The organism is Micromonospora musae (assembly GCF_003626635.1).
Lineage (GTDB): Bacteria > Actinomycetota > Actinomycetes > Mycobacteriales > Micromonosporaceae > Micromonospora > Micromonospora musae.
This window is the reverse complement of sequence record NZ_RAZT01000012.1, coordinates 115,344-171,969: the sequence shown is the minus strand read 5'-3', so window position 1 is coordinate 171,969 and position 56,626 is coordinate 115,344. Positions and strand designations below refer to the sequence as shown.

Below are 56,626 nucleotides of genomic sequence, written 5' to 3'. Positions count from 1 at the left end.
GCCCTCTCCGTCCAGGGCAAGGACATCAACGTCGACGCCATGGCCAAGGAAATGGGCACCACCGAGGCAGGCACCAACTCCATCAACGACATCACCCCCGTCCTGAACAAGGAGACCGGCAAGAACGCCTACCACTCCGTCGAAATCTCCAACCCCACCGCCGACGACAAGCAGACCGACAAGCTGCGTGACGACATCGTCCGCACCGTCGACGACGGCCACGCCGTAGTCGCCAACATCGCCGGCACCAGCACCGACACCGACGGCAACACCCACTCCTACGAAGGCGGCCACTACATCAGCGTCATCGGCTACCGCGACGGCGGGCACGAGGTGAAGATCGCCGACTCGGCCGACCCGGCCACCGCCTCCTACTGGGTGAGCGTGGACCACCTGGCCGACTGGGTCGCCACCCGCGGCTACTCCGCCAACTGACCCGAGAAGTAACCGAAAGGGCCGGCCCCGCACGGGGTCGGCCCTTTCGTCGTCACCATGTCTCGAAGGGTCGGCCCGCACCAGGGGTCGGCCCTTTTCGCCGCCTGGCGCTTCACGGTCGGGCACGTATTGACAATTGTCGACGTCGGGTTGACGCTGGATCGAGAGAGCGCTCTCTCACCTGCTCGCGCAGCACCCACCACCAGTCCCGGCCAGGGATCTCCGATGCCTTTCGGCGGCGGCGCCGGACCCGTCCCTGACCCACCCGACAGGAGTTCCGCGATGGACAGGGCCTCACCCCGCTCCGGCATCCGCCGCCGGCTGCGCCTCGCCACGGCGCTCGGCGCCCTGCTGGTCCTACTCGGCACCTACGGCATCTCCACCACGGCGCAGGCCGACACCGCACAGGCCGACACCAGCCGGGCCGACGCCGCCCCGGGCGTCAACGCGATCCGGGTGGCCGAGTTCCCCGCCGACTGCTCGTACAGTCACCGGCTGCCGGACGACCCGATCATCTTCCCGGGCCTGCCCGGCGCCTCGCACATGCACAGCTTCTTCGGCGCCACGGTCACCGACGCCTTCACCACCCTGCCGGATCTGATCAACTCACCGACCACCTGCAACCCCCAGGTCGACGTCTCGTCGTACTGGGTGCCGACGTTGTACCGCAACAACGTGGCCGTGGAGCCGATCATCTCCACCTTCTACTACCTGGGCGAGGGCGTCCGCAGCGACGTCGTCGCCCGCACCGAACCGATTCCGCAGGGGCTGCGGATCGTCGCCGGCAACGCCCGGGCGACCGGCCCGAACGACAGCATCGCCCGCTGGTCGTGCCTGCACGCCGGGCAGGTCCCGCCGTCGAAGGACTTCGTGAACTGCCCGGCCGGCACCATGCTGGAGTCGTACCTGGACTTCCCGCAGTGCTGGAACGGCCGCGACCTGGACTCCCCCGACCACAAGAGCCACATGGCGTACCCGGTCAACCAGGCCTGCCCGGCGACCCACCCGGTGCCGGTGCCGAAGCTGCGGCAGGTGCTCCGCTATCCGGTCAGCGGCGACCCGGCGCAGTTCCGGCTCGCCTCCGGGCCGGGCTACACGATGCACGGCGACTTCTTCAACGCGTGGCCGGTGGCGGAGATGGCCCGCCGGGTCAACGACTGCATCCGCCCGGTCATCAAGTGCGGCCACGACGGGCGGCCGCTCTGATCCGACCCGCTCATCCGCAAGGGAGCGGACCCACTGGCACGGGGTCCGCTCCCCACGGCGGAAAGGAGGTGCGATGCGCCCGAGCCTCGCCGTACCGTCCGTCCTGCTCTGCCTCGCGCTGCTCGGCGCGGGGTGCGCGGCCGCCGGACCGCCGCCACCGACCCGCCCCGACCTGGCCGGCGAGACCCCCGCCGCGGCTGCGACCACCGGTGCGTTCAGCCCCACCGACGTCGCCTGGCTCCAGCTCACCGTGGCGATGAGTGAGCGACTCCTGCCGGTGCTCGAGCTGGTGCCCGCCCGGACCACCGATCCGGCCTGGCGTGCGCTGGCCGGCCGGGTCGAGGAGAGCCAGCAGGCCGACCTGATCCGCTCGCGTGGGCTGCTGGCCGAGTCGGGCGCGCCCGCCACCAACCCGCACGAGGGCCACGACATGCCCGGCATGATCACCGAGGCGGAGCTGACGGCGCTGCGAGCGGCCCGGGGCCCGGCCTTCGACCGGCTGGTCGCCCGACACCTGCGGGCACACCTGTCGCAGGCCGTACGGATCGCCCGCGCCGAGCAGGGCTCCGGCGCCCACCCGGCGACCACCGCTCTCGCCGCCACCGTCGTCCGGGACGGCTCCGCCGAACTGGCCCGGCTCGACCGGCTCGACCCGCCCACGCGGGCGCGGTAGCGAGGCCGACCTCCTCGGTCCGGGCGACCGAAGATCCCGTCCGGTCCTCGGCCTGGGGCTCCGAGCCGGAGCCGCGATCAGGGCCGCCGAAGCCGGGAACGTCAGCTTCTCGGACGCGGAGGATGGTCGCCGCCGCCCGGGCAGCTCGGACGGCCCGTGTCGGGCCGGCTCAGAAGAGCGGTTGGAGGAGCCGGTGCGGGCGCTGGCGCAGCGCGACGCTGACCGGGTCCCGGCGCGGCCGGGCCGGTAGGCGGGGCCCGCTGTGCGCCTCGACGTCACCGGGTGACACCTCACCGCCGCAGGCGGGGCAGCGGCCCGCCGGGTCGAGTTCGGTGCCGCAGGCGACGTGCCGGAAGGTGCGCAGCGGCTCCTCCTCGCCGAAGTGCCGCTCGCTCCAGCTCCACAACGGGTAGATCACGGACCAGAGTTCGACGCCCCGGTCGGTGAGCAGGTACTCGTCCCGGGGTGGGGAGTCCTGGTAGCGGTGGCGCTGGAGGACGTTCGCCTCGACCAGGGTGGCGAGCCGGTCCGCGAGCACGGCCCGGGGGATGTCCAGGTGGGCGAGGAAGTCGCCGTAGCGGCGTACGCCGTAGAAGGCGTCGCGGACGATGAGCAGCGTCCACCGCTCGCCGACCAGCTCCAGCGCCCGGGCCAGTGAGCAGTTCTGCCCCTCGTAGTTCTTCCCCAGTGCCATGCTGTGATCCTACCCCTAGTCAGTTCATTCAACGAACCAACCCTGTTACTGTCGGTTCGCTCACCGAACTGAGAGGCCTCCCCGCATGTCGACAACCGCCGGCGTCACCGCGCCGTCCGCCGCCGCGCCGCCGGACGCGTCCCGCTCCGACTCCCGCACGCTCTTCGCGGTCTGCGCCGCGACCCTGCTCGTCCTCATGAACTACACCGCGCCGGTGGCGGTCCTGCCGCAGACGGCGCGGGGCCTCGGCGCCGGCCTCACCACCCAGACCTGGCTGATCAACGCGATCACCCTGGGGCTCGCGGCCACCCTGCTGGTCGCCGGCAGCCTCGGTGACGACTTCGGGCGGCGGCGCATCTTCCGGGCCGGCCTCGTGCTGCTCGCCGTCGGCACGGTCGGCAGCGCGGTCGCGCCCAACGCCGCCACCTTCATCACCGCCCGGGTGGTGCAGGGCGTGGCGAGCGCCGCGATCCTCGCCGCCGGGCTGGGCCTGCTCGGGCACGCCTTCCACACCGCCCAGGGGCGGTCGCACGCCACGGCCCGCTGGGCGTCGATGCTCGGCGCCGGCATCGCCCTCGGCCCCCTGGCCTCGGCCGGCCTGACCTCGCTCGCCAGCTGGCGCTGGTTCTACCTGATCCTCGCGGCGCTCGCGGTGCTGCTGGCGGCGCTCGGCGGACGGCTGCTCACCGAGTCCCGCGCCGGCCGCGTCGCCCACATCGACGTCCCCGGGGTGTTGACGCTCGGCGCCGGCCTGGCCCTGCTGCTCGTCGCCGTCACCGCCGGACGCAGCGGCTGGCTCCGGCCCGGGGTGCTCGTCCCGCTGGTGCTCGGGGTGCTGCTGCTCGCCGCCTTCGTGGTGGTCCAGGCCCGCGGCCGCGCGCCGATGCTCGACCTGGCCCTGTTCCGCCGGCCGGACTTCCGGGTCGCCACCCTCGGCGCGTTCTTCACCGGGCTCGCCGCGCTCGGCCCGAGCACCGTCCTGCCCACCCTGGTGCAGCAGTTGATCGGCGTGAGCGCGCTCGGCGCGGCCGGGCTCGCCTTCGTCTGGGCCGGATCCTCGTTCGTGGTCAGCAACCAGATGCGTCACCTCGGCACCCGCACCACGCCCACCCGGCAGCTCGCCCTCGGATTCCTCCTGACGGCCGTCGGCTACCTGGCCATGCTCGGCTACGCCGACGCTCACTCCTGGGCCCGCACGATCCCGGGCCTGATCCTCGCCGGCGCGGGCAGCGGACTGCTCAACGCGGCGCTCGCCCGGCTCGCCGTCGCCAGCGTCCCGGCGGACCGGGTCGCGATGGGCTCCGGCGCCAACAACACGGCCCGCTACGTCGGTTCCGCCCTCGGGGTGGCCGGCGCCGTCACGATCGCCTCCAGCCTGCTGCCGGCCGGCCAGACCGCCGGCTTCTCGGCGCACGGCGCCGACGCGGTCCTGCTGATCGGCGGCGCGGTGGCGGTGCTCGGCGCCGCGATCACCCTGATCCGCCGGCGGGCAACCGCGCCGGTGCCGGTCACCGGCTGACCGCCCACCCCGCGTCGCGCGGGACCCGGCTGCTCACCGGGCCCGCGCGACGCGGACAGACCCGCCGAACGTCGCGCCGTCGAGACGTTCGGCGGGGGCCTTTCAGCTCGCGTAGCGAGCCGACAGGTCGACGACGCGCTGCGCGGCGGCCACCATCGCCCGGTCGGCGAAGCGACCGTCCGGAAGCACCACGGTCCCCGAATCCCGCCGCTGCGCCTCGGCGACCGCGGCCAGCAGCTCGACCGCCCGGGCCACCTCGCGCTCGGCGGGCCGGAACGCCTCGACGATCACCGGCAACTGCCGTGGGTGGATCGCGGACCGGCCGAGGAAACCGAGCCGCCGGCCCACCGCGCACGACGCCGCGAGCCCGTCGGCGTCGACGACGTCGGCGAAGACCGACATGGCCGGCGGCCCGAGGCCGGCCGCGCGGGCCGCGACCACCACCCGGCCGCGGGCCCAGGCGAGCCCTGCGTCGTCACCGACCCCGAGATCCGAGCGGAGATCGGCCTCACCGAGACCGAGCGAGGCGACCGCCGGGTGGGCCGAGGCGACGGCGTACGCGGCCTCCAACCCCAGCGCGGACTCGACGAGCGGGTGCAGCGGCACGTCCACCCGGCCGGCGACGGAGACGACCGTGGCGGCCGACTCGACCTTCGGCAGCCGGAGCCCGGCAAGCCCGGGTCGGCCGGCCACCGCGGTCAGGTCGGCGTCGACATCCGGCCCCGTCAGCTCGTTGACCCGCACCTGCACCGGCACCGGTTGCTCCTCGGCGAGGAACTCCGCGACCGCTTCCCGGGCGTACGCCTTGCGCCCGGCGACCACCGCGTCCTCCAGGTCGAGGATGACCGCGTCGGCCCCCGAGGCGACCGCCTTGGCGAACCGGTCCGGCCGGTCACCGGGCACGTAGAGCCAGGTGAGCAGCATCAGATCACCCCGCGCGCCCGAAGCTCGGCGAGTTCGTCGGCGCTGAGCCCGAGTTCGGCGAAGACCGCCTCGGTGTCCTGCCCGTGCCGGCGCCCAGCGTGGCGGATCTCCCCCGGCGTCTCGGAGAGCCGGAACGGCACGTTCTGCATCCGTACCTGGCCCAGCTCCTCGTCCGGCACGCTGCGCACGGTGCCGAGCGCCGCGTACTGGGGGTCGGCGAGGATGTCCCGCACGTCGTAGACCGGGGCGACCGCGGCCTGCGCCGCCTCGAAGGCGGCCACCACCTCGTCCCGGTCCCGCTGCGCCACCCACGCGCCCACGGCGGCGTCCAGCTCGTCGGCGTGCGCGGCCCGGCCGCTGCCGGTGGCGAACCACCGCTCGTCGACCAGCTCCGGGCGGCCGACGAGCCGCACGACCCGCTCGGCGATGCTCTGCGCGCTCGTGGAGATCGCCACCCAGCGCCCGTCCGCGCACCGGTACGTGTTACGCGGGGCGTTGTTGTTGGAGCGGTTGCCCAACCGCGGCTGGATATAGCCGAGCTGGTCGTACCAGGTGATCTGCGGGCCGAGCATCGCCATGATCGGCTCGATGATGGCGAGGTCGACGACCTGCCCGACGCCGCTGGCGTCCCGGGTGCGCAGGGCCAGCATCACGGCGTACGCGGCGGCGAGCGCGGTCACCGAGTCGGCCAGCCCGAACGGAGGCAGCGTCGGCGGGCCGTCGGGCTCACCGGTCGCCGCGGCGAAGCCGCTCATCGCCTCGGCGAGGGTGCCGAAGCCCGGCCGGCGGGCGTACGGGCCGACCTGACCGAAGCCACTGATCCGGGCGATCACCAGCCGGGGGTTTACCTCGTGCAGTTCGGCGGGGCCGAGGCCCCAGCGCTCCAGCGTGCCCGGGCGGAAGTTCTCCACCAGCACGTCGGCGTCGGCTAGCAGCCGCCGCAGCAACGCCGCCCCCTCCGGGTCGGAGAGGTTGCACGTCACGGTCCGCTTGTTGCGGCCGAGCACCTTCCACCAGAGCCCGACGCCGTCCTTGGCCGGGCCGTGCCCACGCGACGGGTCCGGCTTCGCCGGGTGCTCCACCTTGATCACGTCGGCCCCGAAGTCACCGAGGAACGCCGCCGCGAGCGGTCCGGCGAAGAGGGTGGCCAGGTCGACGACCTTCACCCCGTGAAGCGGCGCGCTCACCGCGTCACCTCCCCCGGTGCCGACGCCGGCGCGAGATCCGCAGCCACCCGGAAGCCGATCTGGTCGGAGCGGGTGAGACCGGCGCCGGTGAGCAGCAACTTCACCGACACCTCCGGCGGCTGCGGGCCACCGTCGAAGTACCAGTCCGAGCCCTCGGCCTGGTACGCGGCGCCGCCCTTGAGGATCACGAAACGGGTCCGCCCGTCGGTGTGCTCGCTCTCGGTCAGGTTCCACACCAGCGGCTCCCGGCGGGCGAGCAGGCCCGCCTCGGCCGCCACCTGCCACTCGTCCTCGGTGGGCAGCCGCAACCCGGCCCATTCCGCGTACGCCCGCGCGTCGGTCAGGTCGACGCCGGTGACCGGGGCGTCCACCCGGCCCTGTCCGGCCGTGAACCGCTCGGGGCGCACCGGCCGGTAGCCGGTGGCGCGCAGGAACTCGGCGTACTGGCCGTGGGTTACCTCGTCGACGGCGATGGCGAACCGGCCCATCGTCGCGGTGCGGTGCAGTGTGCCGGTGTGGTGCAGGCGCGGGGGCAGCGGCTTCCACTCGTCGACGTACGGCGTCTCCCCGTACAGCCCGGTCTCCCGCACCCGGTGCCGGACCACCAGCTCGCGCCGGCCCGCCTCGACGGCCACCAGGCCCGCCGGCGGCTCGGTGCGGGGCGCCCACGGGGCGCGGACGCGGACCGCGGCCCGGGCCGGGAACGACGGGTCGCCGCCCGGCGGCTCGTGCCGGTCGACGGTCGTGCCGGTGGCGACGACCGCGGCGATCGCCCCGGCCGGCAGGGCGCCGCCGACTGCCACCCGGCCGTCACCGGTCTCGGTGACGGTCAGCTCGGCGCCGGTGACCAGGTCGACGAAGCGCCGGCCCGGCCGGGCGTCGGTCACCAGCCAGGCGCCGTCGTGGTCAAGGCCCCGATTCACCACTGTCCACAGCGGCTCGCCGTCGTGGGTCCACCGCGACGCGTACACCTGGCCGGAGCCGGGGTGGTCGGCGAGCGGAACCCACTCCTCGGCGCGCAGCCACGCGGCGTGGCTGGCCTGCACCCGGCGCATCGCCCGCAGCACCGCGCGGTCGCGCTCGTTCCAGCCGACCCAGACGCCGAAGACGCTCTCCCAGACCAGCACACCGACGCCGTTGAGCCAGGCGGAGTGCAGCTCGTCGAGGTGGTCACGGTGCCAGCGACGGGTGTGGTGCAGGACGTGCCGGCGCTCGAACCACTTGGCGCGCAGCACACCGGGCACGTCGGAGTCGGCGAACCACTGCGCCCAGGACATCGCGTGGTCGCCGATGCGGGCCAGCGGCACCCGGCTCTCGCCCTCGAGGACCATTCCGGGGCGGACGGCTTCCAGCGCGGCCCGCAGCTCACCGGCGCCCTCCTTGAGGGTGTCCAGGAAGACGCCGTCGACGCCGAGCTTGCCGGCCAGCGCGGCGACCTCCTCGGCGTCGCTGCCCGGCTCACGCCGCGTGCCGGTGTCCCACGGGTTGTAGTCGACGAAGACCCGCACCCCGCGCTCCTGGAACGCCCGCACCACCTCCGGCAGCTCCGGCACGTCCCGGTACCAGTCGAACTGGTTGCGGTCGTCCAGGCCGATCACCGGGTACGCGTGCCAGAGCACCACCCCGTCGAAGCCGCCGAAGTCCCGCTGAGCGGTGTCGAGGAACTCCTCGACGGTGAAGACGCCCCGCTCGTGGTCGTAGAGCGTCTCGTCCCAGAGCCAGGCGAGGCAGATCGAGAAGCAGTCGCCGCTGATCTCGTCGTAGTGGGTGCCGGTGTCGCCGAGCCGCTGCCGGGCGTCGGCCCGCCACCGGGTCAGCTGCGCACGCCAGGCGGGCCACTGCGCCGGGTCGTCCGGGGCGGCGAAGATCTTCGCCTCGTCCAGCGTGGTCAGGTCGGTGTCGTCGGCGAGCGGTACCGGGGTGGGCCGGTCGATCGGACGCGGAACGTACGGGTTGAAACTCACGATGCACCTCGGTAGGTCGCGTCGTACAAGGCGTCGATGGCGGTGCGTTCCGGCAGTGCGGTGGACGCGCCGGGGCGCCGGGCGCAGGCCGCACCGGCGGCGCACGCCCAGCGCAGGCTCGCCGCGACGCTCTCCTCGCTGACGGCGCCGCCCCGCTCGGCCCAGGAGACGGCGAGCGCGCCGGTGAACGCGTCACCCGCGGCGGTGGTGTCCACCGCGTCGATGAGCGGCGCGGGGACATCGAGCCGCAGGCCACGCCGGTCGGCGTAGGCCGCGCCGCGCGCGCCGAGGGTCAGCACCACCCGGGGCACCCGCTCCAGCAGGGCGTCGAGCAGCGCGGCCGGCTCGTCGGAGACCAGCCCGGCCACGGTGGCGGCCTCGTGCTCGTTGACGACCAGGACGTCGACGAGGTCGAGCAGTTCGGCCGGGAGTTCAGCGGCCGGGGCGGCGTTGAGCACCACGGTGGTGCCGGCGGCCCGGGCCCAGTCGGCGGCGCGGACCACGGTGGGCATCGGCACCTCCAACTGGAGCAGGAGCACGTCGGCCGCGGCGATGGTGGCCCGGTCCTCGGCGCTCAGGTCGGTGAGCGCGCCGTTGGCGCCGGGGGCGACCACGATGAAGTTCTCCGCCGAGCGGTCCACCGCGATCAGCGCGACACCGGAGGCGCCGGGGACGGTACGCAGCCGCCCCACGTCCACCCCGGAGCCGACGAGACTCGCGCGCAGCTGCACGCCGAACTCGTCGTCGCCGACCGCGCCCACGAAGTCGCAGGCCGCGCCGGCCCGGGCCGCGGCGACCGCCTGGTTGGCGCCCTTGCCGCCGGGGACGGTGCGGAAGTCCTCGCCGAGCACCGTCTCGCCGGGGCGGGGCAGCTGCGGGGCCGTCACCACCAGGTCCAGGTTGGTGCTGCCCACCACCACCACGCGTGCGCTCATGCCGTCCTCCCTGCCATCCTCGTTCCCGCACCGACCGGAGCGCCGGGACCGTTCACGATCCGGCCCCGGCCAGCGCCCGGGTGCGCTCGGCCAGCTCGTCAAAGCCGATCCCGTCGAAGCCGGCGATGCTGCTCGCCAGCCGGTTGCGCAGCGGAGCGACCCAGCGGGCCGGCAGCTCCGACGCGCCGGTGAGCGCGCCGGTGACCGCGCCGACGGTGGCGCCGTTCGAGTCGGTGTCCCAGCCCCCGCTGACCACCGCGCAGATCGACGTCTCCAGATCGCCCCGCCCGTACGCGAGGGCGGCGGCCACCAGCGCGGCGTTGTTGCGTACGTGCACCCAGTGCAGGTGGCCGTGCCGGGCGTAGAGCTCGTCGACGACCTTCTCCCAGTCGTCGGCGTCCGCGCCGAGGGCCCGGGCCTCACGAACGGCGGCCGCGAAGCGGCTGCGCGGCGGCAGGACCGCCTCGGCCGCGTCGAGCACCTGCTCCACGTCCGTGGCGACCGGCGCGGCGGCGGCGAGCGCGGCGGCCCAGATCGCCCCGTGCACCCCGCCCCGGACATGACTGACCTCGGCGTCGCGGACGGCCAGCTCGGCGGCCCGGTCCGGCCGGCCGGGGTTGACCCAGCCGTACACGTCGGTGCGGATCTGGGCGCCGATCCACTCGCGGAACGGGTTGTGCCGCCGGGCGCTCTCCGGCGGGGCCAGGCCGAGCAGCAGGTTGCGGTAGGCGACCCGCTCGGCGGTGAAGACCCGCCCGCCGGGCAGCCAGTCCAGCCAGGCCTGCGCCACGTCGGCGCTGGTGAAGTCCCGCCCGTGGGTCTCCAGCACCCGCAACGCGAGCAGCGGGTAGTTCAGGTCGTCGTCCTCGGGCATCCCGTCGATGTTCTCGGCGAGGCTGGTCGGGGCGCTGCGCCGGTTCCACGGCCAGCGGGCGGCGACCTCGGCGGGAAGTCCCTGCGCGGTGAACCAGTCGCGCAGCGGCCAGCGGCCGGTCGCGACGAGGATCTCCCGGATGCCCTGCCGGGGAATCTTCTCCACCGGCTTGCCGAGCAGGCAACCGGCCGCCCGGCCGAGCCACCCGCCGTGCAGCCGGTCGTACGACGCCCCGGTGGGCAGGGACCACTCCGCCGGCCAGCCGGACCGCAGCCCGGCCAGGTCGTCCGGCTCGTCGCCGCCGCCGACCGCCGGTAGCGCGTCGGCGGCGTCGAGCAACTCCACAGCGAGGGCCCGCAGCTGCGGTGCGGCCGGGGTCGGCGAGGCGCCGGTGACCGGCGGGGTCAGGTCCCCGCCGGCCGCGCTCCACCGCCGCGCGAGGGCCGTGACGTCACGTCCCTCGTCGCGACTCGCCGCCAGCTCGTGCGGCAGCAGGTCCTCCGGCTGTACCCAGGTGATCCTCATCGGGCCGGCGCCCCGTCGACGGCGGACGTGCCGCTCGTCAGTCCGGCGAAGCGCTGCACCCGCCGGGCGAACCGGCTCCGGTCCCGCTCGAAGACCTCACCGGCCACGGCCGCGAGCACCCGCGCCGGCTCGACGAGATCGGTACGGGAGGCGGTGGCGACCGTCTCGGCCCAGTCGGCCGGGACGGCGGCGAGGCCGCCGAGCGCCCCGGCGATCGCGCCGGCCATGGTGGCGGTCGAGTCGGCGTCCCGGCCGTAGTTCACCGCGCCGAGCACCGCGGCGCGGTACTCCCCGCCGGCCACGACCAGCATGCCGAGCGCCACCGGCAGCTCCTCGATGGTGTGCAGGCGGCTCGGGCGACGCGCGCCCAGACCGGGGCTGCGGTACTCCTCCCCCACCGTGTCGTACGGGGCCACGGCGGCCCGCAGCGCGGGGATCGCCGCCTTCCAGTCCTGGTGGGCCCGGGCCTCCTTGACCACCGCGTCGATGGCCGCCCGGGTCCCGTCGCGGGCCAGGTCGAGCGCCGCGGCGATCACGTCCTCGACGGTCGCGCCGGCGGTGGCGGCCGCGGCGACGGCGGCGGCGAAGACCGCTGCCGCCTCGCGCCCGTAGCTGTGCTGGTGCGCCCCGGCGATCTCCACCGCCTCGGCGTACGCGCCGGCCGGATCGCCCGCGTTGACGATGCCGACCGGGGCCATGTACATGGCCGCACCGCAGTTGACGATGTTGCCGACCCCGGCCTCGCGCGGATCCACGTGCGCGTGGTGCAGGCGGGTGACCAGCCACCGCTCGGCGGCCGCGAGGCGGTGGAAGGTCACCCCGTCCCGCTCCAGGTCGGGGATGTAGACCACCCGCTCGATCAGGTCCGGCACCAGCAGGTCCACCACGTCGTACGCGTCGAGGTGGTCGCGCTTCGCCGCGTAGGCGCGGACCAGGGCGTGGGTCATCAACGTGTCGTCGGTGATGTGCCCGTCGCCCTTGTGGTACGGCGCGAGTGGCCGTGCGGTGGCCCAGTCGGCGTGGTACGGGGGCACGATGCCCTCGACCCAGCCGCCGAAGCGGGCACGGATCTGTTCCGGCAGGGCGGTTTCGGTGGCGCCGCCGAGGGCGTCGCCGACCGCCGCGCCGACCAGAGTTCCGACCGATGTGTCGAGCAAGAGTGACATGTGCTTTACCTCAGAACCTGCTTGCCACCGTCGACCAGCTGCGTGGCGAGCTGGTCCAGGGTGATCTTGTTGGCGAAGTACTGCTGGAGGGCCGGGGTGGCGTACTTGGTCTTCCACTCCGGGTAGCCGTCGGCCATCTGGAACGGGGCCACGGTCAGGTCGGCGGCGCTCTTCGCGGCGACGTCCCAACCCTGCTTGCCGCCGGTGAGCTTGATGAGCTCCTGGTTGGCCTGCTTACCGGTCGGCACCAGCCAGTCCCCCTTGGCCAGGGCGGCCATGTTGGTGGGGTTCAGGAAGTACTCGAGGAACTGGGCGGCCTGCTTCTTGTGCTTGGAGTCCTCGGAGACCGACAGCGTCTGCGGGTTGGCCGCCTGCATGGCGGAGAGGCCCTTGATCGGCGGGAGGGTGACCCACTCGAAGCCGGCGGGCGCCTGCTCGACCATCTGCTGGCGCAGCGAGACCGAGCCGGGCAGCATCGCGTACTTGCCGCCGAAGAAGCCGGGCAGCGTGTCCGCGCCGCTCATGCCGAGCGCCTCCGGGGAGGCCGACTTCGCCGTGTAGAGCATGTCGTGGATGCGCTTCGGCACCTCCTTCTCCGGGTCACCGACCTTGACCTCGGTACGCCCGCCGTCGGTGTAGAAGAACTTGCCGTCGAAGTTCAAGGCGAGGTTCAGCACCCGGTTGGTCGGCGACTTGAGCGCCCAGGCGGCACCGAACTGGCCGGGCTTGGTGAGCTTCTGGGCGTTGGCCTGGAACTCGTCCCAAGTCCAGCCGCCGTCGGCCGGGGGTACCGCCACGCCGGCGGCGTCGAGCAGCTTCTTGTTGGCGACCACGACCTGCGACTCCAGCAGGAACGGCACGCCGGTGACCTTGTCGTCGAAGGTCGCGGTGTCCCAGATGCCCTTGTCGATCTGGCCCTTGAAGTCGTCGGAGAGCAGGTCGGAGAGGTCTGCCAGGTAGCCCTGCTTGCTGAACTCGCCGATCGACGCCGCCTCGTAGTGCACGATGTCCGGCGCGTCGCCGCCCTCGAACGAGGTCAGCAGCTGGTCGTGCACCGAGTTCCAGTCACCCTGGACGTACTCGACCTGGATGTCCGGGTGTTCGGCGTTCCACTTGGCGACCAGGTCCTTGTTGGCCTTCAGCGACTCCTTCTGCCAGGCGAGGCTGAGGAAGCGCAGCTTGACCGGACCGGATGTGACCTCGTCGTCGCCGCCGTTCCCGCAGGCGGCGATCATGCCGAGGCCGACGACCGCGACCGCGGTGGCCGCGGCGAGTCGGCGGAATCTCGTGCGAAGCATGGGGGGTGTACCTCCTTGGGTGGTGGTGGGGGACGGGATCAGCCCTTGACCGCTCCGGCGAGCGAGCCGGACGAGAGCCGGCGTTGCATGAACGCGAAAAAGATCAGGCTGGGCAGCGTCGCCAGCAGTGAACCGGCGGCGAGCGGGCCGAGGCGTGCGGTGCCCTCGATGCCGACGAACCGGGCCAGTGCGACCGGCAGGGTCGCCAGCTCGGGCGTCTTGATCAGCACGAGGGCGAAGAAGAACTCGTTCCAGGCGGAGATGAAGGAGAAGAGCGCCGTCGCCACCAGACCGGGGGCGAGCAGCGGGAAGACCACGCGGCGCAGGACCTGCGTCCGGGTCGCGCCGTCCACGGACGCGGCCTCCTCCAGCTCGCGTGGGATGTTGCGGACGAAGCCCTGCAGCATCCAGAGCGCGAACGGCAGCGCCCAGACCACATAGATCAGCACCAGCCCGGCGTGCGTGTTGGCCAGTCCGACCTGCCGCAGCACGAGGAAGATCGGGATGATCAGCAGCACGAACGGGAAGAGCTGGGAGAGCAGCACCCAACCCAGCGCCACGGTGCCGAGCTTCGAGCGGAACCGGGCGAGGGCGTACGACGCCGGCATGGCGACGAGCACGGTCAGCACCGCCGAGGCGAGTGAGACCTGGAGGCTGTTGAGGGCCGCCCGGCCCAGCTCCTGCTCGGTGAAGGCCTGCACGAAGTTCTGCAGGGTCGGGTTGCTGGGGATCAGCGTGGGGTGCAGCTGCACCAACTCCCGCGGCGGCTTGAACGCCGTCGAGAGGAGCCAGACGAGCGGGAACCCGAGGAAGATCAGGTAGCCGGCGAGGGCGAGGTACTGGAAGGCCCGACCGGTGCGGCTGGGTTTACCGAACATGACTAGTTCGCCTCCCTCATGCGACGGCGGAGATAGATGGCGAGCAGCGCCACGATGATCACGACCATGGCGTTGCCGAGCGCGGCCGCGTAGCCGTAGTTGCCGTAGCGGAACGCCTCCTCGTAGGCGAAGAGCATCGGCAGCATCGTCTTGCCACCCGGGCCGCCCGCCGTCAGCACGTAGACCAGGCCGAACGAGTTGAAGTTCCAGATGAAGTCCAGCGAGGTGATCGCGACGATGACCGGGGCCAGGGCGGGCAGGGTGACGTGCCGGAACCGGTGCCAGGCGCTGGCGCCGTCGACCGCCGCGGCTTCGTGCAGCTCGCGGCCGACACCCTGCAACCCGGCGAGCAGCACGACGGTGGTCTGCGGCATACCGGCCCAGACCCCGACGATGATCACCGCGGGCAGTGCCGTGCTGAAGTCGCCGAGCCAGTTGGCGCGCAGCCCGTCGGCGCCGATGCGGTAGAGGAACTCGTTCAGCAGACCGGCGTCCGGGTGGTAGACGAGCTTCCAGAGGATGCCGACCACGACCGGGGGCATCGCCCACGGCACCACGGAGAGCACCCGCGCCACTCCCCGGAACCGCAGCTGCTGGTTGAGCAGCAGGGCCAGCCCGAGGGCGAGCACGAACTGGAGCGCGGTCACCCCGAAGGCCCAGAGCAGACCGATCTTGAACGAGTTCCAGAACAGCTCGTCGCCGAGCAGCTGCCGGTAGTTCTCCAGGCCGGTGAAGTTGACCTCGACGTTGCGTCCGGCCCGGGCGTCGGTGAAACCGAGGTAGATGCCGCGCAGCAGCGGGAAGACCGACAGCACCAGGATCGGCAGCAGCGACGGCAGCAGCAGCAGGTAGACGGCGGTCCGGTCGGAGCGGGCGCGACCCGACCGACGGGATCGCCCGCCGCGTTCGACGTCGGAGCGTTCGGCCAGCGTGGTCATGAGGTCACCCCTTCGCGGTACGGGTGGGCGGGCGTGGGCTCGAACGGGTCGGCGCTCGGCCGGGGGGACGGTGGCGTCGCGGCGCTGGAGGCGCGGACGGCGAGGCTGGGCTGCACCTGCTCGCGCCGGGGCGGCAGGGCCGGGTCGGCGATGCGCTGCAGCAGCAGTTCGGCGGCGCGACGACCGCGCTCGGCCGAACCGAGGGAGACGCTGGAGAGCTGGGGGAACATCATCTGGGCGAGTTCGGTGTCGTCCATGCCGATCAGCGCGACGTCCTGGGGCACCCGCCGGCCGGTGGCGAGCAACGCGTGCAGGGCGCCGACCGCGATGAGGTCGTTGGCGCAGACCAGCGCGTCCGGCGCGGCCCGGGCGAGCAGTCGTACGGCGGCGGCGCGGCCGGCGGCGTACTGGAAGTCGCCGACCTCGACGAGGTCCTCGTCGAGTTCGATGCCGTGTCGGGCCAGCGCGGCGCGGAAGCCGGCGTCCCGGGCGGCACCCGGGACGGTGTCGAGCGGCCCGTTCACGAAGCCGATCCGGCGTCGGCCGATGGCGAGCAGGTGGTCGACGGCGAGCGCGACGCCGTGCCGGGAGTCGGTGCGTACGTTGTCGACCGGGGCGTCGGCACCGAGTTGGCCGACGACCACCACCGGCACCGGGCTGCCGACCAGTGCGCCGAGGTGGTCGTCGGTCACCCGGATCGGCGAGATGATCATCCCGTCGACGTAGCGGTTGGCGAGCCGGCGCAGCAGGGTCATCTCGTTGTCGATCCGCCCGCCGGTGGCGTGCACCACGAGTTGCCGGCCGGACGAGGCGACCACGGCCTCGATGGCCCGCATCATCTCCACGTAGACCGGGTTGCCGATGTCCTCGACGGCGAGCGCCACCAGGCCGGTGCGCTGGGACTGCAGCGAGCGGGCGATCGCGTTCGGGACGTACCCCACCTCAGCGGCCGCGGCGCGCACCTTGCGGATGGTCTCCGGGCTGCCGCCGACGCCGTTGAGGACGCGGGAGGCGGACGCGATGGAGACGCCGGCGCGGGCGGCCACGGTGTGGACCGTTGGTCGGCCGTCCGCCGGCTCTTGTAAACGTTTACGACCCACGTACCGTACCTCCGCCCGATCGCTGTAAACGTTTCCGGGGAGTCTGCCCCCGGCTTTGCCGAGAGGTCAAGGGCTCGTTACGAAAACGTTTCCAACCGCCGTGACCAGCGCCGACGTCGATCCGACCGGGAAGCGCCAAAGGACCAGGGGACCGACATTTCGCCGCAATTACGGATGAGCTGGACGACCGAGCGACGGGAGACCACGCGGCTCGCCCCGGCGCACGCGACCGCGCCGCAGGTGGCTCATCGATCCGGGCACGCCGAGGTCGAGCCCGACCGTTCAGGCCGGAGCGCTCCCGCGGGAACCGCCTCGATCAGCCCCGGGCGCGCGGCTCAGGAGCGGCGCTCGCGCTCCTGGGCGAGCCGCTCGTCGAGGCGGCCCAGCTCGTAGATCGCATTCAGGTTCGTGGGAAGCCTGGTCACGTTCTCGGTGCCCTCGTCCGGCCCGGGCGGCACGGGGCCGCCGCGGGCCGGCACCGGGGCCGGTGCCACGTCGGCAGGCGCCGGGCGCCGCCGCACGAGCAGGACCACCGGCAGCGCCAGGACACCGATGGAGAAGAGCAGCGCGGCCCAGCGCAGCACCGGGTCGGTCCGGACGACGGTCGGCACCGCGAGACTCTCCGAGGTGGACGGTGCCACCTCGGGCGCACCCGCGGGCTGCGGCACGACGGTCACCACGACGTCGGGCCCACCGTCGCCACCGGGGCGCACCACGCGGCCCGGCAGGCCGTTCGGACGGGCGTCACTCGGCACCGCCACCGAGGGGACGATCGGACCGGGCACGGGAACCGACGTGACGGACGGGCCCGGCGTCGTCGGGGCCACCGACGGCGGATCGGAGGGCGGGGTGGTCGGCGGGGTGGTCGGCGGGGCGGTCGGGTCGTCGCCCGCGCCCAGCAGGCCGTCCACCAGGTCTCCCAGCCCAGCCACCAGACCGCCCAGCAGGCCGCTGGGCACCGATGGGGACGTCGACGGCTGCGGCGCGGGCGCCATCGCGAGAGTCAGGGCGAGCGCGGCCACCACACGCATGGGTTCACCTCGGGAGGGTTCGATATGGGAGGCACGCTACCGCACACTGCGGACGCCCGGGATTCCCCCGTACGGCGACCCTCCGTCGACCACTCTCCGCGCGGATGCGGGGGACGTCGTGGCGACGCCCCCCATCATCCGGTTTGTACTGTCCGGTCAGGACGGCAGGCCACCGACCTGGGTGTTGATCCAGCTCCGGATCGCCGTCAGGTCGCCGTAGACGGACGGACCCGTGGCGCAGGTCGGATTGTTGTTACCGGCCCGACTGGTGGCGCCGATCAGGCTCCACACTCCGTTGACCCGGCGCACCTGCGGGCCGCCCGAGTCGCCGTAGCACGCGCCGGAGTTGCCGTTGGTGTTGTTGGTGCAGATCTCGTACGGCCCGTTGATGCCGAGGCAGCGGCTGTCGGACACGATCGAGGTGTCCAGCTCGTACGCGATGCTCGGCGCGGAACCGCAGCCCCGGGTCGGGCAGGTCTGACCCCAGCCGATGATCCGGGTGGCCGTACCGACCGCGCCGGAGCTGGTGGGGATCGGGGCGGGAGCGTGACCCACCGAGCCGGACAGCTGCAGCAGCTTGACGTCGATGCTCGGGTGGTTGACCGCTCTGCTCACGCCGACGACCGTGCCGCCACTGGTGCGGTTGGTGCTGCCCACCCGTACGGAGGACGGGGTCGGGCAGTGCTTCGCGGTGACCGCCCAGTTGGCCTTGATCAGTGAGCCGGTGCAGCCGGAGAGGTAGACCAGGAAGGAGTAGTTCTCGCTGGCCGGCCGGCCGCCGACCACCAGCGGCGCGACGTCGCCCGCCCCGTCCCAGGTGTACGTCGTCCCGGCCGGCGCGGACCGGCCGCCGGCGAAGAGCTGGTTGACCCGGCTCGACTCGGCCGAGTTGGGGACGGCGTTGGTGCACGACACGGGGGCGCTGCTGCCCGACATCAGGTCCGAGCAGAGCCCGGTGCGGCGGTCGGGCAGGCCGAGGATGTGCCCGAACTCGTGGGTGGCGATGCGGGTGCGGTGGTAACCCTGGTTGACGGCGGTGCGGCCCATCCAGATCCGGCCCGAGCCGAGACCGGTCACCTGAGCCCGGGGCCAGCCGTCGTCGACGTAGACGGTGATGGTGGCCGGGGTCCCCGGCAGCAGCCGGACGGTGCTGACCCGACTGTTCCAGATCTGCGCGGCCTGGTCGAAGTTGGTCCGGAACTCACCGGTCCGGCTGGCGTCGTAGTAGACGGTGCGTACGGCGGAGGCCCCCGCACCGGTGGCGACCTGCACCCCGGCCACCGCGAGGACGCCCACCAGCGCGGACACCGCCGCGCGTAGCAGCTGTCGTCGGAACATCACGCACTCCCCTGGTTCCCGGCGGCAGCGCCGCCATCCATCGATGTACGTGAATGTTAGATCGACGTACGGCGATGTCCGTCATAACGGATCCGTCATAACGGATCCGTCATAACGGGCGCGGCCGGCGGGCTCACCTCCGGCGCGCTGTAACTCGGCTGTTACCACGCGGCGAAGCTGCCGTGGCATCGCCGGCCGACCGTCGACGTCGAGGCGGGAACACCGGCGACGGAGCCGGTGACCGCCGGCCGAGGAGGCAGTGAGGGGAGACGACGATGAGGATCAGGAACACACTGGTGGTACTGGCCGTCCTGACCGCCGCGCTGATGGCGGGCGGGAGCACCGGCACCGCCGCCACGACGACGAGCCGAGCGGCGAAGACCACCGCACCGTACTGCGGGATCACCTGGGGCAGCGGCCCGAAGGCGGCCGGCACGCTCAGCACGGACCCACTGATCGAGGTACGCACCGGCCGCCACGACTGCTTCGACCGGGTGGTGTTCGAGTTCGCCGGCCCGGTGACCGGCTACACGGTCGGCTACGGCGAGACGTGGACCGAGGGTGAAGGGCTCGCCCTTTCGCCGTACACCGCCGGCGACGCGCTGCTGCGGGTCTCCCTCCAGGCGCCCGCGTACGACGACGAGCACCTCGCCACCGTCCCGTACCGGGTCGGCGAGCACGCGGCGATCGTGCTGCGCCACCGGACGCTGCGCGACGTGGTCTTCGGAGGCAGCTTCGAGGGCTACACCACGTTCGCGGTCGGGGTGCGGGCCCGGCTGCCGTTCCGGGTCTTCGTCCTGGACGGCCCCGGCACGCACAGCCGGATCGTGCTCGACGTCGCCCACCAGTGGCAGTCGTGAACCGTCCGCACGGTGGAGGGCCCGAGCCCGGCCGGGCCCTCCACATCGTCCGTCGGGGCAGGTCGACGAGGCGAGCGGCGGCGCTAGGCTCGGATGATGGAGGGCCGCCTGCTGGTGGTCGAGGACGATGCCTCCATCCGGGAGGTCACCGCCCTCGGACTCCGCCGGGCCGGATTCCGGGTCACCACCGCCGTCGACGGCCGCGAAGCGCTCACCGCCTGGCGGGCGCAGCCCGTCGACCTGATCGTGCTCGACGTCATGCTCCCCGGCCTCGACGGACTCGAGGTCTGCCGGGAGGTCCGCCGCACCAGCGCCGTGCCGATCCTCATGCTCACCGCGCGCACCGACACCATCGACGTGGTCGTCGGCCTGGAGTGCGGCGCCGACGACTACCTCCGCAAACCGTTCGACCTGCCCGAGCTGGTGGCGCGCGTCCGGTCGGTGCTCCGCCGGGCCACCACCCCGGCCGAGCGGACCGTCCTCACCATCGGCGGGCTGGAGATCGACCCGGCCGGCTTCGTCGTCCGCAAGGCCGGACGGGAACTGCCGCTGACCGCGACGGAGTTCCGTCTCCTGCTGGAGCTGGCCCGCCGCCCCGGTCAGGTCTTCACCCGCGAGCTGCTGCTCGACCGGGTGTGGAACCACAGCTACCTCGGTGACTCCCGCCTCGTCGACGTGGCCGTTCAGCGGCTGCGCGCGAAGATCGAGGACGACCCCGCCCACCCCCGGCTGGTCCGCACCGTACGCGGCGCCGGCTACAAGATGTCGACGGGGTGACCGCGCGATGGCAGCGGATCACGTACGCCCGGGCCGGCTCAGACGCCGGCTGACCGTCGCGTTCGTCGTCGTGGCCGGAGTCTCCGCCGGATCCCTCGCCGGCGGCTCCTACCTGCTGCTGCGCCAGTCCCGGCTGGACGCGTCCGTGCAGCAGGCCGCGGCCGACGTCCGCTACCAACTCGTCCTCGCCGGGCAGTTCCAGCCGTTGACCGAGCAGCGCCGGGCCGAGCTGCTGCGCAGCTTCGAGGGGAGCGGCCGGCACGTGCTGCTGACCGGCGGCACGGACGTCCAGGCCTCCAACCCGGCGTACGCACCGGTGCTCGGACCGACGCTGCGGACCACCGTCGCCGCCGGAGAGCTGGGGTACGAGCGCTCGACCCCACCCGTCCGGCCGCGGCTGCTCGTGGTCGGCGGCCGGATCCCCGGCTCCACCGACGAGCTGTACGTGGTCACCGCCGAGGAGGAGCTGCACCGCGACCTCGACCAGCTCCGCAACGCGCTACTGGTCGGCTGGGCGCTGGTCGTGCTCACCGCCGCCGGGATCGGGCACACGCTGGCCCGGCGCACCCTGGAACCGGTCGGCCGAGCGAGCCGGGCCGCGCGCGCCGTCGCCGAGGGCCTGCTCGCCACCCGTCTGCCCGTGCACGGACGCGACGAGTTCAGCGCCTGGGCGACGTCCTTCAACAGCATGGCCGAGGCGCTCGAGGCGAAGATCGAGGCGCTCTCCCGGGCGCAGGCCCGGGAGCGGCGATTCACCGCCGACGTCGCGCACGAGCTGCGTACCCCGGTGACCGCCCTGGTCGCCGCGGCCTCGCTGCTGCGCGAGCACACCGACCAGCTCACCGGCGGCGCGCGCCGCCCCGCCGAGCTGCTGGTGGCCGACGTGATCCGGCTGCGCCGCCTGGTCGAGGAGCTGATGGAGATCTCCCGGCTGGACGCCGGCCAGGAACCGCTGGCGATGGGCACCGTCGATCCGCTCGCCCTGCTGCACGCCCTCGTCGCGGCGAGGGGCTGGCCCGACCGGGTGACGGTCGCCGGCAGCGCCGTCGCACTCCGCACCGACCCGCGCCGGCTCGAGCGGATCCTCGCCAACCTGGTGGGCAACGCGGTCGAGCACGGCGGCGGCGAGATCCGGGCCACCGTCGAGCGGGACGGGGCGGAGGTGCTCTTCGACGTCACGGACCGGGGACCGGGCATCCCCGCGGCACATCTGTCACGCCTCTTCGACCGCTTCTACAAGGTCGACCCGGCCCGCGCGGGTGCCGGCAGCGGCCTCGGGCTGGCGATCGCGCTGGAGAACGCCCGGCTGCTCGGCGGGCGCCTGACCGTCCGCAGCGAGCCGGGCCTCGGCACCCGCTTCCGGCTCGCCCTGCCCGCGGCCGGCCCCGTTGCCGAGCCGGAGCAGGCCGGCACGAGGGTTCGCGAGGACGCGCCATGAGGGCCGGCCGCCTCCGCTCGCCCGGCCGCCGCACGCTGGCCGGTCTGCTCCTGGCCGGCCTGCTGCTGCCTGCCTGCGCACCGCCGCGCTCCGGCTCGCTCGGCCCGGCCCCGACCGCCGTACCGCCGCCGGCCGCCACACCCACCCCCACCGGCCCCGCCGTCGCGACGCCCCGTCCCACCCCGGCGCCGACCACGGCCGGACCGACACGACCGGGTACGCCACCGGCCGCCGCCCCGACCTCGGCCGCCACGATCACCGTCGAGCTCTGGTTCGTACGGGACGGGCGGCTGGCCCCGACCCGGCGCACCCGTCCCGGCACCCCGGCGACCTCCCGGCTGGCGCTCACCGAACTGGCCGTCGGGCCGACCCACGCCGAGGCGGCCACGGGGATGACCACGCTCCTGGGCGGCGGCGCCGAGCCGCTCGGGATCGCCGACGGCGTCGCGACCGTCCGCCTCGCCACGGCGGGCGGCGACCCGACGACCGAGCGGCTACGCCGGGCCCAGGTGGTCTGGACCCTCACCCAGTTCCCCACGGTGCGGCGGGTGCGCTTCGACCCGGCGAGCGCGGACTCCGACGGTCCGGTCGGCCGGGCCGACTACAGCGACCTGCTCCCGCCCATCGTGGTGACCGGGCCGGCCGTGGGGCAACGGGTCACCAGCCCGTTGACCGTCGCCGGGAGCGCCGACGTGTACGAGGCGACCGTGAGCCTGCGCGTCCTCGACGCGGGCGGCCGGGAGATCGCCACCACCTTCACCACGGCCAGCTGCGGCACCGGCTGCCGTGGCGACTACCGGGCGGTGGTGACCTGGCGGGTTCCCCGGGAGCAGCGCGGCACGATCGAGGTGTACGAGATCTCCGCCGACGACGGCAGCCGGGTGAACCTGGTCCGCGTACCGGTGACGCTCGTACCCGGACGCTGACCCCGGCGCGACCCGACCGGGGACGGATCTCCCAAGCCGCTGCGCGGCCCGGATTCCGCCGACTAGCGTCGGACGCGAACGTGTTTCGCGGAGGGTGGGGAAGGCGGAGCCGGCAGCCGGACGCCGGCCCGTCGAGGACCTGATGTCGACCGCCGCCGGTCGCCCGGAGCACGACCATCCCGACGCGCAGAGCCGGTACCGAGTCCGCACGGAAGGCTTCGCCATGCCCGGAACGACCTCGATGAGCCCTGGCGCGTCCGGCGCCGGGGCGGAGACCGGCGGGCACCCGCAGCGCTGGGCCGCGCTGGCGGTCATCGCCATCGCCCAACTGATGGTGGTGCTGGACGCCACCATCGTGAACATCGCGCTCCCCCACGCCCAGGCCGACCTGGGCATCACCGACGCCAACCGGCAGTGGGTGGTGACCGCGTACACGCTGGCCTTCGGTGGCCTGCTGCTGCTCGGCGGCCGGATCGCCGACTACTGGGGCCGCAAACGCGCCTTCATCGTCGGCACGGTGGGGTTCGCGCTCGCCTCCGCCGTCGGCGGCCTCGCCGGTGACGGGGCGATGCTCTTCGGCGCCCGCGCCCTGCAGGGCGCCTTCGGCGCGCTGCTCGCGCCGGCCTCGCTGGCGCTGCTCACCGTCCTGTTCACCGAGACCCGGGAACGCGCCAAGGCGTTCGCCGTCTACGGGGCGATCGCCGGTGGCGGCTCGGCCGTCGGCCTCCTGCTCGGCGGCGTGCTCACCGAGTACGCCAGCTGGCGCTGGTGCCTGCTGGTCAACATCCCGGTCGCCGCCGTGGCGCTGATCGCCGCGCTACCGCTGGTGCCGGAGAGCCGGGCACACGGCGACACCCGCTACGACGTACCGGGCGCGCTGGTCGTCACCGCCGGTCTGGTGAGTCTGGTGTACGGCTTCACCCGCGCCGCCGAGGACGGCTGGACCGCCGCCGCCACGCTCACCTTCATCCTGGTCGGCGTGGCGCTGCTCGCCGCGTTCGTGCTGATCGAGCTGCGTACCAGGAATCCGCTGCTGCCGATGCGGATCCTGCTGGACCGCAACCGCGGCGGGGCGTACCTGGCCTCCGCGCTGATCGGCGCCGGCCTCTTCGGAGCGTTCCTGTTCCTGACCATCTACCTGCAGACGGTGCTCCGCTACACGCCGCTGGAGGCCGGTCTCGCCTCGCTGCCGGTCACCGCCGGCGTGCTGATCGCCGCGGGCAGCGCCAGCCAACTGCTGCCGCGCATCGGGGCCAAGCCACTCATGCTCGGCGGCGCGGTCCTCGCGGCGGGGGGCATGGTGGCGCTCACCCAGGTGGACGTGGACACCTCCTTCGTCGCCCTCCTCCTGCCCGCCCAGATCGTCCTCGGCCTCGGGCTCGGCTTCACGTTCGTGCCCCTGTCCAGCCTCGCCCTGTACGGGGTACCCGAGCACGACGCGGGCGCGGCCAGCGCCACGCTCAACGCCACCCAGCAGGTCGGTGGGTCGCTCGGCACCGCCCTGCTCAACACGCTGTACACCAGCGCCGTCACCGGCTACCTGGCCACCCGTACGCCCGACCCGATCACCCAGGTCCGGGCGCTGCTGCACGGCTACTCGGTGGCGTTCGCCTGGGCCACCGGGCTGATCCTGCTCGCCGGCCTCACCACCCTGTTCCTGATCCGGGTACGCCGGCAGGACGTCCCCACCGGCGGCCCGGCCCACCTGGGCTGACCCGCTTCGCGCGTCCTCCCCTCGGCAGCGAGCGGTGATCGACCCGGAAACTACGGGGCCGCCGTCACCCGATCGCGTCCGACCTCGCAGGTTGGCCTGCGGCATGGTCGGATGCGTCCGATTCTTGACCTGGCCGGCGCGGTGCCCAGGTTCCGCGCCGGAGGTACGAACGGCGGTGGCGGGCGAGGAGATCACGTGGCGACCTACGAGTACCGGTGTCCGCGTGACGGTGACTTCGAGGTGCGCCTCCCCCTCGGCGAAGCCGGAGCAGCGGTCGACTGCCCCGGCTGCCACGAGCGGGCCACCCGGGTCTGGTCCGCCCCGCGGCTGGCCCGAACGCCCCGTGCGCTCGGCGCGGCCCTCGACGGGGCGGCGCGGAGCGCGGAGACGCCCGAGGTCGTGTCGCGAATTCCGGCGAGGCGGCCCGCGGCGGCCATGCCGGCCCACCCGGCTCACGCTCGGTTGCCCCGGTTGTGACAGCGCCGGCGGCCCCGTAGCCACGGGAGCCCGCCGATCCAGACCGAAGATCACCACCGCGGCGGACGGTGTGACGAAGGGAAGCGGCAGATGCCCGAGGTCATCTTTTCCTTGGACTCGACGAAGAGGTTCACGGAGCAGGAGAAGATCGGACACAACAGGTGGCACCCCGACATCCCGCCCGTGGCCACCGTCAAGCCGGGCTCGACGTTCCGGGTGCACTGCCGGGAGTGGTTCGACGGAGAGATCCACAACGACGACTCCGCGGACGACGTCCGTGACGCGCCGCTCTCCATCGTGCACGCCCTCAGCGGCCCGTTCGCCGTGCAGGGCGCCAAGCCCGGCGACCTGCTGATGGTCGACATCCTCGACGTCGGGCCCATCCCGCAGGAGGACTCCGGCCCGCTCGCCGGGCAGGGCTGGGGGTACACGGGCATCTTCGCCAAGCAGAACGGCGGCGGGTTCCTCACCGACCAGTTCCCCGACGCGTACAAGGCGATCTGGGACTTCAGCGGGCAGCGGGCGACGTCGCGGCACATCCCGGGGGTCTCCTTCACCGGCATGGTCCACCCGGGTCTGATGGGCACGGCGCCCTCCGCCGACCTCCTGGGCAGGTGGAACCGGCGTGAGCAGGCGCTGGCCGAGACCGACCCGGACCGGGTGCCGCCGCTGGCGCTGCCACCGTTGCCGCAGGACGCGGTCCTCGGTTCGCTGACCGGCAACGACTACGAACGGGCGGCCGCGGTGGCGGCGCGGACCGCGCCGCCGCGGGAGAACGGCGGGAACCAGGACATCAAGAACCTCACCAAGGGGTCCCGGATCTTCTATCCGGTCTACGTGCCCGGCGCCAACCTCTCCGTGGGGGACCTGCACTTCTCCCAGGGAGACGGGGAGATCACGTTCTGCGGCGCGATCGAGATGGGCGGCTTCGTCGACCTGCACGTCGACCTGATCAAGGACGGGATGAAGACGTACGGGGTGTCGGAGAACGCGATCTTCCTGCCCGGCAACAACAACCCGCAGTACAGCCAGTGGCTCGCCTTCTCCGGGATCTCGGTGACCCTCGACGGTGAACAGCGTTACCTCGACTCACAGCTGGCGTTCCAGCGCGCCTGCCTGCATGCGATCGACTACCTCACGAAGTTCGGCTACAGCCCGGAGCAGGCGTACCTGATCCTGGGGGCGGCACCCATCGAGGGCCGCTTCTCCGGGGTGGTGGACATCCCGAACTCCTGCGCGACGGTCTACCTCCCCACGGAGATCTTCGACGTCGACGTCCGGCCCTCGGCGGCCGGCCCGACCCGCGTCAAGCAGGGCGCCAAGGCGCCGAAGTCGAGCTTCTGAGCGCGGCGACCCGACCCGGAAGGGTCCGATCGCCCGGATCACTCCACCCTCCCGGCCGAGTCGATCAGGGCCGGCTCGGACCCCCGTCGACCAGGACACACCGCTAGGGCGTGTGTCGAAGTCCTCGGCTCGACCGAGGGCTTCGACACACGCCCTTGGGGCGGGCTGGAGGCCGACGTCCCCGAGTGCCAGACTTCGAGGCCGGGCGGTCCGGTGAAGACGTGCGGTTCAGCAGCGACCGACGACCGGAGCCGTGGACGGGGAGGGAAGTCGCTGTGAGTGACCAGTTCGAGCCGGGTGCCGAGTCGGCGGACGCGACCGCGCCGGTCGACCCTGCCGTACCGCCGAGCGGCACCGGCTGCCTGGAGTGCGACTCCTCCGGGGGATGGTGGTTCCACCTGCGTCGCTGCGCGGCCTGCGGTCACATCGGCTGCTGCGACTCGTCGCCGAGCCAGCACGCGACCGCGCACGCCGCCGCGACCGGCCACCCGGTCATCCGGAGCTTCGAGCCCGGTGAGTCGTGGTTCTGGGACTACTCCGAGAATCAGTTCCTCACCGACGGGCCGGAGCTGGCCGAGCCGCAGTCGCACCCGCTCGACCAGCCGGCGCCCGGTCCGCGTGGCCGGGTACCGGAGGACTGGAAGACCCGGCTGCACTGAGTCCCACGTCGCCCGAAGCATCGACTACCGGCGCCGGGAGCGGGAACGCCGAGCGAGCGCCTGACCCAAGTGGCTCCACGTCTCTCGGCGTGGAGCCATTTGCATGACGGCGATCACCCGGTACGCGGTGGTAAGCGGACCCGGGAGTCCGGTACCGTCGGGGACCAGCAACCGGACCCCCTGGTCCGGTACGTCGAGTCGCCCGACAGAAGGAGCTTCGAGTGCCCACCCAGGTGCACCTCAGTGACGCCCTCAACGAGCTCGCCCTGGCGCCGACGCGCGCACTGGACGAAGCCGTGGATGCGTACTACGCGCCCGACTACACCCACCGCAGCGACGGCAGGACGCTCGATCGCGCCGGGTTCGCCCAGATGGTCGCCGGGATGCGCGAGCGGGTCGTCAGCGGCACGGTGACCGTGCTCGACGAGTTCCGGGACGGCTCCGCCTACGCCGAGCGGCACGTCTACGAGATCACGATGGCGGACGGCTCCACCATCCGGCGGGAGATCTCCGTCTTCGGCTCCTACGCCGAGGACGGCCGGTTCCGACACCTCAGCGAGACGGGATTCGACCTCGCGCCGGACGAGACCACCCCGACCGCCTGACCAGATCGGAGACGACATGCCCCGCCTCAGCGATCCCGACCCGAAGAACATCCCCGACGAGGTGCGCGAATTCCTCTCCGCCCTCCCGCCGGACCCGCTGGTCAAGATGCTGAGCCACTCGACCGGCACGGTGAAGCCGTTCATCCAGTTCGCGCGGACGCTCTTCAGCCAGCTGGAACTCTCGGACCGCTCGCGCGAGCTGGTGATCCTGACCGTGGCCGAGCAGACCGACTGCGAGTTCGAGGCGGCCCAGCATCAGCCGATGGCGGCGGCAGCCGGAGTGCCGGAGCAGGTACGGGAGATCATCGCCGCCCGGGAGGTCGAGAGCGCCGAACTCTCGCCGTACGACCGGGCGCTGATCCGGTTCACCGCCGAGGTGGTGCGGCACCCACGCATACCCGACGACCTCTTCGACGAGGTACGACAGTTCCTCAACGAACGCGAGATCGTCGAGGTGCTCCAGGTGATCGGCTACTACTGGGCCTTCGGCCGGGTCTGCACCGTGCTCGACGTCGAGCTCACCAAGGTGTACTCCGACGACACGGTGCTGGCCGACGACTCGGACAGCTGAGTTCGCCCACGGCCGTGCACCACCGCTGAGGCACACTGAGCCTCATGACCTCGCCCGGCAGCAGCCCGAGCCCGACCGGGGCGGAGCCCTCCCATCGGCGCCTCGACGCGCGCCGCAACCACGAGAAGATCATCGCGGCTGCCCGGGAACTCTTCGGCGAACACGGGCTACAGGTCACGGTGCCGCAGGTCGCGGAGCGGGCCGGAGTCGGCCGGGCCACCGTGTACCGCAGCTACCCGAGCAAGGACGATCTGATCCTCGCGCTCGCCCGGGAGCAGCTCCAAGCTCTGGAGCGACTCACGCTCACCGCTCTGGACAGCACCGACGCCTACCAGGGGCTGCGCGACTACGTACCCGAGCTCTTCGAGCGCCTCGCCCACGATCGGGTGCTCGCCACCGTCTTCTTCGAGGCGCGGCTCTCCCCGGCGAGCCACCTGCTGGACCTGGTCGGCCGGCTCGTCGAGGCGGCCATCCCGTCGGGGCGCATCCGCGCGGACGCCGACCAACTCGACGTGCGGGTCGTCCTCTGCGGAACGGTCCGGCAACTCATCGCGCTCGACCAGTGGGATCCCGCGCTGTGGCGTCGCTACGGCGAGATGGTGCTCAACGCGTTCCACCCCTGAACATCCCGGTCCGCGGCACCGGCGGCCCCGGCACCGTGGCAAAGATCATTGCTCGGCCGGCGGGAAGGTCGGGTAGCTTCCGACCACGTGACAGCACCGAACGCGCAGGTGGCGGCCACGATCCGCGTGATGCGCCAGGACGATCTCACCGCCGCCGCCGACCTGCTGGTCCTCAGTGCGGGCGACGACAAGCGGCACCGGCTGCTGGAGCGGCTGGCCAGCACGGAGCCCGACGAGATCCACCACGCCCTCGTCGCCGAGCGCTCCGGCGTGATCGTCGGCGCCGGAAAGATCATCGCCGAGCCGGCCTGGCCGGGCACCGTGGCCGCGCTGGTGGCCGTCGCCCCGCACGAGCGCGGACGCGGGATCGGCACCGCGCTCGCGGACGAGCTGGCCGCCTGGGCGCGGGACAACCTGGGGCCGCGGCACCTGGTGACCAGCACGCTCCGGGACGACCTGGAACGCGGCCGGAAATTCGCCGCACGGTACGGCCTGACCGTCACCCACCACAGCGTCGGCTGGCGGTTCGACCTGGCCGGGCGCGCCGACGAGCTGGCGGAGCGCGCCGCGCGCAGCGCGGAGACCGCGGGAGTACGCGTCCGCGTCGCCGACTTCCGGGCCGAGGAGGCGGTGGTCCTCGACTGCATCACCCGCAGCCTGCCCGGTCTGCCGGTACCCGGCGCCGAGGATCAGGACGTCGACGTCTCGCAGGCCCACCGGCTCTTCACCGACGACGCGGTCGTGCTGCTGGCCGAACCCCGTGACGAACCCGGTGCCCCGCCGTGCGGGCTGACCATCGTCACGCCCCAGTCCGACGGCGGCGACTGGTACACGGTCTACACCGGCGTGGTGGTCGATCACCGCGGCCGGGGAGTGGCGATCGCCCTGAAGGCCGCCGCCCTCCTGGAGACCCACCGGCGGGGCGCGACCGCGGTGAGCACGCACAACGACGACGGCAACGAGGCGATCCTGCGCGCGAACCGGGCGTTCGGGATGCAGCCGAGCGTCGGCTACTGGAGCCTCGCCCGCCGGGACGACCTCAGCCACGACTGACGCCGGAGCGGGTGGCGGCCCAACGGCCGCCACCCGCCTCAACCCTTCACGCAGACCACCTGCTTGAGGTGCGCGACCACCTCGACCAGGTCCTCCTGCCGGGCCATCACCTCGGTGATGTCCTTGTACGCGCCGGGGATCTCGTCCACCACCCCGGCGTCCTTGCGGCACTCCACACCCGCCGTCTGCGCCGCGAGGTCGTCGGTGCCGAAGGTGCGCTTCGCCTGCGCCCGCGACATCCGCCGCCCCGCCCCGTGCGACGCCGAGCAGTACGCGTCCGGGTTGCCCTTGCCCCGCACGATGTACGACCCGGTGCCCATCGAGCCCGGAATGATGCCCAGGTCTCCCTGGCCGGCCCGGATCGCGCCCTTGCGGGTCACCAGCACGTCCACCCCGCCGTAGCTCTCCTCCGCCACGTAGTTGTGGTGGCAGGAGATCGGCTCGTCGTAGCGCACCTGCGGGAACCGGTCCCGCACCACGTTGCAGAAGACCGCCAGCATCACGGCCCGGTTGCGCCGCGCGTACTCCTGCGCCCACCACAGGTCCCGGCGGTAAGCCTGCATCTCCGGCGTGCCGGCGAGGAAGACCGCGAGGTCCCGGTCGGGCAGGTCGGCGTTGTGCGGCAGCCCGCGCGCGACCCCGATGTGCCGCTCCGCCAGCTCCTTGCCGATGTTGCGGGACCCGGAGTGCAGCATCAGCCACACCCGCCCCTCGTCGGCGCCGCCCTGCTCGAGGCAGACCTCGATGAAGTGGTTACCGCCGCCGAGCGTGCCGAGCTGCCGCTGCGCGCGTACCTCCAGCTGCGCCACCCGGCGGTCGAGGTCCGCGAAGCGCCGCCAGAACTCGTCCCAGCCGCGCTGCTCCAGGCCGCGTACCCGGCGCGGATCGACGGCCTTCTCCCGCTGCGCGAAGCCGACCGGAATCGCCGCCTCGATCGCCGAACGCAGACCCGCGAGGTCGTCCGGCAGGTCGGCAGCGGTGAGCGAGGTACGCACGGCCGACATCCCGCAGCCGATGTCCACACCGACCGCCGCCGGCGACACGGCCTGCCGCATCGCGATCACCGAACCGATCGTGGCGCCCTTGCCGAAGTGGACGTCCGGCATCACCGCGACGCCCTCCACCCAGGGCAGCGCCCCGATGTTGCGCAGCTGCTTCGCCGCCTGCGGCTCGATGCCGTACGGGTCGGTCCAGACCCGTACCGGGGCTCGGGTGCCGGCCAGCGTGTGGAAACCCATCGTCGTCTCCTCGTCTCGTTCTCGATCGTCTCGGAGCGGCTGGCCGGATTCGAACCGGCGACCTTCACCATGGCGAGGTGACGCGCTGCCAGGCTGCGCTACAACCGCGTTACCGTCCGGCGCCGCGCGCCGGAACGTAGGCCGTACGGGATTCGAACCCGTGACCTCCCGGGTGAGAACCGGGTGAGCTTCCGCTGCTCCAACGGCCCGTGCCGGACGGGTGACCCCCCGACCCGCCCGGTGCCGGGGCCACGGACGAAAAAACCGCCCGGACCCCGGCGGGGTGGGCGGCTGCGTGTGTGCGCGGGCGCGTCAGTCGCGCCGCCGCCTACCCCGATACCGGCCCCCCACGAACCGGCCCCGACAAAGGGATTCCTCGCCTGTGGTCAGCCACGCACCGCCCTGCGGCACGGGCCGCACGGCTCGGGTGTTGGTGCGTTGCGACACGGCGTACTCCCTGGTGAATCGCTCGGTTGACCTTGCGGGAACGACGGTATGCGGACCGTGCGCGGGCCGCAATCGGTATTACCGGCGACCGTCGCCGCGTGGCCCTGATCCGCGTCGACGTCAGGCGCCGACGGTCCCGTCGATCGCCTCGCGCAGCAGGTCGGCGTGCCCGTTGTGGCGCGCGTACTCGTGGATGAGGTGCAGCATCACCAGCCGCAGCGACACGTCCTCGCCCCAGCGGACGTTGTGGGCGGTGACGTCCAGCGACTCCGCGGCCCGCTCGATCCGCCGGGAGTGCTCGACCTCCCGCTGCCAGGCGCCGAACGCCTCCGCCCGGCTCGACGAACCGGCGTCGTACGCGACCTGGTAGTCGCCGCTCTCCGACCAGACCAGCGGAATCTCCTCGGCGTTGATCACCTTCCGGAACCAGGTCCGCTCGACCTCGGCCATGTGCCGGACCAGCCCGAGCAGGGAGAGCGTCGACGGTGGCGACGACTGCCGGCGCAGCTCCTCGTCGCTGAGCCCGTCGCACTTCATGGCCAGCGTCGCCCGGTGGTAGTCGAGGTACGCCCGCAGCGTCTCCCGCTCCCCGCCGGTCAACGGCGGCCCGATCCGCTCCGTGGTCACTGTCGTCCCCTCTCCCGGCCGGCGACGGCGAGGCGTGGGCGCCGCCGGCGCCGCGCGCCAGGAAGGGATCATGCCGGATCCGCAGGCGGGCCGGTCACCCGACCGACGAGCGGGCCACCGGGGCGTCGAAGAAGGTGTCCGGGTAGGGCTCGTCCTCGTACCGGTAGTGCCACCACTCGCCGGGGTAGTTGACGAACCCGGCGTCGGTCATCAACCGTTCGAGCAGCCTGCGGTTCTCCCGGGCCGGGCCGCTGACACCCGGGGCGGCCGTGTGCGCCGACGGGTCGAAGCAGTCGAAGCCGGTGCCCATGTCGATGCTGGCGTCCGGGAAACGCTGGGCGCGCGGCGCGGTGCAGGAGACCAACGGGCGGCCGGGCGCGAACGGCGGCTCGCTGGCGGCCGTCGCGGGGACCAGAGTCAGGTCCATCGTGCTGCCCCGGCTGTGTGCGGTCGGCGCGCCGATGTATCCCTGCGCGAAGAGCTTCGACTTCTCGACGTGCGGGTAGAACTCGGCCTTCGTCTGCTGCTCGCCGGGCCGCTTGGACCACGCCACGAAGTCGTCCACGGCCGGCACCGGCCGGTAGCAGTCGTACACCTTGAGGCTGTGCCCACCGGTCAGGGCGGCGTCCTGCACCCGGCGCAGGGCCTCCGCCGCCTGCCGGGTGAGCAGGCACAGCGACTCCTGGTAGCCGGTGATCGGCCGTCCGACGAAGTTGTGCGCGGTGGCGTACCGGATGTCGGTGCGGATGCGTGGATCGACGTCGCCGAGCACCACGAAACCGGGCAGCCGCGGCCGGCCGGTGCTGGACGGGGAGGGCGGGCCGCTCGGCGACGGTTGCGGAACCGGGGGTGTCGGCGCGGGCCGCGGCTCCGGCCGCGAGCAGCCGGCGGGCAGCATCCCGACCAGGAGCAGCGCGGCGGTGAGCCGAGCCGTCGCCGCCCCGACCCGCCCCGCAGCCGACCTGCCCATCCGTCCTGTCTATCAGTCGCCGCCGGCCTCCGGTGCCGGGTCGGCGTCGACCGCCAGGTGCGTGCCGAGGAACCGCAGCGCCGCCGCGTCGTCCTCGATCCCGCCCGCCTCGTGACCGTTGTAGCGCCACAGTGACAGCTCGGTCGGCCCGGCGTGCGCGTTGACGGCGGCGAAGACCGTCGACGGCGGCACGATCTCGTCCATCAGCGCCACCGAGTACCGCGCCGGGAGGCGGCAGCGGCGGGCGAAGTTCACCCCGTCGACGTACGCCAGGGTCGTCAGCACCCGCTCCTCGGCGTCGCGGTGGACGGCCAGGTAGTCGCGCACCTCCCGGTACGGTCGGGCGTCGGTGACCACGATGGCGCGGGGGATGTCGCAGAGGAACGGCACCCCGGCGACGACCGCCCGCAGGTCGGGCACGAGCGCGCCGGCCGCGAGCGCCAGCGCACCGCCCTGGCTGTGCCCGAGCACCGCGATCCGCTCCGGGTCGACCGCCGGCAGGGTCCGGGCCGCGTCCACCGCCCGGACCGCGTCGGTGATCAGACGCCGGTAGTAGTACGTGCCCGGCTCGGCGATGCCCCGGGTCATCACCCCGGGGGCCTCCGGTCCCGCCTCGGCGGGGTCGGGGGTCGCGCCCCGGCTCCACCCGGCGCCCTGCCCTCGGGTGTCCATCTGCAGGTGCGCGTACCCGGCTGCCGCCCAGAGCAGGTTCTCCAGCGGGTGGCCCCGCCCGCCGCCGTAGCCGGCGTACTGCACGACGGTCTGCAGGGGCGTCCCGGCGTCGCCGGGCACCCGCAACCAGGCGCGGACGGGCTGGCCGGCGAAGCCGGGAAAGGTCACGTCGTACACGTCGATGCCGGCCAGCCCGGTCGGCACCGGCTCGACCCGCAGGGCGAGGTCGGCCGACCGGGCCTCGGCGAGGGTGGCGGCCCAGAACCTGTCGAAGTCCTCCGGGTCCCGTACGCCGCTGCGGTAGCCGCGCAGCTGCTCCTCGGGCAGGTCGGTGTACACGCCAGGTCAGCCCTCGACCGGGCTGACCGTGAACTCGGGGTGCAGCCGCCGCGTGTGGTCGACGTACCGGACCGGGCCGCGCAGCTCGACCGGGGCGACCAGGCGCGCGTCGGTGCTCGACGCGGCCAGCCGCAGCTCCAGCTCGCCCGGCTCGACGATCCGCCGCCCGTTCTTCCCGGTGAAGGAGAAGAGGTCGGCCGGCACGGTCAGCTCGATGCGGCAGGCGGCGCCGGGGTCGAGCCGCACCCGTTGGTAGCCGATCAGCCGCTGCACCGGCTGCACCACCGAGGCGACCGGGTCGTGCGCGTACAACTGGACGACCTCGCTGCCCCACCGCTCGCCGGTGTTGCGCAGCGTGAAGCTCAGCCGCAGCTCGCCGTCGGTCTGCGCCACCCGCTGCTCGACGGTCAGCGCGGACCAGTCGAACCGGGTGTAGCTGAGCCCGTGGCCGAATCCGTACGCCGGGGTCGGGTCGACGTTGGAGACGTCGCTGAGCTGGCCGAGTCGAGCGGTCAGGTACGTCCCGGGCTGCCCACCCGGCCGGCGCGGCACCCCGATCGGCAGCCGCCCCTGCGGTTCGACCCGGCCGCTGAGCACCCCGGCGATCGCCGCCGGACCCTCCTCGCCGGGGAAGAAGGACTGCACGATGGCGGCGGCCTCGTCGATCGCGCGACCCAGCGCGTACGGGCGACCGGCGATCATGGTGACGATCACGGGTGTCCCGGTGTCGAGCAGAGCGTCGAGCAGCTGCTGCTGCACACCGGGCAGGGCCAGCGACTCGGCGTCGCAGCCCTCGCCGCTGGTGCCCCGGCCGAAGAGTCCGGCCCGGTCGCCGAGCGCGGCGATCACGACGTCCGCGCCCCGGGCCACCTCGGCGGCCGCCGCGAAGCCGTCGGTCTCCGGGCCGTCGACGCCGGCGCCGGCGGCCACCACCACCTCGCTTGCCGGGAACTCGGCGCGCAGCGCCGCGACCAGCGTGGGCAGTTCGATCCCGAGCGGCACCTCCGGGTGCTTGGCGCCGACGTGCACGGGGAACGAGTAGCAGCCGAGCACCGAGAGGGCGTTCTCCGCCTGCGGGCCGACGACCGCGATCCGGGCCGGCGCGGCCAGCGGCAGGACGTCCGCGTTGCGCAGCAGGACGACCGCCTCCTCGGCCACCTGCCGGGCCAGCGCCCGGTTGGCCGGCGGGTCCAGGTCTACGCTGCCGCGCACCGCCGCCGGGTCGTCGAGCTCGACGCCGTCCAGGGCGGGCGGCACCGGGCTCCAGCCGGCGTCCAGCAGTCCGAGCTGGGCCTTCTGCAACAGCACCCGGCGCAGCGCCCGGTCGATCAGCGTTTCGGGCACCGTGCCGGCGGCGAGCGCCGCGCGCAGCGGCTCGCCGAACGTCTTGACGGTGGGCAGCTCGACGTCCACCCCGGCGGCGAGGGCGACGCCGGCGGCCTCACCCCAGCTGCCGGCCACCCCGTGCAGGGTGTGCAGGAACGCGATCCCGAAGTAGTCGGCGACGACCGTGCCGGTGAAGCCCCAGGTTTCCCGGAGCAGACCGGTGAGCAGCTGCTCGTCGGCGGCGGACGGCATCCCGTCGGTGTCGGTGTAGGCGTGCATCACCGAACGGACGCCGCTCTCGCGTACCGCCATCTCGAACGGCGGCAGCATGACGTCGGCGCGCTCGCGCGGGCCCATGCCGACCGGGGCGTGGTTGCGACCGGCCCGGGAGGCGGAGTAGCCGACGAAGTGCTTCAGGGTGGCGACCACGCCCGCCGACTCCAGTCCCTGGATGTACGCGGTGGCGACCGTCCCCACCAGGTACGGGTCCTCACCGACGGTCTCCTCGACCCGACCCCAGCGGGCGTCGCGGACCACGTCGAGCACCGGCGCGAGCCCCTGGTGCACGCCGAGCCGGTGCAGGTCGACGCCGATGGCCGCGGCCATCCGCCGGATCAGTGCCGGATCGAAGGTTGCCCCCCAGGAGAGCGGCACCGGGTACGCGGTGGCGCCCCAGGTGGCGAAGCCGGCGAGGCACTCCTCGTGCGCGAGAGCCGGAATGCCGAACCGGTTCGTCCCGGCGATCCGCTGCTGGGTACGCAGCAGCGAGAGCGCGCCGAGCGCCGGGTCCACCGGGGCCGTGCCGAACGGCCGGGTGAGCTGCCCGAGGCCGGTCGGCAGCAGCGCGTCGAGGTCGACCGGCTCCTCCATCTCGTGCTGGTACGGAGCGACCTCACCGCCGTCGGCGGAGGCACCCACCCAGACGCCGTAGAGCTGGGCCACCTTCTCCGGCAGGGTCATCTCGGCGATCAGGGCGTCGACGCGGGTGGGCAGGTCGTAGGAGGGGTCGTTCCAGATGGAGGTGCTCGGTTCGATGTCCACGGTCACGTTGTCGGTCACTTTCCTCCGACGCCCATCGGCCCGGGCAGCGCCCGGTGGGCATACAGGTAAACGGTCATCTGGGTCTCCTCTTCCGCGGCTCGCGGGGCTGCTGTTCAGCCCTTGACCGCGCCTTGCAGACCGCCGACGATCTGCTTCTCGGCGAAGGTGAAGAAGAGGAGTGCCGGCAGCATCGCCAGCGAGGTGAAGGCGAGGATTCCGGCCGTGTCGGAGGTGTACTGGCTCGAGAAGTTCTGCACGCCCAGCGGCAGGGTGTGCAGGTCCGCGTCGCCGAGGACGAGCAGCGGCAGCAGGAACGCGTTCCAGCTGGCCACGAATGCGAGGACCCCGACGGTGACGAGCGCGGGCCGCGACAGCGGCAGCAGGATGCGCCAAAGGAACCCCAGCCGCCCGGCACCGTCGATGGCGGCGGCGTCTTCCAGTTCGCGGGGGACGGCGGAGAGGAAGGGGCGCAGGATGACGATGGTGAGGGGCAGGGAGAAGGCGATCTGCGGCAGGATCACCGCGTAGTAGGAGTTGATGAGGGTCAGGTCGCGCAGCATCAGGTACAGCGGCAGGATCGCTGCGCCGGAGGGGAAGAGCAGGCCGAGGGTAAAGAAGGTGTAGAGGCCCTCGCGCCCGCGGAAGGTGTATCGGGCGAGCACGAACGCCGCGCAGACGCCGAGCACCACGACACCGACCGTGGTGCCGAGCGCGATCACCGCGCTGTTGAGCGCCTGCTTCCAGAAGTCGCTCTGGGTCAGCACTCTGGCGTAGTTGTCCCAGACCCAGGGGTCGGGCAGGCCGGCCGGGTCCGCGGCGATCTGCGGGGTGGTACGGAAGCCGCCGATGATCACGTAGACCACCGGGGCGATCGACACGGCCGCGACCGCGAGTGCCAGCGCGTAGGTGAGGGGGGTGCTCCACGCCACCGGGCGTCGGGTCACCGGCGGGGACGGGACTGGGCCAGCGGTCACTGTCAGTTCACCCTTCCGGTGACGGCGCCCTCGATGTCACGGCGGAGCAGGAAACGCTGGAACAGCAGCGCCGCGACGAACGAGATGACGAAGAGGATCACGGCAACCGCGTTGCCGTAGCCCCAGAGCCGGGCGAAGAAGCCGTTGTCCACCATGTACGTGGCCATGGTGGCCGAGGCGCCGAGCGACCGTACCGCCGGCACCGAGGTCACCCAGATGACCTCGAAGGCCTGCAGCGAACCGATCATCGAGAGGAACATCCAGATCCGGATCGTCGGCCCCAGCAGCGGGACCATGACGTGACGCTGGGTCTGCCACCAGCTCGCGCCGTCGATCGCGGCGGCCTCGGTCAGCTCCTGCGGAACGTTCGACAGGCCGGCGAGCAGCAGGATGATGGCGAAGCCGACGTACTTCCAGGTGAGGACGAAGAGCATCGTCCAGATGACGACGTCGAGGTCGGCGAGCCACGCCCGCACCAGGCTGCCCAGCCCCAGCGACCGCAGCAGCGCGTCGACGGTCCCGTTGTCGGTGAGGAGCAGCTTCCACATGATGCCGGCGGTGACTTCGGCGAGCACGTAGGGCACGAAGACGAGCAGGCGGAACACGGCGCGTCCACGGAACCGCCGGTTCAGCAGCAGGGCCACGGCCAGCGCGATGGGACCTTGGACGAGCAGCGATCCGACCACGATGATGGCGTTGTTGCGCAGCGCGTCGAGGAAGATCGGGTCCTGGAAGGCGAGCACGTAGTTGTCGAATCCGACGTAGTCGGTCGGCGGTCCGATCCCCCGCCAGCGGAAGAGGCTGTAGTAGACCGCGAACCCCATCGGGACCAGCACGAACATCACGTAGACGATGACCGCGGGCAGGGTGAGCCCGACGATCTCGTACCACTTGCGCCGGGTCTGCACGGCGCGGATGGAGGTGCGCCGGGAGGGCCGGAGGCCCGCCGGCGGCGCGGACGCGTCGCCGGCGGGGCTCAGGGTCGGGTTGGTGGCGGTCACTTCTTCGCGGCCGCCTTCATCGCGGTGACGACCTGCTCGGCGGTGCCGTTGCTGGCGAACATCGCGACGACGGCGTCGTTCATCGCGTTGCCGACGGTGCTGCCGAAGGCCGTGTCCAGCCAGAGCTGCACATAGGTCGCGTTGGCGGTGGCATCCAGGATGGCCTTCAGGGAGGGGTCGGTGACGCCGGCGCCGGCGGCCTTGCTCACGGGGAGACCGGTGCCGGTCTCGGCGTATCCCTTCTGCACCTCGGGGCTCACCAGGTACTTGATGAACTCGACGCACTCGGCCGGGGCCTGCTTGGCGCAGGCGAATCCGTCCCCGCCGCCGAGGGCCGCCTTCGGGTCGCCGGCGGAACCGGAAATCGCCGGCACGGGGAACCAGCCGAGGAACTTCCCGAGCGCCGCCCGGTCCTCGGCGACGGTGTCCAGGGTGCCCCGGTTCCAGTCGCCCATGAGTTCCATCGCGGCCTTGCCGTTGGCCAGCAGACCATTGGCGCTGGTCGCATCGTTCTGGCCAGGGGTGGCGATGTAGTTCGGCTGGAACGGGTTGGTGCCGATGAAGGTCTTCAGGTCCTGGCCGGCCTTGACGAAGCAGGGGTCGTCGAAGACGAGTTCGGTGGACGCCTTCTTGAGGGTGTCGACCGAGCAGGCGCGCAGCGCGAAGTTGTACCACCAGTGCGCGGCGGGCCACTTGTCACCGGCGCCCAGGGCGATCGGGATGACGTTGATGGCCTTGAGCTTGGTGACCGCGTCGTTGAGCTCGTCGAAGGTGGTCGGAGGCGCGGCGATGCCCGCCCTCGCGAACATCTCCTTGTTGTACCAGACACCTTCGATGCCCATCCGGTACGGCAGCCCGTACTGCTCGCCGTTCACCTGCCAGATCTCGGCGGCGCTGCCGATGTCGGCGATCTCCGTCTTGGCCTGCTCGGTGAGGTTCTTCAGGTAGTCGGCCTCCACCTGCTCGCGCATCTCACCGCCGCCCCACGCCTGGAAGACGTCCGGCGGGTCGTTGCTCAGCAGCGCGGCAGGCAGCCGGGTGCGCTGGAGCTGGTTGGTCTCGATCGCCTCGATCTGGACCTTGACGGTCGGGTGGAGCGCGGAGAAGTCCTTGGCGACCTTCTCCCAGTAGGTCTTCAGGGGCCCTTCCTGGGAGGCGTTGTGCCACCAGGTGAGGGTCACCGGGTTCTTGTAGAGCTCGCTCTCGGCGGGGGCTTCGCTGTCGCCGCCGTTACACCCGGCGACGAGCAGTGCGGTGGTAAGGAACAGCGCCAGGCCGGCGCCCGCGCGGTGCTTCATCGCCATCGACACGTCTCCTCGACTAGCAGTGGCGGGGATTCAGGTGCGGCGAGTTTTACAGCCCCGTAACCACGTGTCAACCGTTGTCGATAACGTTTTCGAACCGTGCCGAAGAGTCGCGGCCGGCCCTCTATCATCGTCGGCGTGACCTTCCCGGAGCGTGTGAAAATGGCGGACGTGGCCCGTACGGCCGGCGTCTCGGTGGCTACCGTGTCGAAGGTCGTCAACAATCGGTACGGCGTGGCGCAGGCGACCGTGGAACGCGTACGGCAGGTCATCCACCAACTCGGATACGAGGCCAGCCTGGGCGCGCAGAGCCTGCGCAGCCACCGGACGAACGTCCTGGGCATCCTGGTCGCCGAGTTCGAGCCGTTCTCGACCGAGCTGCTCAAGGGGGCGTCCAAGGAGGTCGCCGGCACCGGCTACCAGCTGCTGGCCTACTCCGGCGGCGACGGCGACGGCACGGCCGTCGGCTGGGAGCGGCGCTCGCTGGCCCGCCTCTCCGGCACCCTCATCGACGGGGCCGTGATCGTCACGCCGACCGTGGTCGAGACCAAGCAGGGCTTCCACGTGGTGGCCGTCGACCCGCACACCGGCCCCTCCGGCCTGCCCACCGTCGACTCGGACAACTTCGCCGGTGCCGTGATCGCGACCAACTACCTGCTGTCGCTCGGTCACCGCCGCATCGGACACATCAGTGGACGCCCGGACCTGGAGTCGGCCCGCCTGCGCGAAGCGGGCTTCCGTAGGGCCATGGCCGACGCCGGCGTGCCGGTGGACGAGAGACTCGTGCGCGTCGGGGGATTCCGGATCGAGAGCGCAGCCACCACCGCTGCCGAACTGCTCGCGCTCCCGGACCGGCCGACCGCCGTCTTCGCCGGAAACGACCTCTCCGCGATCTCCACAGTGGACGTGGCGCGGAACGTCGGCCTCACCGTGCCCGAGGACCTGTCCGTCATCGGTTTCGACAACATCCCGGAATCGGCGCTGGTCAACCCGCCGCTGACGACGATCGCGCAGCCCCTGCAGCGGATGGGCGCCGAGGCACTACGGCTGCTCATCGACCTGATCGGTGGCGTCGAACGCGACCCGCACGTCCGGCTGCCCACCGAGCTGGTCGTCCGCGCGTCCTGCGCTCCGGCGCCGAGGTTCCCCCGACCGGGCCGGCCCTAGCCGCCACACGGCTGGGCGCGGACCGGCGACGCCGCCCGCTCGACCCCCGGGACCAACCCCGGCGGTGACGGCGGGCTCCCCGCTCAGGCGCTGGTCATACCGGGCCGCGCACCGGTGGGGTACCTCGCTCATGTCGTAGCGAGGTACCCCGCCTGCACGGGTGTCAGCGGTGGTGCCGGACGGCCTTGCAGATCTCCACCGGCAGGGCCGGCGCACCGTCGACCGGAGCCGGGTCCTCCTCGGTCGGGGCCACTCCCCCGGCCGCGATCCGGTCGAGCGTGGCGAGCCCGGCCGCGTCCACCGAGCCGAAGACCGTGTAGTTGGGCCGCAGCGCCGAATCCGCGTACACCAGGAAGAACTGGCTGCCGTTGGTGTCCGGGCCGGCGTTGGCCATGGCGAGCGTGCCACGGGCGTAGAGCCGCCGCTCGCCCGTCGGGTCCGTCGGCGCCGGGGGCAGATCGGTCGGCAGCTCGTCCCGGTAGCGGTAGCCCGGCCCACCCGAGCCGGTGCCGGAGGGATCCCCGCACTGCAGGACGCTCAGCGTCGGGTACGCGGTCAGCCGGTGGCACGAGGTCCGGTCGTAGAAGCGGTGCCGGGTCAGGTGCAGGAAGCTCTGCACCGTGCAGGGTGCCGCCGCCCGGTCCAGGGTCAACCCGATCGAGCCGTGGTTGGTGCGGAGCGTGACCCGCACCCGGCCCTTGTCCGGGGTACGGCGGGGGTCGGGCGGCAGCGGAACCGGCCGGGCCGCCGGATCCTCCGGCGTCGCCGTGTAGCCGCACGGGCCGGGGGTGGTACGCGGACCCCCGGGCGCGGCGGCAGCCGGTACGACGCCGGCGCCGTTCGCCGTGGCGGGCGCGGCCACCGCGGCGGTGGCGCCGGCGGCGAGGAGCGCACCGGCGAGCAGCGCCACGCCGCCGACACGCGGAAGGGTGCGCCGCGCGCGACGCGGGGCGGGAACAGGCAGCGGTCGAACTTCACGCGACACGGGCATCCTCCTGGACTCGTCGTACCGGAGCGACCGGAGTCTATGGATATCCGTCGGCGGTTGTCGATCCGTCGCCGCCCCCGGGCGAGTCGGGCGAGCCGCGTGACCGACTGCTTTGGGCGCGCGCATCGCTATGGAGCTGTCCTGGCTCAGGCGCCGCCTCGGCGGCGGGCACGGCGACGCCACAGCACGCCGGTCAGCAGGACGACGCTCACCGTGGCGACGAGCACCCCCACCGGCCAGGAGTTCGACCTCTCCTCGCCGACCGGGCGACTCGCGGCGGCCGGCCGCGCCTCGCCGGTGGCGGCAGTCGGGCTCACCTCCGGCGTCGCCATCAGCTGCCCCGGCTCGACCAGCCGACCCACCGAGGTCGTCGCCGGCAACGAGAAGCCCCAGTCCAGCAGCGCCGCGCCCTGCTCCCAACCGCGCTCCGGTCGGGACTCGGCGCCGAGCAGCGTGGCGACCAGGCGACGGCCCCCGCGCTCGGCCGCGCCCACGTAGGTGTGCCGGGCCAGATCGGTGTAGCCGGTCTTGCCGCCCAACGCGCCCGGGTAGTCGAAGATGAGCTGGTTCTCGTTCTGGAACTGGAAGCCCTTGGTGCGCTGCGCCGGCTGGGCGGGGATCCGAGCCAGCTTTGTTAACGCGTACCGCCGGAAGGTCGGGTCGGCGAAGCAGGCCCGGGCGATCAACGCCAGGTCGTACGCGCTGGTGAACTGCCCACGCCCGTCCAGGCCGGAGGGGGTGACCGCGTGCGTCTGGAGCGCGCCGAGCCGGTGCGCGTACTCGTTCATCTCGCGCACCCCGCCGGCCGCGCCCTCGGTGCCCCCACCGAGGCGCGCCAGCACGTTGGCCGCGTCGTTGCCCGAGTTCAGCAGCAGCCCGAGCCAGACCGTCTCGACGGTGTACCGCCCGCCCTCGACCAGGCCGACCGCGGAGGAGCCGGCCTCGAAGTCCATGTCCTCCTCGGTGACCGTGACGACCTGCTTCGGGTCGAGCCGGGGCAGCATCGTGGCGGCGAGGAGGAGCTTCTGCACGCTCGCCGGTGGGCCGTACTCGTGCGGGCCGCAACCCCCGAGCACCTGACCGGTGTCCAGGTCGGCGACGAGCCAGGAGGTGGCGGTGAGCCTCGGCGGCCGAGGAGTCGCGGGCGGCACGACCAGCCCCGCGGTGGCCAGCGCCGTACCTCCGACGGCGCGCTCCCGCGCCGACGCCGGTGGTGGGGACGGGCGCGCGGGCCGGGAAGCCGCCGGTGCCGCCGCGCGCGGGCACGGCACGGCCCCCGCGCCCACCGAGAGGGCACGCCCAGCGCGGGCGGTGGTGGGCGGCGCCGCCGGAGCGGGAACGGCCGCGCCGACGGTGAGCAGCGCGGCGGTCGCCGTGGTGGCCAGCAGCCGATCTCTCATGCCAGCACCCTAATCCGGAAAACGGGCAAACCGGGGCCGGACGGGATGCCCCGCCTCCCCCAGACTCCCCGCCTTCCGCGGGGCTGTCGCCGTCCGGCGTTCGCACGCCGCGCTCACGGCATGCCGAGCGGCTCCCGCTCCCGCAGGTAGTCGTAGAGGGCCGCGGAGGCGCGCAGCCGGCGCAGGCTGCGCCGATGCAGCTCCTGCTCCCGGCGGGCCAGCTCGGCCCGGACCCGCTGCGGGCTGCCGGTCGTCCGCAGCTCGTCCAGCACCGCCGTGATGATCTCGAACGGGTACGCGCCGCGCCGCAGCAGCGCGACCACCTGGGCCGCCCGCAGCTCCGCCTCGTCGTACACCCGGTAGCCGGCGCCGGGTGACCGGGTCGGACGCAGCAGGCCGCGAACCTCCCAGAGCCGCAGCTGGGAGGTGCGGACCCCGACCAGGGCCGCGACCTCTCCGATGCGAGCCGCGCGACGCGGCACCGGCACGGAAGCCGCCGGAGCACCGACCACCGTCTCGAACGCGCCGAGCGCCCGCCGGATGTCGGCCCGCTCGCGGTCGAGCTCGGCGTGCCCGCCGTCGAGCAACGCCAGCGCCGCCGGCACGAGGCGCAGCGGGTGAAGATGGTCCGGCACCTCGGCTCCAGCCTCTCCGACGTGACGTACGTCTTCGACGAGCCCACCGTCGGCCTGCACCCGCACGACATCGCCCGGATGAACGACCTGCTGCTCCGGCTGCGCGACAAGGGCAACACGGTGCTGGTGGTCGAGCACAAGCCGGAGACCATCGCGATCGCCGACCACGTGGTCGACCTCGGCCCCGGCGCCGGCACGGCCGGCGGCCACGTCTGCTATTCGGGAGACGTCGCCGGTCTTCGCCGCTCCGGCACCCTGACCGGCCGGCACCTCGACCACCGGGTCGGCCTACGCGGCGAGGTACGCCGCCCGACCGGACACCTGCCGATCCGCAACGCCGACCTGCACAACCTGCGAGACGTGAGCGTCGACGTCCCACTCGGCGTACTGACCGTGGTCACCGGCGTGGCCGGCTCGGGCAAGAGCTCCCTCATTCACGGCTCCCTGCGGCGACGCGCCGGGGTGGTCATCGTCGACCAGTCGCCCATCCGCGGTTCGCGCCGCAGCAACCCGGCCACCTACAGTGGCCTGCTCGACCCGATCCGCGCCGCGTTCGCCAAGGCCAACGGCGTGAAGGCGGCCCTGTTCAGCGCGAACTCCGAGGGCGCCTGCCCGGCCTGCAAGGGCATCGGCCTCATCTACACCGACCTGGCCATGATGGCCGGCGTGGCCACCGTCTGCGAGAAGTGCGAGGGACGGCGCTTCACCGCCGAGGTGCTCACCTACACGCTGCGCGGAAAGAACATCAGCGACGTGCTCGCCATGCCGGTCACCGAGGCGTACGACTTCTTCCCCAGCGGTTCCGCCCACGTCATCCTCGGGCGACTCGCCGACGTCTGCCTCGGCTACCTCAGCCTCGGCCAGCCGCTCAACACCCTCTCCGGCGGCGAGCGGCAGCGGCTCAAGCTCGCCATCCACATGGCCGAGAAGACCAGCACGTACGTCCTGGACGAGCCGACGACCGGGCTGCACCTCGCCGACGTCGACCAGTTGCTGGCCCTGCTCGACCGGCTCGTCGACGCCGGCAACAGGTCATCGTCATCGAGCACCATCAGGCGGTGATGGCCCACGCGGACTGGCTGATCGACCTCGGCCCGGGCGCCGGCCACGACGGCGGCAAAATCGTCTTCACGGGTACGCCGGCCGAGCTCATCGCCCGGGGTGACACCCTGACCGCCCGACACCTACGCGACTACGTCGCGCCCTGACCACCGGCGCTGCACGCCTGACTGCCGGCCCGGGGCGGCTCGCCCCATGGCGGCCTCCGGTTCGGCCGCTGGCCGGAGCCGGCCTGCGCCGTCACCCGAGGCGATGCAGCCACCGGCGCTGCCAGGGCGTCTCCACCGCCCGGGGCCGGTAGTTGGCGCGTACCCACTCCACCACCTGCCCGGCGGGCATGCCGTCGAGCACCGCGAGTGCGGCCAGGGCGGTGCCGGTTCGGCCCTGGCCGCCACGGCAGGCGACCTCCACCCGCTCGCCGTCCTGCGCGCGGCGCAGCGCCTCACCGAGGGCGTCCAGCGCGTCGGCACGGTCGACGGGGATCCAGAAGTCGGGCCAGCGGATCCGCCGGTGCGGCCAGGCAGGTGCCGGACCGGGGGCCAGCAGCAGCGCGAAGTCCGCCGGGGAAGCGTCGTCGCCGATTCGTCGGCCGCGCACCGCGGCGCCGCCGGGCAGTACGACGACACCTGGCTGCCCGGCCCACGACGACTCGACGCTCATCCCGGCATTCTGCCGTCTCAGCGTTCGGCTGTCCGACCCCAGACGAAAGCGCCGCCCCCGACCAGGTGGTCGAGGGCGGCGCTCGGGGTGTCGGTGTGTAGGTCGCCTCGCGGCGAGTGGCGCAACGCGGCTCCAGCCGAACGGTATTCCGCGAAGGCATTTATCAGGTGAGGCCCGGGGACACTGAGCACACCGACACCCCACACAACGTACCCGCGCCCGCGCTTCTTCCCACCTCCCAGCACCATTTCGTCAGCGGCCGTACGCACGGATTTCGGACACTTCACGTTCCCGGCGAGCGGTAACCGGCCAGGATTCGGTGTCTGCGCCGGCTCCTCCCGTACGCCCGACCCGCAGCGCGTCCGTTCCGGTTCTTCGGGGCGCTCCGTTGGTTTAACGCGGGGTATGCCGCTGGCCGGCGCCCGTGTGGGGTGCCGGCCAGCGGTCAGGTGATGCTCTGTGGTTGTCAGCTGTTCCAGTACTGGGCCACGAGGTCGGCGGCCTGCTGCTCCCACTGCGCGTAGGCGTCCGGGTAGGCCGACACCTGCACGGTCTGGGCGGCGTCGGTCAGCGGCATGTCCTGCCAGCCGTCGACCTGCTTCAGACCCTTGAGGAACGCGGTGGTCGAGTACTGCGGGTCGGTGATCTGCTCCGGCGTACCCCAACCCGAGGTCGGGCGCTGCTGGAACAGGCCCAGCGAGTCGTGGTCGTTGGCGTCACCCAGGTGACCCAGGTTCTCCAACTTCGACTCCTGCAGGCTCGTCGCGATCGAGATGACCGCGGCCCGCTCGTTCATGTCCGACTTCTTCGTCGCGGCGATGATCGCCTTCACATTGGCGGTCTGCTCGTCGTCGAGGTTGATGCGGGACTGGGCGCCGTGGGTGCCGTTGGGCATCAGCTTGCCCTTGTCCACGCCCGGCTTGTCGACGTGCACGACAGCGACGGGCTTGGCGTCGATGGTGGGGGTGGCGGCGTGGGCGGCGACGGGGCCACCGATGACACCACCGGCGAACGCGAGACCAGCGATACCGAGAACGCTCTTACGCATGATCGTGTTCATGTCAAAGCTCCTTCGGGGGTGATGACCCACACCCGGGGGGGGTGTGCAGGTCAGCGCCACGCTCGGGCGCTTCACAGAAAGGGGGGAAAGTCTGAGTGGGCGCTTGCGCGAGAGGGGGTTCGCGGGGCCCGGTGTCCCGGGGCGAAGTTGGGGGGCTTCACCACGCCGGGACGGTGTTCAACGGTCGACGGCCCGCCATCATTCCCGGCGACATGCCCGGGGGGCTTGGTGACTGACCGTGGTCCGCCGCGACCCGGGAGGGGGTCGTGCGGCGGGACCGTGTTCAACGACCGGCGGCCCGCCATGATTCCCGGCGACGTGCCCGGGGCTTCGGGAGGCTCGGTGACCGTGGCCCGCTGCGACCCGGGAGGGGGTCGTGCGGCGGGACCCGGTTCAACGACCGGCCGGCCACCGTCATTCCCGGGGAGCCTCGCGGCTCGGTCCGGGCGGACGGGCCATCGGGCGGGGCTGCTACCTCGGCCGTCGGGGGTGTTCAACGCCCGCGACCCGTCCACGATTCCGGCCTGAGGATGCCACCGGTCACACCCCAAACCACCCAAACCATCAACCTGGGGTGGCCGCACCCCAGGCTGCGCGCACGCGAACCGGACACCGTTCGCCAATCACCCCAGGCGCCGCTCGTGATCGACTCGGGGTCCTTGAAGTCGGGGCATCACGCGGCCGGGACACCCCGACATCAAGGAACCCGAGTCGATCATTGGCGCGCTTGGGGCGATGAGCGCGATGTGTCCGGTTTGCGCGCCTGGAGGGGCTGCGGGGTAGTGCCCAGCGCCGGGCTCTGCCCGGGGGTGCCGGCCCGATCCGCGCGAAGGTCCATTCGATGGCCGCGCGGGCCGTAAACCGGACACCACTCGCCAACCACCCCAGCCGCGACCGGTGATCGACTCGGGCTCCTTGAAGTCGGGGCATCACGCGGCCGGGACACCCCGACATCAGGGAAACCGAGTCGATCATCCGCGCGCTTGGGGTGATCGGGGTAATCTGTCCGCGTTTGGGGGCCCGCCGCGGCGGTGCTCCCGCGCGGCGACCGAATTCTGCCCGGGACGCCGGCCCGCCCCCTCAGGTTGACTCGCGGCCGTCCGGTCGCGGGCCAAGCCGCCGGCTTCAAGGTCGACTCGGGGTCCTTGAAGTTGGGGCATCAGCACGGTCCGGACACCCCGACATCAAGGAAATCGAGTCGATCATCGGCACGCCTGGGGCGATCGGCGTGATGTGGCGGGCTGGCGGCGGCGCTGCCGGCCGGCCCGCCGCGAGGGGTCAGGCGGAGAGATAGCGGAGGATCGCCAGCACCCGGCGGCTGTAGCCGGTGACGCCGGACAGGTCGAGCTTGTCGAAGATCGCGTTCACGTGTTTCTCGACCGCGCTGAGCGATACGTGCAGCCGTCCGGCGATGGCGGCGTTCGTATGGCCCTGCGCCATGTGGTGCAGGACGTCCCGTTCGCGCTCAGTCAGCCGGGCGAGCGGATCGGTACGGTCCGAGCCGGAGACGACCTGGCGTACCACCTCGGGATCCAGCGCGGTCGCCCCCGCGCACACCCGGTCCAGGGCGTCGAGGAAGTCGTCGACCTGGGCGACCCGATCCTTCAGCAGGTAGCCGACTCCCTCGGGACGGTCGGCGAGCAGCCGGGCGGCGTACCGCTTCTCGACGTACTGGGACAGCACGAGCACGGCGGTGTCGGGCCACCGGCGGCGGATCTCCAACGCGGCACGCAGACCGTCGTCGGTGTGGGTGGGGGGCATCCGGACATCGGTGACGACCACGTCGGGACGTTCCCGGTCGACCGCGGCGAGCAGCTCGTCGGCGCTGCCGACCGAGGCGATCACCAGGTGGCCCTCCTCGACGAGCAGTCGGGCCAGCCCTTCCCGCAGGAGCGTCGAGTCCTCGGCGAGCGTCACGCGCACGGAAGCTCCGCCAGTACGGTCGTCGGTCCGCCGGTCGGGCTCTCCACCCGCAGCCGCCCGTCCAGCGCGGCGACCCGGCGGGCCAGCCCGGACAGGCCACGGCCCGAGGGGTCCGCGCCACCCGTACCGTCGTCGCGTACGAGCATCCGGACCGTCCCCTCCGCCGCCTCGATGTCGATCGTGACCAGGGTAGCCGCGGCGTGTTTCGCGGCGTTCGTGAGCGCTTCGCAGGCCACGAAGTACAGCACGGTCTCGACCTGCCGATCGGGCCGTACGGGCAGGTCGCACCGGATCCGCACCGGCACGGCGGAGCGCTGGGCGACCATGCCGAGCACCTGGCCCAGGTCGCTCTCCTCGAGCGCCGACGGGTAGACCCGCCAGGCCACCTCGCGCAGCTCCTCGAGTGCCCGCTGCACATCCTCGTGGGCCTGCGTGACCAGGGCGTACGTCCGTTCGGCGTCCCGGCCGCGCCGGGCCCTGCCGAGCAGCATGCCGAGCGCGACCAGCCGCTGCTGCAGCCCGTCGTGCAGATCCCGTTCGATGCGCTGGCGTTCGGCGTCCACGGCGGCGATCACACCCGCCCGGGTGCTGGCCAACTCGCGGACCCGGTCCTCCAGCGCGGCACGGGCGCCGCGGTCGAGCAGCCACCGGGCGATCCGGACGTCCAGCGCGCCCACGCTGGCGATGGCCTGCACGTTCAGCATCAGCAGCACCGTGCCGATGACGACCTGCAGCAGGAACTCCGCCACGGACAGCTCGCCGCGCACGGTGGCGGACAGCAGGATCCAGGTGAGCACCGCGCCGATCGCCAGCAGCAGGTACGCCAGCGCGCCCAGCGCACCCGGGAGCAGCCGGGCCGCCAGATAGGCGACGTGCCGCCAGCCCGCCGTACGGATCGGCGGCAGTTCGTCCGCGCCGAGCAGCCCGGCGAGCCGGCGACGTTCCAGCCGTACCAGTGTCGTGGCGTACCGCGTGATCAGCGTGCCGATCCGGCGGCGGGCCGGTGGCAGGGGCGCGGACCCGGCGCCGGCGACGGCGGCGACCAGCAGGAAGAGCAGGTCCCCGGCGGCGGTCAGCACACCGGCGCCGACGCCGACGCCGACCCGGACTGGGTGGGTCAACGCGCCCCGCCGCGCCCGTCGTCGCCCCAGCCGCCGGTGCGGTAGATGGTGCCCCGGCCGCTCGGGTCGGGGACGCCCGCGCCCGAGCTGTTGAGGGTCGCCGATTCCGGCTCGCGACCGGCGCGTCGGGCCCGCCGCACCCGGGTCACCACGAACCAGGCGACCGCCGCCGCGCACACCACGATGACGACGTTCTGGAGGATGCCGACGTACCCCTCGACCAGGTGCCAGTTGTCGCCGAGCAGGTAGCCGGCGAGCACGAACGTGCTGTTCCAGATCAGGCTGCCCAGCGTCGTGTAGAGGGCGAAGATGGTGATCGGCATCCGCTCCACGCCGGCCGGGATGGAGATCAGGCTCCGGAAGATCGGGATCATCCGCCCGAAGAAGACCGCCTTGACCCCGTGCCGGATGAACCACGCCTCGGTCCGGTCCACGTCGCTGAGCTTCACCAGTGGCAGCTTCGCGGCGATCGCTCGGATCCGGTCGCGGCCGAGCGCCGCTCCGATCCCGTAGAGAGCCAGGGCGCCGAGCAGTGAGCCGAGCGTCGTCCAGAAGATCGCCCCGACCACGCTCATCCGGCCCTGCCCGGCGACGAAACCGGCCAGCGGCAGGATGACCTCGCTCGGGATCGGCGGGAAGAGGTTCTCCAGCGCCACTGCCAGGCCGGCGCCCGGCCCACCGAGCCGTTCCACCAGGTCCGTGACGTAGCCGACGATCCCGTCCTGCGGCGGTTGGGAGTCCGCCGCGAGACCTCCGGTGGCGAGTAGGGCGTGCGGGGTTCGAATCATGGGTCAACGCTACGAAGTGATCCTGGGAGGCGGCCATGAGGATGGCCTCCGTAACGGGCGGTGAAGCCGCACGGCCGGGATGCGGAGAACCGCACCCCTGCCACCCGGCGTCCGTGGGGCGGAGATCAGCGGCGGTTAGGGTGGGCGCGTGCAGGCTGAGCAGGCGGAAGGGCGGGTCGCGCAGCTCTGGCGCTACCCGGTCAAGTCGATGCTCGGTGAGCGGTTGACCACGGCAGCGATCGGCCCGAGCGGCGTCCAGGGCGACCGCCGGCTCGCACTGCTGCACCGCGAGACCGGGCGGGTGGCCAGCGCGAAGGACCCACGGCGGTGGCGTGACCTGCTCACCCTTCAGGCCACCGGCGGCGCCCCGGAGCCGGTTCGGATCACCCTGCCCGACGGTCGCACGGTGTCCGGGCCGGACGAGCAGGTGGACGATCTGCTCTCCGCGGTGCTCGGCGCGCCGGTGACGCTCACCGGCACACCACCCGCGGCCGCGACCCTGGACCGGGCCGTCCCGGAGGCCGTACTCGCCGCCGGCGTCACCGCCGTCGTGCCGGTGGAACCGAGCCCGCTCGGAGGCGCCGCACCCGACACCTTCTTCGACTTCGCCCCGATCCACCTGCTCACCACCGCCACGCTCGATCGGCTCGCCGTCGAACTGCCCGGCGGACCCCCGCAGGTCGAGCGCTACCGACCGAACCTGGTCGTCGCGACACCGGGCGCCGGCTTCGTGGAGAACAGCTGGGTGGGCCGCCAGCTGCGGATCGGTGCGGAGCTGGTGCTGCGGGTGCTCGCCCCGACGCCGCGGTGTGCCGTGCCGACCCTGGCGCACGGCCGGCTGCCCCGACAGCCGGACGCGCTGCGGGCGCCGGCCCGGCTGAACCGGATCGAGCCGCTGCCCGGCCTCGGGCCGCAGCCGTGCGTCGGCGCGTACGCCCAGGTGGTCACGCCGGGTCGGGTCGCCGTCGGCGATGCGGTGGAGCTGGACTGAGCGCCGGCCGGGGCCGCGCGGCGACCCGGCCCTGGTCGATTCCGGACCGGATCGAGAGCGTCACCCGTTGTCGCGGCCGACGTGCACCTCAACCCGTTCGAGGAGGTCGTCGAGCCGGTCCGCCGTCCCGGACGAGAGCTCCTCCCGCTCGGCCGCCTCGGCGACCCGCTCGCGCAGCTTCTGGACGTGCTTGGCCCGGTCCTTCGGCTTGCCGCGGACGAGGTCGGTCAGCTCGTCGCGCAGGTCGTCGGCGGTCCGCCGGTCGACCTGCCCCTGCGCCTGCGCCTTGACGAGCAGCGCCACGAACTCGGTGGCGAGCTGCCGCAGGTCGAGCGGGCCGGGCGCCTCCGTGGTCGCCGCGGGTGGGGACTTCGACGGTGACGGGGGCTTGGGCGCGGCGGGGCTCGACGGTGAGTGCGGCGTGGCGTTCGCCGTGCCGGCGGCCGACGGGTTGCCCCGGTCGTCGTCGAGAGCGAGCAACACCCCCACGGCGAACACGAGCACCAGGGCCGCGGCGGCGATGGCGGTGAGGGGACTGCGGGACCGCCGCCGGGGCGCCGGCACGGGGTGCCGTGGTGCCACGGGCCGCCGCTCGATCAGGGTGGGGGCCTGCGCTGACGCGACGGTCGCCCGCCCGGCGGGACGGGGCCGCAGCGCGACGGTCGCCGGATCCGCCGGGGCGGCCCGCACCTCGGTGGGCGGTTCGGCCGCGTCGGTCCGCAGGAGGGTCGCGAGCTGCGCGGCGGTGGGCCGCCGGCTCGGATCGGCGGCGAGGCAGGCCACGATCAGGTCGGCGAGGTCGGCCGGCAGTCCGGGTACGCGCGGCGGCGGCACGGGACTGTGCCGCTGGTGCACCTCGACCGCGTCCTCCCAGGTCTGCACGGGCAGCGGCGCCCGCCCCGTGAGCGTGCGGTAGAGCAGCGCGCCGAGGGCGTAGACGTCGCTGGCCGGGTCGGGTGGGCCGGCGGAGAGCCGCTCCGGGGCGACGTAGGCCGGGGTGCCCATGAGCAGTTCGCCGGTCTGCCCGGCGAGCGGGTGGTGCGGACCGGCGAGGGTGGCGATGCCGAAGTCGAGCACCTTGGCGCCGGTCTCGGTGAGCATCACGTTGCCCGGTTTGACGTCGCGGTGCACCACCCCGATGCGGTGCGCGGCGGCGAGAGCGGAGGCGACCTGCCCGGCGGTCCGGACCGCCTCGCGCCACGGGAGCGGGCCGGCGGCGAGCCGGTCGGCGAGGTTCTGGCCGTCGACCAACTCCATCACCAGGTACGGCACGACCTCGCCGCCGGGCAGGGTCGCCTCGCCGTAGTCGTACACCTGGGTGACGTTCGGGTGGGTCAGCCGGGCGGCGGCGCGGGCCTCGCGCTGGATGGTGGCCCGCAGCTGCGGGTCGGCGGCGAGTTGCGCGGCGAGGGCCTTGACCGCGACGGACCGGCCGAGCACCTCGTCGTCGGCGCGCCACACCTCGGACATCCCGCCGAGGCCGATGCGCTCGCGCAGGACGTACCGATCGTGCAGCCGGAGTGCGGGCGTGAACGGCGACATGGGCGTCCAGTCTGCCCCGCCGTTGCCACCCGCCACCACCTTCGATGCCCGATTCCGCACCGGCGGGCTCGATCGTGCCCGAATGGCCGGTGCGGAACCGGTTCGAAACGATCGTGGGCGACCCCGAGAAGGGGCTCCGGGCTGCGGATCGGCGGCCGGTACGCACCGTCAGGAGCAGCGAGCCGCCGGGGTCGGCTGGGGCTGGATCCGGTCGGCGAGACGCCGCAGGACGACGGCGGCGGCGAGCCGGGTGGGGGCCAGTCGCGGGGCACGCGGCCGGTCGAGCCGGACGGGCGCGTCGGGGCGGGCCGAGTTGACGTGCCGGGTGACCGCGTCGATGGCGGTGACGAAACCGGTCGAGTGTTCCATGGTCAGCTCCTCGGTACGGGTCGGGTGGAGGTGCGCACGACGAGTGCGGTGGGCAGGAGCACGTGCCCGGCCGTGGGGTCGGCAGGCGGGTCGAGCAGCAGTTCGGCGGAGATCCGGCCTTTCTCCTCGGCCGGTTGGCGCACGGTGGTGAGACCGACGGCGGCGGCCTCGGCGATGTCGTCGAAGCCGGTGACCGACACGTCCGGGCGGTCGGCGTCTTCGCCGAGGGCGTCGAGCACGCCGAGGGCGAGCACGTCGGAGCAGGCCAGGACGGCGGTCGGCGGGTCGGGCCGGTCGAAGAGCCCGGCGACCGCCGCAGCGGCGGCCCGCCGGTCGTTGCCGGTGGCGGTGAGCACGGTGAGGTCGGACCAGGCCACGCCGACCTCGGCGAACGCGTCGGCGAAGCCGGCGAGCCGACCCCGGGTGGTGGGGTGCGGGACCTGGTCCACACCGGAGAGTCGGAGCGGGCCGGCCGGCGCGTCCGGCAGCACGGCGTCGCCGAGCAGCGCGACCCGCCGGTGACCGAGGCTCGCGACGTGCGCGGCGACACCCCGGGCCGCGGCCCGCTCGTCGATACCGACGTAGCGGTCGTCCGGGCCGGCGTCGTCCCGCGGCGCGGTGGTGACGAAGGGCAGCCCTCGGGCGTTGATGGCGTCCAGCGCCCACGCCTCGTCGCCGACGCAGTAGACGCAGAAACTGTCGACCGAGGCGTTCTCCACCGCTCGGCGGGCGTCCTCGAAGTCGCTCGGGATCGGCACGAGCAGCAGGCTGACGCCGTGTCGCTCGGCCGCCTCGCTGACCCCGGCGAGGAAACGGACCGCGAAGGGGTCGGTGAAGGCGTACGACAGCCGCGAGGTGAAGAGCACCCCGATGGAGCCGACGAAGCCCCGGCGCAGCGAGCGCGCGGTCGGGTTGGGGCCCGGATAGCCGATCGCCTTGGCGGTCTCCAGGATCCGTCGGCGCAGCGCCGTCGAGAGCTGGTCGGGGCGGGCGTACGCGTTGGAGACCGTGCTGCGGGAAACGCCCACGGCGTCGGCCACGGCCTGGAGGGTCGGCTTCATCGCTCCCCCTTCTGGATCGATTCAGTACTGGATCGATTCAGAGACTAGTCGAACACTTCTATCCCGGTCAACGGAGAAGCGCCGACCCGGCGGATCGGATCGGCGCTCGACAGGGCGCGGGGATCGTCGACGCCGGTCGGCGGCGGGCCGACGCGCGACGGTCGGCGGACGGGTCGACGTACGTCGGTCAGGCCGGATAGAGCTCGTCGCGTAGGCGCGTGAGCAGCTCCGCAGTGCGCTCCGGCGGCTCGGCCTCGACGCAGAGCCGCTCCATGGCCAGCGCGTAGTGGTCCAGGTCGTCCCGCTTGTCGAGGTAGATGGCGCTGGTCAGCTGTTCGATGTAGACGATGTCGGGCAGATCCTGGTCGCCGAAGCGCAGGATGCTGAACGCCCCACCGGCGGCGGCGTGCCCCCCGGCGGTGAACGGGACGATCTGCAACCGGATGTTCGGCAGTCGGGTCGCCTCGACGAGAGCATCCAACTGGCCGCGCATGACCTCCGGGCCACCGAGCGGGCGACGCAGCGCGGCCTCGTCCAGCACGGCCCACAGCTGTGGTGGGTTCGTCCGGCGCAGCAGCTCCTGGCGCCCCATGCGCAGGCCCACCCGCCGGTCGATCTCGTCGGGCGTGGCCGCACCGTGCCCGAGCAGCACCACCGCCCGGGCGTACGCGGACGTCTGCAACAGCCCGGGAACGAACTGCACCTCGTAGGTGCGGATCAGCGCCGCCGCGGCCTCCAGGCCGAGGTAGGACTGGAACCAGCCGGGCAGCACGTCGCCGTAGCGGTGCCACCAGCCGGGGCTGTTGGCGTCGCGGGCGAGCTTGAGTAGCACCTCGCGCTCCGCGTCGTCCTTGACGCCGTAGAGGGTGAGCAGGTCGGCGACGTCGCGCTCCTTGAAGCCGACCCGGCCGAGCTCCATCCGGCTGATCTTCGACTCAGAGGCGCGGATCTCCCAGCCGGCGCCCTCGCGGGTGACGCCGCTGGACTCGCGCAGCCGGCGAAGCTGGGCGCCGAGCAGCATGCGCAGCACGGTCGGCCCGGTCGTCGGGCCACCGTCGGTGGGAACAGTCATCACGTGCCGACCTCCGGGTGCCAGCTCGGCCGGCCGGACACCCGGCCCGGCCGACCAGTAAGCATGCCACGGACTCACGCGGAAGGTGTACCAGCCGCGCACCGGCGGTGACGGTCAGGCGATCAGGTGGTCGAAGTCGCCGTCCCGAGCACCGAGCACGAAGGCGGCGATCTCGTCGACCGTGTAGATGAGCGCCGGTCCGTCCGGGTAGCGCGAGTTGCGTACGGCGACGCCACGTCCCCCGGGTAGCTCGGCCAGCTCGACGCAGTTGCCACTGGGGTTGCTCCGGCGGCTCTTCCGCCAGTCCAGCGCGGGGAGCTGGTCGGCGGGGACACCGTTTCTCGGCTGCTGCATGAAGAGGGGTCTTTCTGTTCAGGAGCCGGCCGATGCCGTTGGGGAGGAGCGGTGGCGGCGCGGAGAGAGAGTCGACATCGGACGCTGCTGCACGTGCATCTGCTATTGCATCTGCATCGGACCGCGAGCATGATAACCCACGTGAACGGTACTTATCTGTTCACATTGAGTTACCTAACCTGGGCCATGACCAGGGATAACAGGGGCCCGCCCGGGTGTGTCAGGACCCGGGAGCTGGCGTGACGGGAGGCTCGGGTGCCGGATCCGGTGAGTGTGGCGTCCGGCATCTGCGCCGCGGGGGCGTTGTTCTCGTCCTGGCAACTGCGCCGCCGGGCGATGCGCGCGGAGGCGGAGCTCGAGCACCTGCAGGCGGAGCTAGCGGCGGAGCGGCACGCCGCCAGCCACGACCCGCTGACCGGCCTGCCCAATCGACGCGCCTTCTACCGGCTGGCCGCCACGCTGCTCACCGACTCCTCCGGGCGGTCGCTGGTCGCCGTGGTGCTCGACCTCGACGACTTCAAACAGATCAACGACCAGTACGGGCACGCCGCGGGCGACCAGGTGCTGATCAGCGTGGCGCAGCGGCTGGCCGCCTTCGCGGGCGACAACCCCGTCGCCCGGCTCGGTGGCGACGAGTTCGCCGGCCTGCTGGTCACACCCACCGTCGACCGGCGTTGGATCGACCATGCCAACCGGCGTCTCTACGAGATGCTCTCCGCGCCCATCGCGATGGGCGGCTTCAGCCTGCGAGTCACGGCTTCGGTC

General features: G+C 72.9%; 53 protein-coding genes, 2 tRNA genes and 1 pseudogene (2 of these 56 only partly in view). 20 read left to right on the top strand and 36 right to left on the bottom strand.

The genetic code is table 11. From position 1 onward, the window contains the following. From D7044_RS23680 to D7044_RS23670, 3 genes are all read left to right on the top strand, one after another. Nucleotides 1-435, top strand: the 3' portion of a protein-coding gene (locus D7044_RS23680; RefSeq protein ID WP_120690239.1) for a C39 family peptidase. It extends 222 nt beyond the left edge of the window; the window shows 435 of its 657 coding nt (coding positions 223-657); its start codon lies off the left edge, out of view; its stop codon occupies nt 433-435. Between the two features lie 282 nt (nt 436-717). Then, a complete protein-coding gene (locus tag D7044_RS23675) occupies nt 718-1,641 on the top strand; it encodes a DUF1996 domain-containing protein (RefSeq protein WP_120690238.1) in 924 nt (307 codons plus the stop codon). 73 nt (nt 1,642-1,714) lie between these two features. Further along, nucleotides 1,715-2,314, top strand: coding sequence for a DUF305 domain-containing protein (locus tag D7044_RS23670; protein WP_120681897.1), 600 nt, complete (start codon nt 1,715-1,717; stop codon nt 2,312-2,314). 169 nt (nt 2,315-2,483) lie between these two features. Here the strand turns inward: D7044_RS23670 and D7044_RS23665 are convergent, their stop codons facing one another. Continuing rightward, on the bottom strand, nt 2,484-3,008 hold the full coding sequence (locus D7044_RS23665) for a winged helix-turn-helix transcriptional regulator (RefSeq protein ID WP_120690237.1): 525 nt from the start codon (nt 3,006-3,008) through the stop codon (nt 2,484-2,486). 85 nt (nt 3,009-3,093) lie between these two features. Between D7044_RS23665 and D7044_RS23660 the strand changes: the two genes are divergently transcribed. Next, nucleotides 3,094-4,527 (top strand): MFS transporter, encoded by a 1,434-nt coding sequence (locus D7044_RS23660; RefSeq protein WP_120690236.1) that lies wholly within the window; start codon nt 3,094-3,096, stop codon nt 4,525-4,527. A gap of 102 nt (nt 4,528-4,629) precedes the next feature. Here the strand turns inward: D7044_RS23660 and D7044_RS23655 are convergent, their stop codons facing one another. From D7044_RS23655 to D7044_RS33310, 12 genes are all read right to left on the bottom strand, one after another. After that, entirely contained in the window at nt 4,630-5,451 is an 822-nt protein-coding gene (locus D7044_RS23655) for an HpcH/HpaI aldolase/citrate lyase family protein (RefSeq protein WP_120681891.1), read from the bottom strand. Further along, nucleotides 5,451-6,638 carry a CaiB/BaiF CoA transferase family protein gene (locus tag D7044_RS23650; RefSeq protein WP_199716740.1) on the bottom strand — a complete coding sequence of 396 codons (1,188 nt, stop codon included), beginning with the start codon at nt 6,636-6,638 and terminating at the stop codon, nt 5,451-5,453. The genes D7044_RS23655 and D7044_RS23650 overlap by 1 nt, the downstream gene beginning before the upstream one ends. Beyond that, the gene (locus D7044_RS33090; RefSeq protein WP_120690234.1) at nt 6,635-8,602 is read right to left on the bottom strand and encodes an SUMF1/EgtB/PvdO family nonheme iron enzyme; all 1,968 of its coding nucleotides are present in this window, start codon (nt 8,600-8,602) and stop codon (nt 6,635-6,637) included. The genes D7044_RS23650 and D7044_RS33090 overlap by 4 nt, the downstream gene beginning before the upstream one ends. After that, a complete protein-coding gene (locus D7044_RS23640; RefSeq protein WP_120690233.1) occupies nt 8,599-9,537 on the bottom strand; it encodes a ribokinase in 939 nt (312 codons plus the stop codon). Before D7044_RS23640 ends, D7044_RS33090 begins: the two co-directional genes overlap by 4 nt. A gap of 52 nt (nt 9,538-9,589) precedes the next feature. After that, complete coding sequence (locus D7044_RS23635; RefSeq protein ID WP_120681883.1) at nt 9,590-10,936, bottom strand: ADP-ribosylglycohydrolase family protein; 1,347 nt, start codon at nt 10,934-10,936, stop codon at nt 9,590-9,592. After that, entirely contained in the window at nt 10,933-12,102 is a 1,170-nt protein-coding gene (locus D7044_RS23630; protein WP_120690232.1) for an ADP-ribosylglycohydrolase family protein, read from the bottom strand. Before D7044_RS23630 ends, D7044_RS23635 begins: the two co-directional genes overlap by 4 nt. Nucleotides 12,103-12,107: 5 nt before the next feature. Continuing rightward, nucleotides 12,108-13,400: an ABC transporter substrate-binding protein gene (locus D7044_RS23625; RefSeq protein WP_120690231.1), complete on the bottom strand. Its 1,293-nt coding sequence runs from the start codon at nt 13,398-13,400 to the stop codon at nt 12,108-12,110. Between the two features lie 38 nt (nt 13,401-13,438). Next, nucleotides 13,439-14,278: a carbohydrate ABC transporter permease gene (locus D7044_RS23620; RefSeq protein WP_120681877.1), complete on the bottom strand. Its 840-nt coding sequence runs from the start codon at nt 14,276-14,278 to the stop codon at nt 13,439-13,441. A gap of 2 nt (nt 14,279-14,280) precedes the next feature. Further along, the gene (locus tag D7044_RS23615; RefSeq protein WP_120690230.1) at nt 14,281-15,216 is read right to left on the bottom strand and encodes a carbohydrate ABC transporter permease; all 936 of its coding nucleotides are present in this window, start codon (nt 15,214-15,216) and stop codon (nt 14,281-14,283) included. Then, nucleotides 15,213-16,262: a LacI family DNA-binding transcriptional regulator gene (locus D7044_RS23610; RefSeq protein ID WP_233565098.1), complete on the bottom strand. Its 1,050-nt coding sequence runs from the start codon at nt 16,260-16,262 to the stop codon at nt 15,213-15,215. The genes D7044_RS23615 and D7044_RS23610 overlap by 4 nt, the downstream gene beginning before the upstream one ends. Before the next feature lie 389 nt (nt 16,263-16,651). After that, the gene (locus D7044_RS23605) at nt 16,652-17,347 is read right to left on the bottom strand and encodes a hypothetical protein (protein WP_120690228.1); all 696 of its coding nucleotides are present in this window, start codon (nt 17,345-17,347) and stop codon (nt 16,652-16,654) included. A 156-nt stretch (nt 17,348-17,503) separates the two neighbouring features. Then, complete coding sequence (locus tag D7044_RS33310; protein WP_120690277.1) at nt 17,504-18,685, bottom strand: snapalysin family zinc-dependent metalloprotease; 1,182 nt, start codon at nt 18,683-18,685, stop codon at nt 17,504-17,506. 275 nt (nt 18,686-18,960) lie between these two features. Between D7044_RS33310 and D7044_RS23595 the strand changes: the two genes are divergently transcribed. The 12 genes from D7044_RS23595 (at nt 18,961) to D7044_RS23540 (ending at nt 29,732) form a co-directional block, all read left to right on the top strand. After that, entirely contained in the window at nt 18,961-19,545 is a 585-nt protein-coding gene (locus D7044_RS23595; RefSeq protein WP_120681867.1) for an AMIN-like domain-containing (lipo)protein, read from the top strand. 96 nt (nt 19,546-19,641) lie between these two features. Continuing rightward, complete coding sequence (locus D7044_RS23590; protein ID WP_120690276.1) at nt 19,642-20,322, top strand: response regulator transcription factor; 681 nt, start codon at nt 19,642-19,644, stop codon at nt 20,320-20,322. 7 nt (nt 20,323-20,329) lie between these two features. Beyond that, the gene (locus tag D7044_RS23585) at nt 20,330-21,760 is read left to right on the top strand and encodes a sensor histidine kinase (RefSeq protein ID WP_120690227.1); all 1,431 of its coding nucleotides are present in this window, start codon (nt 20,330-20,332) and stop codon (nt 21,758-21,760) included. After that, nucleotides 21,757-22,686, top strand: coding sequence for a Gmad2 immunoglobulin-like domain-containing protein (locus D7044_RS23580; protein WP_120690226.1), 930 nt, complete (start codon nt 21,757-21,759; stop codon nt 22,684-22,686). Before D7044_RS23585 ends, D7044_RS23580 begins: the two co-directional genes overlap by 4 nt. A gap of 223 nt (nt 22,687-22,909) precedes the next feature. Beyond that, entirely contained in the window at nt 22,910-24,400 is a 1,491-nt protein-coding gene (locus D7044_RS23575; RefSeq protein ID WP_120690275.1) for a DHA2 family efflux MFS transporter permease subunit, read from the top strand. Between the two features lie 195 nt (nt 24,401-24,595). Next, nucleotides 24,596-24,877 carry an FmdB family zinc ribbon protein gene (locus D7044_RS23570; protein WP_120690225.1) on the top strand — a complete coding sequence of 94 codons (282 nt, stop codon included), beginning with the start codon at nt 24,596-24,598 and terminating at the stop codon, nt 24,875-24,877. Between the two features lie 90 nt (nt 24,878-24,967). After that, nucleotides 24,968-26,221, top strand: coding sequence for a formamidase (gene fmdA, locus D7044_RS23565; protein WP_120681860.1), 1,254 nt, complete (start codon nt 24,968-24,970; stop codon nt 26,219-26,221). Between the two features lie 275 nt (nt 26,222-26,496). Beyond that, a complete protein-coding gene (locus tag D7044_RS33455; protein ID WP_120681858.1) occupies nt 26,497-26,880 on the top strand; it encodes a UBP-type zinc finger domain-containing protein in 384 nt (127 codons plus the stop codon). A 221-nt stretch (nt 26,881-27,101) separates the two neighbouring features. Next, nucleotides 27,102-27,485 carry a nuclear transport factor 2 family protein gene (locus D7044_RS23555; RefSeq protein ID WP_199716739.1) on the top strand — a complete coding sequence of 128 codons (384 nt, stop codon included), beginning with the start codon at nt 27,102-27,104 and terminating at the stop codon, nt 27,483-27,485. A gap of 16 nt (nt 27,486-27,501) precedes the next feature. Continuing rightward, on the top strand, nt 27,502-28,056 hold the full coding sequence (locus D7044_RS23550) for a carboxymuconolactone decarboxylase family protein (protein ID WP_120690224.1): 555 nt from the start codon (nt 27,502-27,504) through the stop codon (nt 28,054-28,056). A gap of 44 nt (nt 28,057-28,100) precedes the next feature. Next, complete coding sequence (locus tag D7044_RS23545; protein WP_120681854.1) at nt 28,101-28,679, top strand: TetR/AcrR family transcriptional regulator; 579 nt, start codon at nt 28,101-28,103, stop codon at nt 28,677-28,679. Between the two features lie 87 nt (nt 28,680-28,766). Continuing rightward, nucleotides 28,767-29,732, top strand: coding sequence for a GNAT family N-acetyltransferase (locus D7044_RS23540; RefSeq protein ID WP_147434710.1), 966 nt, complete (start codon nt 28,767-28,769; stop codon nt 29,730-29,732). A 38-nt stretch (nt 29,733-29,770) separates the two neighbouring features. Here the strand turns inward: D7044_RS23540 and D7044_RS23535 are convergent, their stop codons facing one another. The 10 genes from D7044_RS23535 to D7044_RS23490 all read right to left on the bottom strand — a co-directional run bounded on the left by D7044_RS23535 (nt 29,771) and on the right by D7044_RS23490 (nt 39,671). Next, complete coding sequence (locus D7044_RS23535) at nt 29,771-30,970, bottom strand: RtcB family protein (protein WP_120690222.1); 1,200 nt, start codon at nt 30,968-30,970, stop codon at nt 29,771-29,773. A gap of 34 nt (nt 30,971-31,004) precedes the next feature. Beyond that, nucleotides 31,005-31,078, bottom strand: a tRNA-Gly gene (locus D7044_RS23530). A gap of 29 nt (nt 31,079-31,107) precedes the next feature. After that, nucleotides 31,108-31,179 (bottom strand) — tRNA-Glu (locus D7044_RS23525). A 358-nt stretch (nt 31,180-31,537) separates the two neighbouring features. Further along, nucleotides 31,538-32,044, bottom strand: a complete 507-nt coding sequence (locus tag D7044_RS23520) for a DinB family protein (protein ID WP_120690221.1) — start codon at nt 32,042-32,044, stop codon at nt 31,538-31,540. Between the two features lie 94 nt (nt 32,045-32,138). Beyond that, nucleotides 32,139-33,014: a M15 family metallopeptidase gene (locus D7044_RS23515; RefSeq protein WP_120690220.1), complete on the bottom strand. Its 876-nt coding sequence runs from the start codon at nt 33,012-33,014 to the stop codon at nt 32,139-32,141. A gap of 12 nt (nt 33,015-33,026) precedes the next feature. After that, nucleotides 33,027-34,025 carry an acetylxylan esterase gene (locus D7044_RS23510; protein WP_120690219.1) on the bottom strand — a complete coding sequence of 333 codons (999 nt, stop codon included), beginning with the start codon at nt 34,023-34,025 and terminating at the stop codon, nt 33,027-33,029. 6 nt (nt 34,026-34,031) lie between these two features. Continuing rightward, complete coding sequence (locus D7044_RS23505) at nt 34,032-36,410, bottom strand: beta-xylosidase/alpha-l-arabinosidase (protein WP_233565096.1); 2,379 nt, start codon at nt 36,408-36,410, stop codon at nt 34,032-34,034. A 95-nt stretch (nt 36,411-36,505) separates the two neighbouring features. Beyond that, a complete protein-coding gene (locus D7044_RS23500) occupies nt 36,506-37,336 on the bottom strand; it encodes a carbohydrate ABC transporter permease (protein ID WP_233565095.1) in 831 nt (276 codons plus the stop codon). Nucleotides 37,337-37,368: 32 nt separating this feature from the next. Continuing rightward, nucleotides 37,369-38,367 carry a carbohydrate ABC transporter permease gene (locus D7044_RS23495; protein ID WP_120690217.1) on the bottom strand — a complete coding sequence of 333 codons (999 nt, stop codon included), beginning with the start codon at nt 38,365-38,367 and terminating at the stop codon, nt 37,369-37,371. Beyond that, nucleotides 38,364-39,671: an extracellular solute-binding protein gene (locus D7044_RS23490; RefSeq protein WP_120690272.1), complete on the bottom strand. Its 1,308-nt coding sequence runs from the start codon at nt 39,669-39,671 to the stop codon at nt 38,364-38,366. Before D7044_RS23490 ends, D7044_RS23495 begins: the two co-directional genes overlap by 4 nt. Nucleotides 39,672-39,809: 138 nt before the next feature. Here D7044_RS23490 and D7044_RS23485 point away from each other — a divergent pair, with 138 nt between their 5' ends. Continuing rightward, nucleotides 39,810-40,838 (top strand): LacI family DNA-binding transcriptional regulator, encoded by a 1,029-nt coding sequence (locus D7044_RS23485; RefSeq protein ID WP_120690216.1) that lies wholly within the window; start codon nt 39,810-39,812, stop codon nt 40,836-40,838. Nucleotides 40,839-41,001: 163 nt separating this feature from the next. Here D7044_RS23485 and D7044_RS23480 read toward each other — a convergent pair whose 3' ends face one another. From D7044_RS23480 to D7044_RS23470, 3 genes are all read right to left on the bottom strand, one after another. Beyond that, the gene (locus D7044_RS23480) at nt 41,002-41,748 is read right to left on the bottom strand and encodes a peptidylprolyl isomerase (RefSeq protein WP_233565109.1); all 747 of its coding nucleotides are present in this window, start codon (nt 41,746-41,748) and stop codon (nt 41,002-41,004) included. Between the two features lie 224 nt (nt 41,749-41,972). Further along, a complete protein-coding gene (locus D7044_RS23475) occupies nt 41,973-43,226 on the bottom strand; it encodes a D-alanyl-D-alanine carboxypeptidase family protein (RefSeq protein ID WP_120690214.1) in 1,254 nt (417 codons plus the stop codon). A gap of 113 nt (nt 43,227-43,339) precedes the next feature. Beyond that, nucleotides 43,340-43,708, bottom strand: coding sequence for a MerR family transcriptional regulator (locus tag D7044_RS23470; RefSeq protein WP_233565108.1), 369 nt, complete (start codon nt 43,706-43,708; stop codon nt 43,340-43,342). Between the two features lie 123 nt (nt 43,709-43,831). On the opposite strand from D7044_RS23470, the pseudogene D7044_RS23465 reads away from it, so the two are divergent. Then, nucleotides 43,832-45,069: pseudogene (locus tag D7044_RS23465) on the top strand (ATP-binding cassette domain-containing protein); the annotation flags it as partial. 91 nt (nt 45,070-45,160) lie between these two features. Here D7044_RS23465 and D7044_RS23460 read toward each other — a convergent pair. The 5 genes from D7044_RS23460 to D7044_RS23440 form a co-directional block, all read right to left on the bottom strand. Beyond that, the gene (locus D7044_RS23460) at nt 45,161-45,580 is read right to left on the bottom strand and encodes a protein-tyrosine phosphatase family protein (protein ID WP_120690212.1); all 420 of its coding nucleotides are present in this window, start codon (nt 45,578-45,580) and stop codon (nt 45,161-45,163) included. Between the two features lie 466 nt (nt 45,581-46,046). Next, nucleotides 46,047-46,640, bottom strand: a complete 594-nt coding sequence (locus tag D7044_RS23455) for a hypothetical protein (RefSeq protein ID WP_120690211.1) — start codon at nt 46,638-46,640, stop codon at nt 46,047-46,049. Between the two features lie 1,278 nt (nt 46,641-47,918). Then, nucleotides 47,919-48,563 carry a response regulator gene (locus tag D7044_RS23450; RefSeq protein WP_120681826.1) on the bottom strand — a complete coding sequence of 215 codons (645 nt, stop codon included), beginning with the start codon at nt 48,561-48,563 and terminating at the stop codon, nt 47,919-47,921. Then, nucleotides 48,554-49,684, bottom strand: coding sequence for a sensor histidine kinase (locus D7044_RS23445; protein ID WP_120690210.1), 1,131 nt, complete (start codon nt 49,682-49,684; stop codon nt 48,554-48,556). The genes D7044_RS23450 and D7044_RS23445 overlap by 10 nt, the downstream gene beginning before the upstream one ends. Next, nucleotides 49,681-50,472 carry a DedA family protein gene (locus D7044_RS23440; RefSeq protein WP_120690209.1) on the bottom strand — a complete coding sequence of 264 codons (792 nt, stop codon included), beginning with the start codon at nt 50,470-50,472 and terminating at the stop codon, nt 49,681-49,683. The genes D7044_RS23445 and D7044_RS23440 overlap by 4 nt, the downstream gene beginning before the upstream one ends. A 148-nt stretch (nt 50,473-50,620) precedes the next feature. On the opposite strand from D7044_RS23440, the gene D7044_RS23435 reads away from it, so the two are divergent. Further along, nucleotides 50,621-51,463, top strand: coding sequence for an MOSC domain-containing protein (locus D7044_RS23435; RefSeq protein WP_233565094.1), 843 nt, complete (start codon nt 50,621-50,623; stop codon nt 51,461-51,463). Nucleotides 51,464-51,523: 60 nt separating this feature from the next. Here the strand turns inward: D7044_RS23435 and D7044_RS23430 are convergent, their stop codons facing one another. The 5 genes from D7044_RS23430 to D7044_RS23410 all read right to left on the bottom strand — a co-directional run bounded on the left by D7044_RS23430 (nt 51,524) and on the right by D7044_RS23410 (nt 55,861). Further along, the gene (locus D7044_RS23430; RefSeq protein ID WP_120690208.1) at nt 51,524-53,005 is read right to left on the bottom strand and encodes a serine/threonine-protein kinase; all 1,482 of its coding nucleotides are present in this window, start codon (nt 53,003-53,005) and stop codon (nt 51,524-51,526) included. Between the two features lie 168 nt (nt 53,006-53,173). Further along, nucleotides 53,174-53,374, bottom strand: coding sequence for a hypothetical protein (locus D7044_RS23425; protein WP_120690207.1), 201 nt, complete (start codon nt 53,372-53,374; stop codon nt 53,174-53,176). Between the two features lie 2 nt (nt 53,375-53,376). Beyond that, nucleotides 53,377-54,435: a LacI family DNA-binding transcriptional regulator gene (locus D7044_RS23420; RefSeq protein ID WP_120690206.1), complete on the bottom strand. Its 1,059-nt coding sequence runs from the start codon at nt 54,433-54,435 to the stop codon at nt 53,377-53,379. A gap of 187 nt (nt 54,436-54,622) precedes the next feature. Further along, nucleotides 54,623-55,456, bottom strand: a complete 834-nt coding sequence (locus tag D7044_RS23415) for a helix-turn-helix domain-containing protein (protein ID WP_411710995.1) — start codon at nt 55,454-55,456, stop codon at nt 54,623-54,625. 165 nt (nt 55,457-55,621) lie between these two features. Further along, complete coding sequence (locus D7044_RS23410) at nt 55,622-55,861, bottom strand: DUF397 domain-containing protein (protein WP_120681812.1); 240 nt, start codon at nt 55,859-55,861, stop codon at nt 55,622-55,624. Between the two features lie 255 nt (nt 55,862-56,116). Between D7044_RS23410 and D7044_RS23405 the strand changes: the two genes are divergently transcribed. Next, nucleotides 56,117-56,626, top strand: the 5' portion of a protein-coding gene (locus tag D7044_RS23405) for a GGDEF domain-containing protein (RefSeq protein ID WP_120690204.1). It continues 138 nt past the right edge of the window; 510 of the gene's 648 nt are visible here — the first part of the coding sequence; the start codon lies at nt 56,117-56,119; the stop codon falls past the right edge of the window.

Excerpts from the sequence above, each read along its gene's own strand:
- D7044_RS23675 (WP_120690238.1), top strand. The coding sequence starts at position 718 with ATGGACAGGGCCTCACCCCGCTCCGGCATCCGCCGCCGGCTGCGCCTC.
- D7044_RS23670 (WP_120681897.1), top strand. The coding sequence starts at position 1,715 with ATGCGCCCGAGCCTCGCCGTACCGTCCGTCCTGCTCTGCCTCGCGCTG.
- D7044_RS23665 (WP_120690237.1), bottom strand. The coding sequence starts at position 3,008 with ATGGCACTGGGGAAGAACTACGAGGGGCAGAACTGCTCACTGGCCCGG.
- D7044_RS23660 (WP_120690236.1), top strand. The coding sequence starts at position 3,094 with ATGTCGACAACCGCCGGCGTCACCGCGCCGTCCGCCGCCGCGCCGCCG.
- D7044_RS23655 (WP_120681891.1), bottom strand. The coding sequence starts at position 5,451 with ATGCTGCTCACCTGGCTCTACGTGCCCGGTGACCGGCCGGACCGGTTC.
- D7044_RS23640 (WP_120690233.1), bottom strand. The coding sequence starts at position 9,537 with ATGAGCGCACGCGTGGTGGTGGTGGGCAGCACCAACCTGGACCTGGTG.
- D7044_RS23635 (WP_120681883.1), bottom strand. The coding sequence starts at position 10,936 with ATGAGGATCACCTGGGTACAGCCGGAGGACCTGCTGCCGCACGAGCTG.
- D7044_RS23630 (WP_120690232.1), bottom strand. The coding sequence starts at position 12,102 with ATGTCACTCTTGCTCGACACATCGGTCGGAACTCTGGTCGGCGCGGCG.
- D7044_RS23625 (WP_120690231.1), bottom strand. The coding sequence starts at position 13,400 with ATGCTTCGCACGAGATTCCGCCGACTCGCCGCGGCCACCGCGGTCGCG.
- D7044_RS23620 (WP_120681877.1), bottom strand. The coding sequence starts at position 14,278 with ATGTTCGGTAAACCCAGCCGCACCGGTCGGGCCTTCCAGTACCTCGCC.
- D7044_RS23615 (WP_120690230.1), bottom strand. The coding sequence starts at position 15,216 with ATGACCACGCTGGCCGAACGCTCCGACGTCGAACGCGGCGGGCGATCC.
- D7044_RS23605 (WP_120690228.1), bottom strand. The coding sequence starts at position 17,347 with ATGCGTGTGGTGGCCGCGCTCGCCCTGACTCTCGCGATGGCGCCCGCG.
- D7044_RS33310 (WP_120690277.1), bottom strand. The coding sequence starts at position 18,685 with ATGTTCCGACGACAGCTGCTACGCGCGGCGGTGTCCGCGCTGGTGGGC.
- D7044_RS23595 (WP_120681867.1), top strand. The coding sequence starts at position 18,961 with ATGAGGATCAGGAACACACTGGTGGTACTGGCCGTCCTGACCGCCGCG.
- D7044_RS23590 (WP_120690276.1), top strand. The coding sequence starts at position 19,642 with ATGGAGGGCCGCCTGCTGGTGGTCGAGGACGATGCCTCCATCCGGGAG.
- D7044_RS23585 (WP_120690227.1), top strand. The coding sequence starts at position 20,330 with ATGGCAGCGGATCACGTACGCCCGGGCCGGCTCAGACGCCGGCTGACC.
- D7044_RS23580 (WP_120690226.1), top strand. The coding sequence starts at position 21,757 with ATGAGGGCCGGCCGCCTCCGCTCGCCCGGCCGCCGCACGCTGGCCGGT.
- D7044_RS23575 (WP_120690275.1), top strand. The coding sequence starts at position 22,910 with ATGCCCGGAACGACCTCGATGAGCCCTGGCGCGTCCGGCGCCGGGGCG.
- fmdA (WP_120681860.1), top strand. The coding sequence starts at position 24,968 with ATGCCCGAGGTCATCTTTTCCTTGGACTCGACGAAGAGGTTCACGGAG.
- D7044_RS23550 (WP_120690224.1), top strand. The coding sequence starts at position 27,502 with ATGCCCCGCCTCAGCGATCCCGACCCGAAGAACATCCCCGACGAGGTG.
- D7044_RS23545 (WP_120681854.1), top strand. The coding sequence starts at position 28,101 with ATGACCTCGCCCGGCAGCAGCCCGAGCCCGACCGGGGCGGAGCCCTCC.
- D7044_RS23535 (WP_120690222.1), bottom strand. The coding sequence starts at position 30,970 with ATGGGTTTCCACACGCTGGCCGGCACCCGAGCCCCGGTACGGGTCTGG.
- D7044_RS23515 (WP_120690220.1), bottom strand. The coding sequence starts at position 33,014 with ATGGGCAGGTCGGCTGCGGGGCGGGTCGGGGCGGCGACGGCTCGGCTC.
- D7044_RS23490 (WP_120690272.1), bottom strand. The coding sequence starts at position 39,671 with ATGGCGATGAAGCACCGCGCGGGCGCCGGCCTGGCGCTGTTCCTTACC.
- D7044_RS23475 (WP_120690214.1), bottom strand. The coding sequence starts at position 43,226 with ATGAGAGATCGGCTGCTGGCCACCACGGCGACCGCCGCGCTGCTCACC.
- D7044_RS23460 (WP_120690212.1), bottom strand. The coding sequence starts at position 45,580 with ATGAGCGTCGAGTCGTCGTGGGCCGGGCAGCCAGGTGTCGTCGTACTG.
- D7044_RS23455 (WP_120690211.1), bottom strand. The coding sequence starts at position 46,640 with ATGAACACGATCATGCGTAAGAGCGTTCTCGGTATCGCTGGTCTCGCG.
- D7044_RS23440 (WP_120690209.1), bottom strand. The coding sequence starts at position 50,472 with ATGATTCGAACCCCGCACGCCCTACTCGCCACCGGAGGTCTCGCGGCG.
- D7044_RS23430 (WP_120690208.1), bottom strand. The coding sequence starts at position 53,005 with ATGTCGCCGTTCACGCCCGCACTCCGGCTGCACGATCGGTACGTCCTG.
- D7044_RS23425 (WP_120690207.1), bottom strand. The coding sequence starts at position 53,374 with ATGGAACACTCGACCGGTTTCGTCACCGCCATCGACGCGGTCACCCGG.
- D7044_RS23420 (WP_120690206.1), bottom strand. The coding sequence starts at position 54,435 with ATGAAGCCGACCCTCCAGGCCGTGGCCGACGCCGTGGGCGTTTCCCGC.
- D7044_RS23415 (WP_411710995.1), bottom strand. The coding sequence starts at position 55,456 with ATGCTGCTCGGCGCCCAGCTTCGCCGGCTGCGCGAGTCCAGCGGCGTC.
- D7044_RS23410 (WP_120681812.1), bottom strand. The coding sequence starts at position 55,861 with ATGCAGCAGCCGAGAAACGGTGTCCCCGCCGACCAGCTCCCCGCGCTG.